The organism is Streptomyces sp. NPDC102279 (genome assembly GCF_044766365.1).
Taxonomy (GTDB): Bacteria; Actinomycetota; Actinomycetes; order Streptomycetales; family Streptomycetaceae; genus Streptomyces.
Window position 1 is genome coordinate 1 of the sequence record NZ_JBIWLU010000023.1, and the last position, 54575, is coordinate 54575.

A 54575-nucleotide genomic window follows, 5' to 3' on the forward strand; every position below is an offset into this window, starting at 1 on the left:
GTAGCCGAAGCCCGGCTCCAGCGGCTCGATCACGAACCGGGAGCGGAATTCGTCGACGACCTCTTCGGTCAACGAGGGACGCTGAGCGATCAGCATGGTGTGAATCCTTCAGTCATGGGCGCCCGCTATTTGACGCCCTGCTGTTACTGCAAGGGTACGGGCGGCACCCCTCCGAGGAGACGTACCGCCCGAAAGCCCGGTCAGACGCGAGACAACCGTGCGTCAGACGCGGCGGCGCTTGGGCGGACGGCAGCCGTTGTGCGGGGTGGGAGTGACGTCCTGGATCGAGCCGACCTCGAGGCCCGTGGCCTGGAGGGAGCGGATCGCGGTCTCACGGCCGGAGCCGGGACCCTTGACGAACACGTCCACCTTGCGCATGCCGTGCTCCTGCGCGCGACGGGCAGCCGACTCGGCGGCCATCTGCGCGGCGAACGGAGTGGACTTGCGCGAGCCCTTGAAGCCGACGTGGCCGGCGGAGGCCCAGGAGATCACGTTGCCCGCGGGGTCCGTGATCGAGACGATCGTGTTGTTGAACGTGCTCTTGATGTGCGCGTGGCCGTGAGCGACGTTCTTCTTTTCCTTGCGGCGCACCTTCTTGGCAGCGCCCTGACGACCCTTGGGGGGCATCTATTACTCCTACGGGGAGGTGGTCGGTCCTACAGCGAAGACCGCTGGTGAAGCGTTGTCCGCTGAGGACTACTTCTTGCCCGGCTTCTTCTTGCCGGCGATGGCGCGACGCGGGCCCTTGCGGGTACGGGCGTTCGTGCTGGTGCGCTGACCGTGGACGGGCAGGCCACGACGGTGACGAATACCCTGGTAGCAGCCGATCTCGATCTTGCGGCGAATGTCGCCCTGGATCTCGCGACGGAGGTCACCCTCGGTCTTGATGTTGGCGTCCACGTACTCGCGGATCTTGACCAGCTCCTCCTCGGAGAGGTCACGAACACGCGTGTTGGGGTTCACGCCAGTCTCGGCCAGCGTCAGCTGGGAAAGCGTCCGGCCGATGCCGAACACGTAGGTGAGGGCGACCTCCACGCGCTTTTCGCGCGGGATGTCAACACCGGAAACGCGTGCCATTCAATGGCTCCAGTTGTCGTTCGGAGGTCTTCCACAGAACCGGATCCCGCCCGCCGTCGTCCTCTGATCCGTGGATCGAGAATTCGGTACGAACCGGGTCCCCGGCCTCCGACCGGGGGTGTCAGGCCTGATGCGAGTCAGCCCTGGGTTCCGCGTATGAACATGTACTGCTTGCGTCGCGCGAAGTATCTGCGGATGCAGAAGGTGCGGTCGTGCGTCAGCCCTGGCGCTGCTTGTGGCGCGGGTTTTCGCAGATGACCATGACCCGACCATGACGGCGGATCACCCTGCACTTGTCGCAGATCTTCTTGACGCTCGGCTTGACCTTCATTAGGTGAGGTTCTCCGGGTCAGTGCCACCCCCCGCGTCCCGGAACCGGGAACACGGAGCAAGGCAAGATCTACTTGTACCGGTAGACGATCCGGCCACGGGTCAGGTCGTACGGAGACAACTCCACCACGACCCGGTCGTCAGGGAGGATGCGGATGTAGTGCATGCGCATCTTGCCGCTGATGTGTGCCAGGACCTGGTGGCCGTTCTGGAGCTCGACCTTGAACATGGCGTTCGGAAGAGACTCGACGACAGTGCCCTCGATCTCGATGGCACCTTGCTTCTTGGCCACGCTTCGCCCTTCGAATCGACTACCTTGATCGACTCCGCACGAGCGCATGCAGACATGCGGGTGCACGAGAGCCGACGAGTCAGTCTACGTCAGGGCTCTCGGAAAGACGAATTCGTCTCCGGCGTCCTCCGCCACTCATGACGATGCCCCACCCGTCGGCGTGGTATGCGCGAGGAGCAGGGCGGACCGCTGACACACGGTCGGCTGGAAGGGGTGGCGCGGAGGTGAGTTGAACGCCACAGCGAAAGAGAGACGCGAAGAGAAGCGCAGGGGGAGAACGGAACGCGAGCACGGATCCCAGGGATCCTGCTCGCGTTCCGCACGGCGGTCGCCTCAGCCTGCCAGGGGGTCCGGAGCCGTCGTGACGCCGTACTCGGCGAGCTTCGCCCGGCCGCCGTCCGGTGCCGTGAGGACGAGCGGTCCGTCCTCCGTCAGCGCCACGGAGTGCTCCCAGTGCGAGGACCAGGTCCCGTCCGTGGTGATGACGGTCCAGTCGTCCTCCAGGACCTCGGTCCGCGGTGTGCCGAGGGACACCATCGGCTCGATCGCGAGGCAGAACCCGGGGACAAGCTTCGGGCCCTTGCCGCGCTTGCGTTCGACGTAGTTCAGCAGGTGCGGGTCCATGTGCATCTCGGTGCCGATGCCGTGGCCGCCGTAGTCCTCGACGATCCCGTACTTGCCGCCGCCCGGCTTCGGCTGCCGGCGGATGTACGTCTCGATGGCCCGGGACACGTCCACCAGCCGGTTGCCCAGCTTCATGGCCGCGATGCCGGCCCACATCGACTCCTCGGTCACCCGGGAGAGCTCGACCAGCTCCGGAGCGTGGCCGGAGCCCACGAACGCGGTGAACGCGGCATCGCCGTGCCAGCCGTCCACGATCGCCCCGGCGTCGATGGAGATGATGTCGCCGTCCTTCAGGACGGTCTTGTCGTCCGGGATGCCGTGGACGACGACCTCGTTGACCGAGGTGCAGATCGTCGCGGGGAAACCGCCGTACCCGAGGAAGTTGGGCTTGGCGCCGTACTCGGCGAGCACCTTGCGCGCGACCTCGTCCAGATCCCGGGTCGTCGCTCCGGGCACGGCCGCCTCTCCCGTGGCCGCATGGATGGCGGCGACGACCAGCCCCGCCTCACGCATCTTGGCGATCTGCTCGGGGGTCTTGATCTGCACCATGGTGGCTGCGGCCTTTCTGGACCGGGACGACGGACTGTCTCAACGAGGAACTACCCCAACGATACGGGGACCCGACCCCACCCCGCCCGGGACCTTGGACCTCTTCCCGCGCAGGGCTCACGGCCCTCCCCGTCGCGCACGTCGGCCGCGGCACCCGTTCCGGGTGCCGCGGCCGATGCGACGTACTGCTTCACACGCCCGCGGTACACGTGCACCGCGGAGCGGATCCCGCACGAGACCTAGGCGGCCTCGCGGGACAGCGCCTCCATGGCGCGTGCCGTGACCTCTTCCACCTTGCCGAGCGCGAGGATCGTGACGACCAGGCTCTGGGCCCGGTAGTAGTCGATGATCGGCTCGGTCTGCGTGTGGTAGACCTCCAGGCGCTTGCGGACGGTCTCCTCGGAGTCGTCGTCGCGCTGGTACAGCTCGCCGCCGCAGACGTCACAGACGCCCTCCTGCTTGGGCGCCTTGTACGACACGTGGAACACGTGCGCCGAGTCGTTGCGGCAGATGCGACGGCCCGCGATACGGCGGACCACCTCGTCCTCGGGGACCTCCAGGTCCAGCACCGCGTCCAGCTTCATGCCCTCGGTGCTCAGCATCTCGTCGAGCGCCTCGGCCTGCGAGACGTTGCGCGGGAAGCCGTCGAGCAGGAAGCCGTTCTCCGCGTCGGGCTGCTCCATGCGGTCCTTGGCCATGGCGATGGTGACCTCGTCGGGTACCAGATCGCCCTTGTCCATGTAGGACTTCGCCAGCTTGCCCAGCTCCGTCTGCCGACTGATGTTGGCGCGGAACAGGTCGCCCGTGGAGATGTGCGGGATCCCCAGATTCTTGGCGAGGAACGCAGCCTGCGTTCCCTTCCCGGCACCGGGCGGCCCGACGAGGACGATTCGCATCAGCGGAGGAACCCTTCGTAATTGCGCTGCTGAAGCTGACTCTCGATCTGCTTCACCGTCTCGAGGCCGACACCCACGATGATCAGGATGCTTGTGCCACCGAACGGGAAGTTCTGGTTTGCCCCGAAACCAACCAACGCCACTGTCGGTACGAGAGCGATCAGCCCCAGATACAGCGAACCCGGCCAGGTGATCCGGTTGAGTACGTAGCTGAGGTACTCAGCGGTCGGCCGGCCAGCCCGGATGCCCGGGATGAAGCCACCATACTTCTTCATGTTGTCGGCTACTTCCTCGGGGTTGAACGAGATCGCCACGTAGAAGAACGCGAAGAAAACGATCAGAAGGAAGTACATCGCGATGTAAATCGGGTGGTCACCCTTGGTCAGGTTGTTCGTGATCCACGTCTTCCACCCTGAATTGCCCTTGGAGAACTGGGCGATGAGGCTCGGGATGTAGAGCAACGACGACGCGAAGATGACAGGAATCACACCTGCCTGGTTGACCTTCAACGGAATGTAGGTCGACGTGCCACCGTACGAACGGCGGCCGATCATGCGCTTCGCGTACTGGACCGGGATCCGCCGCTGCGCCTGCTCGACGAAGACCACCAGGCCGACCATGAACAGGCCCACCAGGATCACCGTGCCGAACTCGATCCAGCCGTCCGCCAGCTTGCCCTGGATCTTGACGGTCCACAGGGCGCTCGGGAAGGTCGCGGCGATCGAGATGAACATGAGGATCGACATGCCGTTGCCGATGCCGCGGTCGGTGATGAGCTCACCGAGCCACATGACGACGCAGGTACCAGCGGTCATCGTGACGACCATCGTGATCGTGGTGAAGATCGACTGATCCGGCACGATCTGGTTGCCGACCGGGCAGGTACCGAACAGGGCACCGCTACGAGCCGTCGCGACCAATCCGGTGCCCTGGAGGATGGCCAGAGCGACCGTCAGGTACCGCGTGTACTGCGTGATCTTCGCGGTGCCGGCCGAGCCCTCCTTCTTGAGGGCTTCCAGGCGCGGAATGACCACGGTCAGCAGCTGCAGGATGATGCTCGCCGTGATGTACGGCATGATCCCGAGCGCGAAGATGGTGATCTGCAGCAGCGCGCCGCCACTGAACATGTTGATCAGGCTGAACAGTCCGCGGTTCTTGTCGGCCATGTCCATGCACGTCTGGACGTTCTTGTAGTCCACGCCGGGGATCGGAATGTGGGTACCGACCCGGTAGACGACGATGATGGCCAGCGTGAAGAGCAGCTTCTTGCGCAGGTCGGGCGTCCTGAACGCCCGGGCGAACGCGGTGAGCACGGTGCCTCCTGCGACCCCCGCGCTACTGCGCGGTAGGTGACGGTGTTGAGTATCGGTAACTAGCAGGTAGGTCCTGCGCGCACGGGCCACTTGGCCTGTGACACAGCAACCTGCCATACCCTACCGGGGACAGACACCCGCCGGGGAACCACCGATCGAGTCTACCGTCACCCTGTGCGGGTCTTGCGTGTGGACCACAGCCCGACCTCCGGTTCGGTCGTTCAGCGCCGCTGCAGCCAAGAGCCGAGACAGAAGAACTGACCTCACTACTGCCTCCAGCGACCTATCACCGAACGAGCAGCCTGTTGTCGGCGACAGGCGAGCGGTTGCCTCCGCAGGCTGACATCAACGCTGTGAGTACGTCCAGGCGAAGTCGATCCGCCCTCCAGCGCACACTCTTGCCCTCCGCCCCGAAGCAACATGAAGGGCATGAGATCGATCAGATTGACCGGTTTCAGCCACTTACGTCAGCTATGGCCCTATCTGCGTTCTGCTTCCATGCCTTCAAATTGCGACGCAACTCAGCGAGTTCCTCCCGCCTCTCATCGATCACCCTCGCTTCGTACGAGGACTGAACTCTGGAGGCAACTGCGAGATAGTCCACCGTCTGCTTGCAAGCCATATCTGCTACTGCGGTGCCCTTCTCGATTTCGCTGGGCACACTTCCGCTCCAACGCCGATCGTCCAAGGCACTCTCAGGGGTTTTGTACCGGTACCCCTTTTTGGACATACAGGCCGACCAGGAACTTATCAGCTCCAGGTACCGACGGTCCCGCTTCGTTGCGGAAATCGCATCGAGCCGCATGATCCCGATCTGCGCGTCGCCCAAAGAAGTGGGACTGGTCTTCTGGAGTTGCTTGAGCTCGATCCCGCCCCCTTCAATCTTTTTAGGGACTCTTGAGTTCCTGGTGAGCCGATCAGCCGCGACACCGACGCATCCACCACGAGGGACGGTAGTCCCCTTGTATTTCTTGAGACTCCCATCGAGCAGGCCGCGCTGCACTTCGGGGGCTTTTTTGTCCCAACCAGAATCGCCCGAACCGACCCTTCCATCGGGCGCGTTGTATCCAAATTTTCTCGCCTGAGATGCGGAGAAGACCAGGAACTCGGAGTGCTTGCGCCTGGCTGACACCTCCCGAGGCACCGGCATGGGATGGTCGACATATCCCAGATGCGTCAGACACCGATTGGTGAGCAACGCTTCCGCACGGTGCAATCTCAGAGTAAGTCCGGACGGGGGTAGATAGGCGTCCAAGGGAGTGGACACAGTGCTCGCGTCCAGGGCATTCCGCGGACTCGGGACACTGACATCGGGTCGCGCTGCCGGGTTGCTCGAGCAGCCGACAGCGGCTGCGAGCGAAAAGAAGATGACGATGCACTTGCGCATTCTTGACTTCCACATACGCCGGAGCGGCCAGCCCCCGCGAGGACCGGCCGCTCGATGGATCACTTAGCAGCCGAACTTCGAGTACGACGAAAACTCATCGTTGAAGTTGGCGTAAGCGCCGGCGAGGTTGCCGCCCCAACCCTTGGGGATGTCCATCTGGATTCCGCTCATATCCTTGTTCCAGAAGAGGCTGTATCCGTCACAGGAAGTGCCGGTGCCCGCCGTGTACGAGGAAATGGCGTCGTTGATGTTTCCACCATGGTTGTACCAGTTATTATTACCGTTGGTGAAGTTGACATCCGGCGAACCCAGGTCGAAATATCCATCGCTTGCATGCCGGTCGTAAAGACGGTAAACGCACAGCTCAGTACTGGCGCATGTGCCGTTGCCCGAACCGGCCGCACTCGCAGAGGTTGCGAAACCCAGAACTGCGACTGCCCCCATAGAAAATGCCGTCACAGCTACGCCAAACATGCGAGTCTTTCGCATTAGGATTCTCTTCCCCTCGATAAAGGCAACGAATGCCTGGATCATTAGAGCAAGGGGGAAGGCGAAAAATAGGCTGCCTGTCGCGCTCGGTCACTGCGCACCCAGACACACCCTCCCCCGAATTCCATCATCGATCAATGGCTGGTCCGGCCAAATCGACGACCTTATGAAACTATTATTAAACTGATCATGCTGTCAAGTGACATTTGCGAGGAACTCGCAATCGCGCCATTCACGGAAGGGGGCAGCACGGAGGTTGCGAGCAAGCATTGCCAGGTGCATGACAAGAATGGTCAACTCCCCACCCTCTCCCAAGTGTTCGAGAGTGCCTGCACGCCGAGGAGCACAGGGTGCGTGAGCGGCGAACCCGGACGCAGGATGTTCCCGATCCCACCCCTAGGAACGACCAACCGGGGATGCCCCTTTTGTGGGGCATCCCCGGTCGGGATCGCTCATGTCATCGAGGTGTCTGAAATCAGACGAGCTCGGTGACCGTACCGCCTGCGGCGGTGATCTTCTCCTTGGCGGAGCCGGAGACGGCGTCGACCGTCACCTGCAGCGCCACGGAGATCTCGCCCTGGCCGAGCACCTTGACGAGGCTGTTCTTGCGAACGGCACCCTTGGCGACGAGACCCTCGACGGTGACATCGCCACCGTCCGGGTACAGCGCGCCCAGCTTGTCGAGGTTCACGACCTGGAACTCGGTCTTGAACGGGTTACGGAAGCCCTTCAGCTTCGGAAGGCGCATGTGGAGGGGCATCTGGCCACCCTCGAAACGCTCCGGAACCTGGTAACGAGCCTTCGTGCCCTTGGTACCACGACCAGCCGTCTTACCCTTCGACGCCTCACCACGACCAACACGGGTCTTGGCGGTCTTGGCGCCCGGGGCGGGACGAAGGTTGTGGATCTTGAGCGGGTTGTTCTCCGCCATGATCTAGTCGACCTCCTCGACCGTCACGAGGTGGCGGACGGTGTGAACCATTCCGCGGAACTCGGGGCGGTCCTCCTTGACGACCTGCGTGTTGATGCCCTTGAGACCAAGGGAACGCAGGGTGTCACGGTGGTTCTGCTTGCTGCCGATGTACGACTTCGTCTGCGTGACCTTGAGGCGAGCCATCAGGCACCCGCCCCTGCACGCGCCCGAAGGAGAGCCGCGGGGGCGACGTCCTCGAGGGGCAGACCACGGCGAGCCGCGATCTCCTCGGGACGCTGCAGACCCTTGAGGGCCGCCACGGTCGCGTGCACGATGTTGATCGCGTTGGACGAGCCGAGCGACTTCGACAGGATGTCGTGCACGCCGGCGCACTCCAGGACAGCTCGCACCGGGCCACCGGCGATAACGCCGGTACCGGGGGAAGCAGGCTTGAGCAGGACGACGCCCGCAGCCTTCTCGCCCGTGATCGGGTGCGGGATGGTGCCCTGGATACGGGGGACCTTGAAGAAGTGCTTCTTGGCCTCTTCAACACCCTTGGCGATCGCGGCCGGCACCTCCTTGGCCTTGCCGTAACCGACACCGACGGTGCCGTCACCATCGCCCACCACGACCAGCGCGGTGAAGCTGAAGCGACGACCACCCTTCACAACCTTGGCGACGCGGTTGATCGCGACAACGCGCTCAACGTACGCGGTCTTCTCGGCAGCAGCTGCGCCGCCGTCACGGCCCTTCCGGTCCCGCCGCTCGCCGCCACCGGCACCGCCACCGCGGCGCTGGGGTCCAGCCATTGGAATTACCTCTCTCTGTTTCCGCTAGCTACGGAACCGACTCAGAACTTGAGTCCGGCTTCGCGGGCGGCGTCCGCCAGGGCAGCAATGCGCCCGGCGTACTGGTTTCCACCACGGTCGAATACGACAGCCTCGACACCGGCGGCCTTGGCGCGCTCGGCGACAAGGGCGCCGACCGACTTGGCCTGGGCGGACTTGTCGCCCTCGCCACCGCGGACCGTGGTGTCCAGGGTCGACGCCGACGCCAGGGTGTGACCCTTAACGTCGTCGATGACCTGGGCCACGATGTGGCGGTTGGAGCGCGTCACGACCAGGCGCGGACGCTCAGCCGTACCCGAGATGTGCTTACGGATCCGGATGTGACGACGCTTGATGGCAGCACGCTTGTAAGCGTCGCCCTTAGCAATCTTGACACCGTATGCCATGGCTTACTTACCCGCCTTTCCGACCTTGCGGCGGATGACTTCGCCTTCGTACTTGACACCCTTGGCCTTGTACGGGTCGGGCTTCCGCAGCTTGCGGATGTTGGCCGCAACCTCTCCGACCTTCTGCTTGTCGATGCCCTCGACCGAGAAGTGCGTCGGGTTCTCGACCTTGAACGAGATGCCCTCGGGCGCCTCGACCGTGATCGAGTGGCTGTAGCCGAGCGAGAACTCCAGGTTGGAGCCCTTCGCCAGGACGCGGTAACCGACACCGCTGATTTCGAGCTTCTTCACGTAACCCGCGGTCACGCCGGTGATCATGTTCGCCACCAGCGTGCGGGACAGGCCGTGGAGGGCCTTGTTCTGACGCTCGTCGTTCGGGCGGGTGACATTGAGAATGCCGTCCTCACCCTTGGCGACCTCGATCGGCGCCGCGACGGTGTGGGAGAGGGCGCCCTTGGGGCCCTTCACCTGGACCGTACGGCCGTCGATGGTGACGTCCACGCCGGCGGGAACCGTGATGGGGAGCTTGCCAATACGCGACATAGCTGTTTCCTCCGTTCCCTTCCGCTACCAGACGTAGGCGAGAACTTCTCCGCCTACGCCCTTCTTGCCGGCCTGCTGTCCAGTGAGGAGACCGTGCGACGTGGAGATGATCGCCACGCCGAGGCCACCGAGCACCTTGGGCAGGGAGGTGGACTTCGCGTACACACGCAGACCAGGCTTCGAGATCCGCTTGATGCCCGCAATGGAGCGCTCACGGTTCGGGCCGAACTTCAGCTCGAGGACGAGCTTCTTGCCGACCTCGGCGTCCTCGACCTTCCAGCCGGTGATGAAGCCCTCCTGCTGGAGGATCTCTGCGATGTGCGACTTGATCTTGCTGTGCGGCATCGCGACATCGTCGTGGTACGCCGAGTTCGCGTTACGCAGACGAGTAAGCATGTCTGCGATGGGATCAGTCATGGTCATGAATTGGCCTTCGGCCTCTCTCGCCGGGGTTTCCTGTATGCGCCATCCCTCTCCCCACTCAGTGGCGGGACGGGTGCGGTGCGGGGACCTACGGCGTAGTAAGTCGTACGGGCGTCAGGCGCCCAACCCTCCTAGCCTAAGGCATGGAGAGGTGGGCACCTGACAGAGCCCTTTACTTACCGAGAGCCCTGGAATCCCTTGTTAGGGGGACTACCAGGAGCTCTTGGTCACGCCCGGCAGCTCGCCACGGTGAGCCATCTCACGAAGGCAGACGCGGCACAGGCCGAACTTGCGGTACACGGAGTGCGGACGACCGCAGCGCTGGCAGCGCGTGTAGCCACGCACACCGAACTTGGGCTTACGAGCAGCCTTGGCAATCAGAGCCTTCTTCGCCATCTCGCTTACGCCTCCTTGAAGGGGAAGCCGAGGTGACGGAGAAGGGCGCGGCCCTCAGCGTCGTTGGTCGCCGTGGTCACCACGGTGATGTCCATACCCCGGACGCGGTCGATCTTGTCCTGGTCGATCTCGTGGAACATGACCTGCTCCGTGAGACCGAAGGTGTAGTTGCCACGGCCGTCGAACTGCTTGGGGGACAGACCGCGGAAGTCGCGGATGCGCGGAAGCGCGAGCGACAGGGTGCGGTCCAGGAACTCCCACATGCGGTCGCCACGGAGGGTGACGTGCGCACCGATCGGCTGACCCTCACGCAGCTTGAACTGCGCGATGGACTTCCGGGCCTTGGTGATGGCCGGCTTCTGACCGGTGATGGTGGTCAGGTCACGGACGGCACCGTCCATGAGCTTCGAGTCACGGGCGGCGTCGCCGACACCCATGTTGACCACGATCTTGACGAGACCCGGGGTCTGCATGACGTTCTCGTAGGAGAACTCTTCCTGCAGCTTGCCCGCGATCTCCTCGCGGTACTTCGTCTTGAGACGCGGAATGGTGGTGGTAGCCATCAGATGTCCTCACCCGTCCGCTTGGCAACGCGGATCTTGTTGCCCTCGTCGTCGAAGCGGTAACCGACGCGCGAGACGACCTTGTTGCCGTCCTTCTCAACGACCAGCTGGACGTTGGAGACGTGGACGGGCGCCTCGGTCGTGACGATGCCACCAGCCTGCGAGCCCTTGGCCGTCGGGCCGGCCTTCGTGTGCTTCTTGACCCGGTTGACACCCTCGACCAGGACGCGCTCGTCGCGCGGGTAAGCGGCAATGACCTTGCCCTGCTTGCCCTTGTCCTTACCGGTGATGACCTGAACCAGGTCGCCCTTCTTGATCTTCATGCTTACAGCACCTCCGGCGCGAGCGAGATGATCTTCATGAACTTCTTCTCGCGCAGCTCACGGCCCACCGGGCCGAAGATACGGGTGCCGCGAGGGTCGCCGTCGTTCTTCAGAATGACGGCGGCGTTCTCGTCGAAACGGATGTACGAGCCGTCCGGACGGCGGCGTTCCTTGACGGTGCGAACGATGACCGCCTTGATGACGTCACCCTTCTTCACATTGCCGCCGGGGATCGCGTCCTTGACGGTGGCGACGATGACGTCACCGATGCCCGCGTAGCGGCGACCGGAGCCACCGAGCACACGGATGCAAAGGATTTCCTTCGCACCAGTGTTGTCGGCGACACGGAGTCGCGACTCCTGCTGGATCACGTCTATCTCCTGATTGTCTGCCGGTTCCCGGGGCGGGGTCGGCCTTTACGGCGACCCCGCCCCGAGCCTGGCGGAACCAACCTGAGGGATACCCCTCAGGTAATTACTTGGCCTTCTCGAGGATCTCGACGATGCGCCAGCGCTTCGTCGAGGACAGCGGCCGGGTCTCCATCAGGAGGACGCGGTCGCCGACGCCGGCGGCGTTCTGCTCGTCGTGGGCCTTGAGCTTGCTCGTACGGCGGATGACCTTGCCGTACAGGGCGTGCTTCACGCGGTCCTCGACAGCGACGACGACGGTCTTGTCCATCTTGTCGCTGACGACCAGACCCTCACGGGTCTTGCGGAAACCGCGGTCGGTCTTCTGCTCAGTCACGTTGCTCTCGCTCATCAGGCGCTCTCCACCGTCTCGATGCCCAGCTCGCGCTCACGCATCAGGGTGTAGATCCGCGCGATGTCCTTGCGGACGGCCTTGAGCCGACCGTGGTTCTCGAGCTGACCGGTCGCCGCCTGGAAGCGGAGGTTGAACAGCTCTTCCTTGGCTTCGCGGAGCTTCGCGAGAAGCTCCTCGTCACCCAGTTCGCGCAGCTCGGACGCCTTGGTACCGGCCGACATCACGCTTCACCTGCCTCGCGCTTGACGATCCGGCACTTCATCGGCAGCTTGTGGGCTGCGCGAGTGAGGGCCTCACGGGCGATCTTCTCGTTGGGGTAGGACAGTTCGAACATGACCCGGCCCGGGTGCACGTTCGCGATCCACCACTCGGGCGAACCCTTACCGGAACCCATGCGGGTCTCAGCAGGCTTCTTCGTGAGCGGGCGGTCCGGGTAGATGTTGATCCAGACCTTGCCGCCACGCTTGATGTGGCGGGTCATCGCGATACGAGCGGCCTCGATCTGGCGGTTCGTCACGTACGCCGGCGTGAGGGCCTGAATGCCGTACTCGCCGAACGAAACCTGCGTACCGCCCTTGGCCTGACCACGGCGCTTCGGGTGGTGCTGCTTGCGGTGCTTGACCCTACGGGGGATCAGCATGTCGGTCAGGCCTCCGTTCCGGTGCTCTCAGCCGGAGCGGCAGCCGCCGGAGCCTCGGCCTTGGGGGCCTCGGCAGCGGGAGCCTGCTGCGGCTTACGACCGCGACCGCCACGCTCGCCACCGCGGCCACCACGGCCGGCCGGGCGGTCGTTGCCGCCACCACGGGCCGGGCGGTTGCCGGCGCGGGCAGCAGCGTTCTCGGCGCGGACCTCGGCGATGTTCTTGACATCGCCCTTGTAGATCCAGACCTTCACACCGATACGGCCGAAGGTCGTCTTGGCCTCGAAGAAGCCGTAGTCGACGTTCGCGCGGAGCGTGTGCAGGGGCACACGGCCCTCGCGGTAGAACTCCGAGCGGGACATCTCGGCGCCGCCGAGGCGACCGCCGCACTGGATCTTGATGCCCTTGGCGCCGGCCTTCATCGTGCCCTGCATGCTCTTACGCATGGCGCGACGGAAGGAGACGCGGGAGGACAGCTGCTCGGCAACGGCCTGGGCAACCAGCTGAGCATCGGTCTCGGGGCTCTTGACCTCGAGGATGTTCAGCTGGACCTGCTTGCCCGTGAGCTTCTCGAGGTCGCCGCGGATGCGGTCGGCCTCGGCGCCACGGCGGCCGATGACGATGCCAGGACGCGCGGTGTGGATGTCCACCCGCACGCGGTCACGGGTGCGCTCGATCTCAACCTTCGAGATACCGGCGCGCTCCATGCCGGACGACATCATCCGACGGATGGCGACGTCTTCCTTGACGTAGTCCTTGTACAGCTTGTCGGCGTACCAGCGGGACTTGAAGTCCGTGGTGATGCCGAGCCGGAACCCATGCGGGTTAACCTTCTGGCCCATTACCGGGTTCCTTCCTTGCTGCTGACGACCACGGTGATGTGGCTGGTCCGCTTGCGGATCCGGTAGGCACGGCCCTGGGCGCGCGGCCGGAACCGCTTCAGGGTCGGACCCTCGTCGACGTAGGCCTCAGAGATGACGAGGCTGCCGGCGTCGGTGTGGTCGTAGTTGTGTGCGGCGTTGGCAATGGCGCTGTCAAGCACCTTGCCGACCGGCACGCTCGCGGCCTGCGGGGCGAAACGCAGGACCGCCTGAGCCTCCGTGGCATCCATGCCACGGATAAGGTCCACCACTCGGCGGGCCTTCATGGGCGTAACGCGGATGTACCGCGCCTGGGCCCTGGCTTCCATGGTTGTCCTTCCAGTGTCTGTCATGGTCGATTCCACCCCGCGTTAGCGGCGCTTCGACTTCCGGTCGTCCTTGACGTGACCCCGGAAGGTGCGCGTCGGCGAGAACTCGCCGAGCTTGTGGCCGACCATCGACTCGGTGACAAACACCGGGATGTGGGTCTTGCCGTTGTGCACCGCGATCGTGTGGCCGAGCATGGCCGGGATGATCATCGAGCGACGGGACCAGGTCTTGATGACGTTCTTGGTACCGGCTTCGTTCTGTACGTCCACCTTCTTTACAAGGTGTCCGTCGACGAAGGGTCCCTTCTTGAGACTGCGCGGCATCTAAACCCGCTCCTAGCGCTTCTTGTTCGTCTTGCGGCGGCGGACGATGTACTTGTTCGAAGCCTTCTTCGGCGAACGAGTACGACCTTCCTTCTGACCCCACGGGGAGACCGGGTGGCGACCACCGGAGGTCTTGCCCTCACCACCACCGTGCGGGTGGTCAACCGGGTTCATCGCCACACCGCGGACGGACGGGCGAACGCCCAGCCAGCGCTTACGGCCGGCCTTACCCCAGTTGATGTTGCTCTGCTCGGCGTTACCGACCTCGCCGACCGTGGCGCGGCAGCGCTGGTCGACCAGGCGGATCTCACCCGACGGCATGCGGAGGTGGGCCATGGTGCCCTCCTTCGCGAGCAGCTGCACCGAGGCACCGGCGGAGCGGGCGAACTTGGCGCCGCCACCGGGACGGATCTCGATCGCGTGGATCGTGGTACCGACCGGGATGTTGCGGAGCGCCAGGTTGTTGCCCGGCTTGATGTCGGCCCCAGGACCGTTCTCGACGCGGTCACCCTGCGACAGGTTGCGGGGGGCGAGGATGTAGCGCTTCTCGCCGTCCGCGTAGTGAAGCAGCGCGATGCGCGCGGTGCGGTTGGGGTCGTACTCGATGTGCGCGACCTTCGCCGGCACGCCGTCCTTGTCGTGACGACGGAAGTCGATCACTCGGTAGGCGCGCTTGTGTCCGCCACCCTGGTGGCGAACGGTCACACGACCGGCGTTGTTACGGCCGCCCTTGCTGTGCAGCGGGCGGACCAGCGACTTCTCCGGCGTGGACCGCGTGACCTCGACGAAGTCGGCGACGCTGGAGCCACGACGGCCCGGCGTAGTCGGCTTGTACTTGCGGATTCCCATTTCTCAGTCCTCGTCCGATATTCGGACCAGGGCGCTCCGTTAGGAGGCCTGGCCGAAGATGTCGATACGGTCGCCCTCAGCGAGGGTCACGATCGCGCGCTTACTGTCAGCACGCTTGCCGAAGCCCGTCTTGGTGCGCTTGCGCTTGCCCTGACGGTTGATCGTGTTGACCCCGGTGACCTTGACCGAGAAGACCGCCTGGACGGCCTGCTTGATCTGGGTCTTGTTGGCCCGCGGGTCGACGACGAAGGTGTACTTGCCCTCGTCGAGCAGCGCGTAGCTCTTCTCCGAGACGACCGGCTTGAGGAGGACGTCACGGGGGTCCGTGAAGCTCTTGCTCAGCGGGGTCTCGACGGTGTTCTTGCCTTCGGCCTCGTGGCGCTTCGCCTTGGCGACGCGCGCGACCTTCTTGGCCTTGGCGGCCTTCGAGGCAATGCTCGGGTGACGCGTAGCCATCAGGCTTCGCTCCCTTCGGTGTCAGCGGCCTGGGGGCCAGACACGAAGGACTCGAAAGCGGCCTGAGTGAAGACCACGTCGTCCGAGACGAGAACGTCGTACGTGTTCAGCTGGCCCGGCTCCAGGATGTGGACCTGGGGCAGGTTGCGCGCGGAAAGCAGCGCGGCCTCGTCGGAGCGCTCGATGACCAGGAGCACGTTCTTGCGCTCGCTGACCTTGCCGAGGAAGCTCTTCGCGGCCTTGGTGGAGGGGGTCTCGCCCTCGATCACGCCGGTGATGACGTGGATGCGAGCGTTGCGGGCCCGGTCGGTGAGGGCGTGGCGCAGGGCCGCGGCCTTCATCTTCTTCGGGGTCCGCTGCGAGTAGTCACGCGGGGTGGGGCCGTGAACGACGCCACCGCCGGCGAACTGCGGCGCGCGGGTCGAGCCCTGACGGGCGCGGCCGGTGCCCTTCTGGCGGTAAGGCTTGCGGCCACCACCACGGACCTCGCCACGACGCTTGACCTTGTGCGTGCCCTGACGGGCCGCGGCCAGCTGCGCGACGACAACCTGGTGGAGCAGCGGAATGCTGATCTTCTCTACATCGAAGATCTCGGCCGGGAGCTCAACGGTCCCGGCGTTGTCGCCGGAGGGCGACAGAATGTCAATGGTGCTCATGCGTCAGGCCCCCTTGGCCGCGGTACGGACCAGGACGAGGCCGCCGTTCGGACCGGGGATCGCTCCCTTGATGAGGAGCAGGCCCTTCTCCGCGTCAACGGCGTGAACGGTCAGGTTCTGGGTGGTGACCCGCTCGTTGCCCATGCGGCCCGCCATGCGGACGCCCTTGAACACACGGCCCGGGGTGGCACAGCCACCGATGGAGCCGGGAGAGCGGTGCTTGCGCTGGACACCGTGTCCGGCGCCGAGGCCCTTGAAGTTGTGACGCTTCATGACACCGGCGAAGCCCTTGCCCTTGCTCTTGCCGGTCACGTCCACCTTGATGCCGGCCTCGAACACCTCAGCGGTGATCTCCTGGCCGAGGGTGTACTCGCTGGCACCAGCGGTACGGATCTCGACGAGGTGGCGGCGGGGCGTGACGTCGGCCTTGGCGAAGTGACCCTTGAGGGGCTTGTTCACCTTGCGAGGGTCGATCTCGCCGAAGGCGATCTGGACCGACTCGTAGCCGTCGGAGTCATTCGTGCGGACCTGGGTCACGACGTTCGGGCCGGCCTTGACGACGGTGACGGGAACAACACGGTTGTTCTCGTCCCACACCTGCGTCATGCCGAGCTTCTCGCCCAGGATTCCCTTGATCTGCTTAGCCATTCTCAGATCACCGATCCCTAGAGCTTGATCTCGATGTCGACACCGGCCGGGAGGTCGAGTCGCATCAGAGAGTCAACGGTCTTCGGAGTCGGGTCGAGGATGTCGATGAGGCGCTTGTGCGTGCGCATCTCGAAGTGCTCGCGCGAGTCCTTGTACTTGTGCGGCGACTTGATGACGCAGTACACGTTCTTCTCAGTGGGCAGCGGCACCGGGCCCGCGACCGACGCACCAGTGCGCGTCACCGTCTCGACGATCTTCTTCGCCGAGGAGTCGATGACCTCGTGGTCGTAGGCCTTGAGCCGGATGCGGATCTTCTGTCCCGCCATGGCTACTCAGTAGTCCTTTGTCTAGTGAAACGCTCTGGAACCCGGGGGTTCGCGTCCTGTGTCTCCGACCCACGCGGTCGGGTGTGTCGCGCTCCTGCCCACAGAGATATCCGCAACGGATTTCCCTACGAGGGACGCGGCTCACCCGAAAGCAACCGCTGGACCGGGGGCTGAACACCCACCGGGCGCCTGGTCTGCACCCCGCTGACACTTCCCGGAAGATTCCCGTACGTCCGCCCGAGCGCTGCCTTACGGCAGATCGAGCGACGAGTACTGTGGGACTCGCTTCCAGTCCTCCCGACGGGAGGCGCGCAGCATCGGCACTCGACCGAGCAACCCCGCTAGTCTGCCATACGGGGCAGGGGCCTGGCCAATCGAGCCGAGGATCGTACCCCCAAGGTGACGCAGGTCAAACCATGGGCACGTCGCAGGCGCCGCGCACGCCGCCGTCGGGGCATATGCGCCGAAGCGGCCACGGGGCCTTGTCACCCACCGGAGACCGCCGCCGCTCCCCTACCCCCGCCCGATTCCACCGTGCTCGGGGCATGGGGGCAGCGCCAAATGCAATATCCGCAGGGCGGAGGATCGGCCGGGGTCCGCGCTACCGCACCCGCCGTGTCGTCCGGCACGGGAGCCGACGGCACACCGTCCGGGTCCCGGTACCCGGCGTCGATCAGAGGGAGGCGGGTGATCATGTCCGCCTCCCCTCTCTTGGCACTGCGGCGATACCGCCTCTCCGCCCGCTTGTGCAGCCTTCTCTCGGTTCGCGGCGCCGGGCGCGACACCTGGCGGTCGAAATAGATGGTCCGCGCCACGACGAACTGTGCGTCGACGTCATGAAGAAGCGAGGTCATCGCCCTCAAGACCAGTTGCGCGTCAGCCAGCTCCCGTTCACGGCTCACGGCGTGGTCCCCGCCCGAGTCAGCTATCCCGTCGATCTTTTCGCCGAGCTGTCGGATCTTGACCCGGAACCGGCTGACGGCTTGGTCGAAGCGCTGGTGGTCGAAGCGGTACCCGTCGGCCAGCACCTCTCGGAAGCGCGCCTCCTCGAACAGGCGATCACGGAGCTCGGCGTTCCGTTCGGGGGTGATTCCGCGCCGCATCACCTTCAGCGCCTGCTCGCAGTCCTTCTGCGCTGCGGTCGCCGCGCCTCTGACCCGACCGCAGTAGTCACCCATGTTCAACAGGGGCCACTGGTGATCTCCGCCGGGCGCCCGGCCGCGCGACAGGAATGCCACCCAGACCGCGCTCATGGCGGCACCTGCGGTGGAGATCAGCGTCACGACGACTTCGCCCTGCACAGCGCCCCCTCGCGCAGCCGATTCGCTCCCCTGCCGCTTCCCCATCGTAGGCACCCACAACGCCCGTGAGACAGAGGGCAGTTGGAGATCCTGATCCTCATCGCGACGCAGCTCATCCGGCTGACGCTTCACTCTCATCCCGAGTTGTTGCCGGACTCCTTCCTTCGGCCCCGTCGACGCAGAGCCTTCCGGGCGTCACCGACCGCGTACACGAACTCCAGCCGCCACGTCTCCAGCTTGTCCCGAACCCTCGACTCGGCCTTCCACCACTTGAGCCACAGCGGCAGATCGCGGAACGGTACGTAGTCGAGTGTGTCGTCAATGGCGTTTCCGGCGATGCTCCTACGGCCGGGGCCTTCCGCCCGCAGCGCCGCGTACAGCTCCGGCGTCAACGCACCGTTGAGCCGGGCCGCAACACCGGCTGCGGTGAACGCGAAGCCCCGCTGATCGCGATCCGGCAACTGCATCGCCCTGACGATCCGCGGCGACGCTTCCTCCAACGAACAGTTGAAGGCCAGGCCGATCACAGCCGTGCCGAGATGCCCGTTCCCCCGCTCGAAGGCGGCATCCACCTCGGCGGGATCATGGACACGGATCAAACCTTCTCCGGTGTCCCAGTCAGGGCCGGCCGTCATACCGCTCCTTCGTCACTTCCCCTGATGTTCGAGAATGCGGAGCTGCCTCGGATCCGATACCGGGCGACCGTTGAACTCGTCGTCGGTGCGGCCTACCGCGGTGCCGTCCCCGAACTTCAGCACTTGGATCCGCCCCGCAGCGCCCGGGTGATCGGCGCGGGACGTAGGCATCACCTGAAGCTCGACGTGCGCCAACTGTGCTACACCCAGTAGGTGTTCGAGCTGGCGACGAAGCACCATTGTGCCTCCGACCGGACGGCGAAGGGTCACCTCTTCCTGTACGAAGCCGAGTTCCGGCGCCGGTGACCGGTCGAAGACCGCACGCCTGGCAAGTCGCGCGGCCACAGCCCGTTCCAACTCGTCCTGCGACAGACTGGGTCGCCAGGTCGCGAACAACGCCCGCGCATACTCCTCCGTCTGCAACAACCCATGAATGTTGTGGTTGCTGTACAGCAGCTGCTCGACCGCCCTGGCCTCCAACTGGGCCAGTTCGCGCACCCTCTTCGGATACCGAGCCCGCTCCATGTCCTCCGTGAACGCCCTGATGTGCCCCCAGGCGTCAGGATGTCGTCGGCCCTGTGCAGGAACTCCGCCCGAGGAATCCGGGCACCGCGCTCCACCTTGCGGACCAGGTCCTCCCCGTAGCCGAGCGCCTGGCCCAGCTCGACGACGCGCATCCCGGCGGCCTCACGCCACAGCCTGACCTGGCGGCCCGCCGCCTCGACCACCGGGGCGACCTCGTCCTCGGGGCTGACGTCCCGCCCCGGCTCGTCCGTACCGCCGCTGTTCACACCCACCCACCTCCAACGCCCACCGATCCCGCACGGCACCCGGGACAGCCGGGACAGAACGGGACAGTGACCGGACAGTCCACGCGGGCACCCCGCGGGCACCGGAACCCTGCTTCACCGGATCGCGGATCTTCACGTTTCGGAGAACGGCGACGCGGTCGCTCGCGACGTAAAGAGTCTGAAAGTACGGGGGAGAGAACCCCTCCCAACCCCACCAGCCTCCCGGCAGCCGCTCATCACCCGCAAGGGTGACAATCGGCAACTGAGCTGGCTTTCCCGCCCGTTGAGGGGCATATGCTCGCGGCGAACCACAACCGCAGCCCCGCCATCGTGTGAGGCACACGCTCCACCGCGGACATACAACGGCCCCCGGCCGGGACTGGCATCCCGATCGAGGGCCTCACCAACAAGGAAGCACGAACCCTTCCCGATGGATACCCAAAACCTTAGCGCGCCCTCGTGCGCGCAGCCCCTGATTCCCCGGGGCGTCACCCATATCAACGTCCGGCACACCACCCGCTACACGGTGATCGGCAACCATCTCGCCCAGCACCGTGCGCTGTCGCTCACCGCGATCGGGCTCGCCGTCCACATCCAGTCGCTGCCCGCCGGGGCCCGCGTGGACATCAAGTCGCTCGCCGGCCGCTTTCCGGAGGGTGAGACCCGGATCGCCTCCTCCCTGCGGGAGTTGGAGGCGCACGGCTACCTCTCCCGTACGAGAGAACGCCTCCCGAGCGGGCGGGTGGTCACGCACACGGTGTCGCACAATCAGCCGCGGGACCCCAGCAGGCGACACCCCGGAAAAGTCGTACCGCAAGGGCGGTGCACAAACCACCTGCCGGAACACCGGTCGTCCCCCGCCCCCAGGCTCGCCCGCCCTACGGACTCGCCCCCGGCAACCGCCCCACCTCCTCCGGTGGCGCCCCGAGCCCGTCCCCCGGCACCTGTCGAAGACCCTCCGAAGCCTCCGCTTCCCTCCCCGGTGGCGCTGGGCCCGGACGACTTCCGCGTCGCGACCGGCGTCCTCGCCGGCCTGCACCGCCACGACCCCCGTCTCCTCCTCGCCGAACGCGACGTGCGGCGCCTCGCCCCCGCCATCGCCGCCTGGCTGGAACGCGGCGTCGCACCCGAGGCCGTAAGCCACACCCTGACGACCGGCCTCCCCGCCGAGCCGCTCCGCCACCCGGCCGCCCTGCTCGCCCACCGCCTCACGGAGCTGTTGCCACAGCGGACGCCCGCGGCCCCCCGGCTCGCGCCCCGGGCACCACTCCAGAACTGCGACGGCTGCGACCGCGCCTTCCGGGCGGCCGAACCGGGCCACTGCCGCGACTGCCGACGCCGGACCGATCTCCTGGGAGCCGCCCAGCATGAACGCGACGACCCTTGCCCCCGGGCAGATACGAGGAGCGCACGCCATGAGCATCGCCCCTGACAACGCCGGGCGGAACGCCCACCACCTCTACCGGGCGCTACGCCACCCGTAGGGACTTCCTGCACGGCGAGGACGTACCGCTCGCCGAATTGGACCATCCCCACGGTCGGCCTCCCCCGTTACGAGGACATCGCCGCGGACAGCACCGCCCCTCGCCCCCGGCCGTCTGACCCCACCCGCCACCTGGCCCACTCCCCCGCGACACCTCACCCCTCGCGCCGGGACAGTGGAACCATGGCTGAACAGACCACCCTGCTGACCGGGCAGAACCTTCCTCCCGTGCGGGACTGGATCGCGGGGGACGTGAAAGGGAGCGACTTCGATCCCGTGCTGGCGGAGTTGATGCAGGACGGGCCCCTGGCCCGGATCCGGCTGCCGCACGGCGAGGGCTGGGCCTGGCTGGCCACCCGGTACGAGGACGTCCGGATGATCGCCGGCGACCCCCGGTTCAGCCGGGCCGCGGCCGCCGAGCTGCCGATCACCCGCCCCGCACCCACCTTCGAGCCCGACCCCGGGTGCCTGGCCTTCGCCGATCCGCCCGATCACGGCCGGCTGCGCCGTACCGTCGAGGGCGCCTTCGCCGACAGCGCCGTGGAGCGTCTGCGGCCACACGCCCAGCAGATGCTCGACGAGCTGGTGGACGGCATGTTGCACGACGGTCCCCCTGCCGACCTCGTCGAGCGCGTCCTCGAACCCTTCCCCGTCGCCGTCGCCTGCGAGGTCATGGGCGTGCCCTCGGGAGAACGCCGGCAGGTGCAGGCCTGGGTGCGGCACATCGTCTCGACCGACGGCTGCACGGACAGCGCGAAGCGGGCGAAGGAGGCCCTGTCCGCCCTGTACGAGTGGATCGGTGCCACCGTCCGGGAACGGCACGACAGCACGGACGCGGATGTCCTCTCGCTGCTCGGCGCCGCCGTAGGGCGCGGGGACATCAGCGAGGCCGAGGCGGTCGGCATCGCGGGACCGTTCCAGACCGGCGGCGACGCCGTCACCCACACGTGCGGGCAGATGCTGTTCCTCATGCTGACGGACACAGCGTTGTACGAACGGCTCCGCGGGCAGCCCGAGTCCCGTACCGCCGCCGTCGACGAACTGCTGCGCCACATCCCGCACCGCGCGTCCGTCGGCCTCGCCCGTATCGCCCTGGAGGACGTCGATGTGCACGGCGTCCGGATCTCCGCCGGCGAACCGGTCTACGTCTCGTACCTCGCCGCCAACCGCGACCCCGACGTCTTCCCCGACCCCGACCGGCTCGACGTCGACCGGGACGCCGGAGCGCACCTCGCGTTCGGCAGCGGGCCCCACCACTGCGCCGGCGCAGCCTTCGCCCGGATGCAGACCGAGCTGCTGGTCGACACCCTGCTGGACCGGCTGCCCGGACTGCGCCTGGCCGTGCACGTCGACCAGGTGCCGTTCCGCCGGCGCGCGATGGTCCGCGGCCCGCGGAGTCTGCCCGTCCGCTGGTGACCGCGGCACCGGCGTCCGGGCGGGGACGGCGAAAGGGCCCGCACGACCGAAGTCGTACGGGCCCTTTCTGGAGCTCGTGCAGGAGCTACCAGGTCATACGGTCAACAATTACTTGTTGATCTTGGTGACCTGGCCGGCGCCCACGGTCCGGCCACCCTCACGGATGGCGAACTTCAGGCCCTCTTCCATGGCGACGGGCTGGATGAGTTCGACCTTCATCTCAGTGTTGTCGCCCGGCATGACCATCTCGGTGCCCTCGGGGAGGGTCACGACGCCGGTCACGTCCGTGGTGCGGAAGTAGAACTGCGGACGGTAGTTGTTGAAGAAGGGGGTGTGACGGCCACCCTCGTCCTTCGACAGGATGTAGGCCTGGGCCTCGAACTCGGTGTGCGGCGTGACCGAACCGGGCTTGATGATGACCTGGCCGCGCTCGACGTCCTCGCGCTTGATGCCACGGAGGAGCAGGCCGACGTTCTCACCGGCACGACCCTCGTCGAGCAGCTTGCGGAACATCTCGATGCCGGTGACCGTGGTGGTGGTCTTGTCCTGCTTGATGCCGATGAGGTCAACGGTCTCGTTGACCTTCAGGACACCACGCTCGATACGGCCGGTGACGACCGTACCGCGACCGGTGATCGTGAAGACGTCCTCGACGGGCATGAGGAACGGCTTGTCGACGTCACGCTCGGGGGTCGGGATCGACTCGTCGACGGCGGCCATGAGGTCCAGGACCGACTGGCCCCACTCCTTGTCGCCCTCGAGCGCCTTGAGCGCCGAGACCTTGACGACCGGAAGGTCGTCGCCCGGGAACTCGTACTCGGAGAGGAGCTCACGAACCTCGAGCTCGACGAGCTCCAGGATCTCCTCGTCGTCCACCATGTCGGCCTTGTTCAGGGCGACGACGATGTACGGAACGCCGACCTGGCGGGCCAGGAGCACGTGCTCCTTGGTCTGCGGCATCGGGCCGTCGGTCGCGGCGACGACGAGGATGGCGCCGTCCATCTGCGCCGCACCCGTGATCATGTTCTTGATGTAGTCCGCGTGACCGGGGCAGTCGACGTGGGCGTAGTGACGGCCCTCCGTCTGGTACTCGACGTGCGCGATCGAGATCGTGATACCGCGCTGGCGCTCCTCGGGAGCCTTGTCGATCTGATCGAAGGCCGAGGCCTCGTTCAGGTTCGGAAACGCGTCGTGCAGCACCTTGGTAATGGCGGCCGTGAGGGTCGTCTTACCGTGGTCGATGTGACCGATGGTGCCGATGTTGACGTGCGGCTTAGTCCGCTCGAACTTTGCCTTCGCCACTGGGGTCCTCCTGCGGAGTGGTTCTGGTACGCCTTACTCATCGGCGCCAGGTGATCTTTGCTGGGATGCCGCCCGCCGGGGTTTTCCCTCCCGGGTCAGCCCCGGCGGTCGGTGTCAAGCCTAAAGCGTGTAAACGGGGTGTGTTACTCGCCCTTGGCCTTCGCGATGATCTCCTCGGCGACGTTCCTGGGAACCTCGGCGTAGGAGTCGAACTGCATCGAGTAGCTTGCGCGACCCGACGTCTTGCTGCGGAGGTCTCCGACGTAGCCGAACATCTCCGAGAGGGGCACGAGGCCCTTCACGACGCGAGCGCCGCTGCGCTCCTCCATGGCCTGGATCTGGCCACGGCGGGAGTTGAGGTCGCCGATGACATCACCCATCGACTCCTCGGGCGTGGTGACCTCGACGGCCATCATCGGCTCGAGCAGCACGGGGCTGGCCTTGCGCGCGGCCTCCTTGAACGCCTGCGAACCGGCGATCTTGAAGGCGAGCTCGGAGGAGTCGACCTCGTGGTAGCCACCGTCGAGAAGAATGACGCGGACGCCCGTCATCTCGTAGCCGGCCAGGATGCCGAACTGCATGGCCTCCTGCGCACCCGCGTCCACCGACGGGATGTACTCCCGGGGGATGCGGCCACCGGTGACCTTGTTCACGAACTCGTACGCCGGACCGTCGGTCTCGGTGATGGGCTCGATCGCGATCTGCACCTTGGCGAACTGACCGGTACCACCGGTCTGCTTCTTGTGGGTGTAGTCGTGACGCTCGACGGTCTTGCGGATCGTCTCGCGGTAGGCGACCTGCGGCTTACCGACGTTGGCTTCGACCCTGAACTCGCGCTTCATACGGTCGACCAGCACCTCGAGGTGCAGCTCGCCCATACCGCCGAGGATGGTCTGGCCCGTCTCCTCGTCCGAGTGAACGTGGAAGGAGGGGTCCTCCTCCGCGAGACGCTGGATGGCTACACCCAGCTTCTCCTGGTCACCCTTGGACTTGGGCTCGATGGCGACCTGGATGACCGGCGCCGGGAAGTCCATGGACTCCAGGATCACCGGGTTCTTGTCATCACAGAGCGTCTCACCGGTCGTGGTCTGCTTCAGACCCATCACGGCGACGATGTCGCCGGCGCCCACCGCGTCGATCTCCTCACGCTTGTTCGCGTGCATGCGGTAGATCTTGCCGATGCGCTCCTTCTTGCCCTTGACGGAGTTCAGCACCGCGGTGCCGGTCTCCAGGCGGCCCGAGTAAACCCGGACGAAGGTGAGCTTGCCGAGGTGCGGGTCGCTCATGATCTTGAACGCGAGCGCGGAAAGCGGCTCGTCGAACGACGGCTTGCGCTTGATCACGAGCTCCGGGTCCTTCACGTCGTGGCCCTCGATGGCCTCGACGTCAAGCGGAGTCGGGAGGTAGCGCACGACCGCGTCGAGCAGGGGCTGAACGCCCTTGTTCTTGAACGCGGTGCCACAGAACACCGGGGTGACCGTGATGCCCTCGGACTTGCCGGACGCGATGGTGACGCGACGGATCGCGGCGTACAGCTGCTCCTCGGTGGGCTCCTGGCCCTCCAGGAACAGCTCCATGATCTCGTCGTCGTGCTCCGCGACGGTCTCGATCAGCTGGCCGCGGTACAGCTCAGCTGCCTCGACGTGCGTGGCCGGGATGTCGACGACGTCGTACATCTCGCCCTTGGCCGCCTCGGCGGACCACACGAGCGCCTTCATGCGGACGAGGTCCACAACGCCCTGGAAGTCCATCTCGGCACCGATCGGGAGCTGCATGATGATCGGGACAGCGCCGAGGCGGTCCTTGATCATGTCCACGCAGCGGTGGAACTCGGCGCCGGTACGGTCCAGCTTGTTCACGAAGCAGATGCGCGGCACGCCGTAACGGTCGGCCTGACGCCACACCGTCTCGGACTGCGGCTCGACACCGGCGACACCGTCGAACACCGTGACGGCACCGTCGAGGACGCGGAGCGAACGCTCCACCTCGACCGTGAAGTCGACGTGCCCGGGGGTGTCGATGATGTTGATCGTGTAGTCGTCGTCCTCAAGCGGCCAGTGACAGGTGGTGGCAGCAGAGGTGATCGTGATGCCACGCTCCTGCTCCTGCTCCATCCAGTCCATGGTGGCAGCGCCGTCGTGGACCTCACCGATCTTGTAGCTGACGCCGGTGTAGAAGAGGATCCGCTCGGTGGTGGTCGTCTTACCCGCGTCGATATGCGCCATGATCCCGATGTTGCGGACCTTGGCCAGGTCAAGTGAAGTGGTAGCCATAAGGCTTCGGTCTTCTCTCGGTCTCGATGTGGGTAGCGACTACCAGCGGTAGTGCGCGAAGGCCTTGTTGGACTCGGCCATCTTGTGCGTGTCCTCGCGCTTCTTCACAGCGGCACCAAGGCCGTTGGAGGCGTCGAGAAGTTCGTTGAGCAGACGCTCGGTCATGGTCTTCTCGCGACGGGCGCGGGAGTAACCGACGAGCCAGCGCAGCGCGAGCGTGCTGGCGCGACCGGGCTTGACCTCGATCGGCACCTGGTACGTCGCACCGCCGACGCGGCGGGACTTGACTTCGAGGGTCGGCTTGATGTTCTCAAGCGCGCGCTTCAGCGTGATGACCGGGTCGTTGCCCGTCTTCTCACGCAGACCCTCCATGGCGCCGTAAACGATGCGCTCGGCAGTGGAGCGCTTGCCGTTCATCAGCACCTTGTTGATGAGGGAGGTCACCAGAGGGGAACCGTAGACCGGGTCGATGATGACCGGGCGCTTCGGGGCGGGGCCCTTACGAGGCATTTTCTACTTCTCCTTCTTGGCGCCGTAGCGGCTGCGGGCCTGCTTGCGGTTCTTGACACCCTGGGTGTCAAGCGAACCTCGGATGATCTTGTAGCGAACACCCGGCAGGTCCTTCACACGGCCGCCGCGCACGAGCACGATCGAGTGCTCCTGCAGGTTGTGTCCCTCGCCCGGGATGTAAGCGGTGACTTCGATCCCGCTGGTCAAACGCACACGCGCGACCTTACGCAGGGCCGAGTTCGGCTTCTTCGGGGTGGTCGTGAACACACGCGTGCAGACGCCACGACGCTGGGGCGAACCCTCGAGTGCGGGCGTCTTGTTCTTCTCGACCTTGTCCTGCCGGCCCTTCCGGACCAGCTGCTGGATCGTAGGCACTACTTCTCCGGTTTCTGTGTGCCGAATGGTGAAGCTAACCTGGAACACCGCCGACCCACGCGGTCGGGTGTGTCGAACACTGCAGACTCTCGCCGTGAAGCGAGAAGGGCGCAGATTGCGGTGGCCGCTTACGGCTCTCGTTGCGGTTTGAAGGCACGCACCAGAGCCAGGGCACACCCCAGGCACAAGGTCTGAGGGTACCTACCTCATGGACTTCGGTCAAAACAAATGCCGTGGTGCCCGACACGCCGGACTTCTCCCCATCCATTCTGGGCGTTCCCAGACCCTCCCGCAGCTTCGTGGAGGCCCGGAACGGCCAGGTCGGTTGCGCTGTGCGTGAACAGGCCGCGGGATGCTGACCGACTGCCGCCGGCCGGTCACCACGCGTCGACAGCAGTCCGCGTCGCGCCGGGCACCGGCGCGCATGTGCCGGCGCCGCACGCGGCCCCCTCAGCCCCGCTCACCGGCAAGGCCGTACGACGCCGCTGGACCGGCTCTCGCAGCGTCCTCGGCGACCACTGACGACAGCGGGGCCGGGAGCCCTCCTGTCGTCACGGAGCGCCTCCAAGGACGACGCATGCCGGAGGGCGGCCACCCCCACCGGGGATGACCGCCCTCCGTACTACTTGCCTACTGCCTACTGGTTGTACGGACCGTAGTCGTAGTCCTCCAGCGGGACGGCCTGGCCGGAGCCGGTGCCGAACGGCGAGTAGTCGATGTCGTCGTAGCCGACGGCCGAGTACATCGCGGCCTTGGCCTCTTCGGTCGGCTCGACCCGGATGTTGCGGTAGCGGGACAGACCCGTACCGGCCGGGATGAGCTTACCGATGATGACGTTCTCCTTGAGGCCGATCAGGGAGTCGGACTTGGCGTTGATCGCCGCGTCCGTCAGAACCCTGGTCGTCTCCTGGAAGGACGCCGCCGACAGCCACGACTCGGTCGCCAGCGAGGCCTTGGTGATACCCATCAGCTGCGGACGGCCGGAGGCCGGGTGGCCGCCTTCCTGGACCACACGACGGTTCTCGGTCTCGAACTTCGACCGCTCGACCAGCTCGCCGGGCAGCAGCTCCGCGTCGCCCGACTCGATGATCGTCACACGGCGCAGCATCTGCCGGATGATGATCTCGATGTGCTTGTCGTGGATCGACACACCCTGCGAGTTGTAGACCTTCTGGACCTCTCCGACCAGGTGGACCTGGACGGCACGCTGACCCAGGATGCGCAGCACGTCGTGCGGGTTGGTGGCACCCACGGTGAGCTTCTGGCCCACCTCGACGTGCTCGCCCTCGGACACCAGGAGCCGGGCACGCTTGGAGATCGGGAACGCCGTCTCCTCGCTGCCGTCGTCCGGGGTGACCACGAGCTTCTTGGTCTTCTCGGTCTCCTCGATCCGCACGCGGCCGGAGGCCTCGGAGATCGGGGCGACACCCTTCGGCGTACGAGCCTCGAAGAGCTCGACGACACGGGGCAGACCCTGGGTGATGTCGTCACCGGCCACACCACCGGTGTGGAAGGTACGCATCGTCAGCTGGGTACCGGGCTCACCGATGGACTGGGCGGCGATGATGCCGACCGCCTCACCGATGTCGACCAGCTTGCCGGTGGCCAGCGAACGGCCGTAGCACATGGCACAGGTGCCGACGGCGGACTCGCAGGTCAGGACCGAGCGGGTCTTGACCTCCTCGATGCCGTGCTTGACGAGCTCGTCGATGAGGACGTCGCCGAGGTCGGTGTTGGCCGGGGCCAGCACCTTGCCGTCGACGGTGATGTCCTCGGCCAGCGCACGTGCGTACACGCTGGTCTCGACGTTCTCCGTCTTGCGCAGCACACCGTCGGCGCCGCGCTCGGCGATCGCCAGCTTGAGGCCACGGTCGGTGCCGCAGTCCTCTTCGCGGATGATGACGTCCTGCGAGACGTCCACGAGACGACGGGTGAGGTAACCCGAGTCGGCGGTACGCAGAGCGGTGTCCGCCAGACCCTTACGGGCACCGTGGGTCGAGATGAAGTACTCCAGCACCGACAGGCCTTCACGGAAGGAGGCCTTGATGGGGCGCGGGATCGTCTCGTTCTTGGCGTTGGACACCAGACCACGCATACCGGCGATCTGACGCATCTGCATCATGTTGCCTCGTGCGCCCGAGTTCACCATCATCGAAACCGGGTTGGTCTTCGGGAAGTTCGCGTTCATCGCCTCGGCAACCTCGTTGGTCGCCTTGGTCCAGATCGCGATGAGCTCCTGCGTGCGCTCTTCCTTGGTGATCAGACCACGCTCGTACTGCTTCTGGACCTTCTCGTCCTGGTCCTCGTAGCCCTTGACGATCGCGCGCTTCGCGTCGGGAACGACGATGTCGGAGATGGCCACGGTGACACCGGAACGGGTCGCCCAGAAGAAGCCGGCCGCCTTCAGGTTGTCGAGCGTCGCCGCCACGATGACCTTGGGGTAGCGCTCGGCGAGGTCGTTGACGATCTCCGAGAGCTGCTTCTTGCCGATCTCGTAGTCGACGAACGGGTAGTCCTCGGGCAGCAGCTCGTTGAAGAGCGCGCGGCCCAGGGTCGTCCGCAGGCGGAAGGTGTCACCCTGCTGCCACTCCGGCTCGCTCTCCTCGCGGGCCGGCGGGGTCCAGCCGCGCGGCGGGATGGTGCCCACCGGGAAGCGGATGTCCACGCGCGACTGCAGCGAGAGCTCGCCGGCGTCGAACGCCATGATCGCCTCGGCCACGGAAGCGAAGGAGCGGTCCTCGCCCTTCACGTTCCGCAGGTCGCCGTCGGTGGTCAGGAAGAACAGACCGAGGACCATGTCCTGGGTCGGCATCGTGACCGGGCGGCCGTCGGCCGGCTTGAGGATGTTGTTCGAGGACAGCATCAGGATGCGGGCCTCGGCCTGCGCCTCCGCGGAGAGCGGCAGGTGGACGGCCATCTGGTCACCGTCGAAGTCCGCGTTGAACGCGGTGCAGACGAGCGGGTGGATCTGGATGGCCTTGCCCTCGACCAGCTGCGGCTCGAAGGCCTGGATGCCGAGGCGGTGCAGCGTCGGCGCACGGTTCAGCAGAACCGGGTGCTCGGCGATGACCTCTTCCAGGACGTCGTACACGACCGTGCGGCCGCGCTCGACCATCCGCTTGGCGCTCTTGATGTTCTGCGCGTGGTTCAGGTCGACCAGGCGCTTCATCACGAACGGCTTGAAGAGCTCCAGCGCCATGGCCTTCGGCAGACCACACTGGTGCAGCTTCAGCTGCGGACCGACGACGATCACGGAACGCGCGGAGTAGTCCACACGCTTGCCGAGCAGGTTCTGACGGAATCGACCCTGCTTGCCCTTGAGCATGTCGGACAGCGACTTCAGCGGACGGTTGCCGGGGCCCGTCACCGGGCGGCCACGACGGCCGTTGTCGAAGAGCGCGTCGACGGCCTCCTGGAGCATGCGCTTCTCGTTGTTCACGATGATCTCGGGGGCACCGAGGTCGAGAAGGCGCTTCAGGCGGTTGTTGCGGTTGATCACACGGCGGTACAGGTCGTTCAGGTCGGAGGTCGCGAAGCGGCCACCGTCCAGCTGCACCATCGGGCGAAGGTCCGGCGGGATGACCGGCACGCAGTCGAGCACCATGCCCTTGGGGCTGTTGCTGGTCTGCAGGAACGCGGAGACGACCTTGAGGCGCTTGAGCGCACGGGTCTTCTTCTGGCCCTTGCCGGTGCGGATGATCTCGCGGAGGCGCTCGGCCTCCTCGTCCAGGTCGAAGGACTCGAGGCGCTTCTGCAGCGCCGCGGCACCCATCGATCCGTCGAAGTACGTGCCGAAGCGGTCACGCAGCTCGCGGTAGAGGAGCTCGTCGCCCTCCAGGTCCTGGACCTTGAGGTTCTTGAAGCGGGTCCACACCTCGTCGAGACGGTCGATCTCGCGCTGCGCACGGTCGCGCAGCTGCTTCATCTCACGCTCGGCACCTTCGCGCACCTTGCGGCGCACGTCGGCCTTCGCACCCTCGGCCTCAAGCTCGGCCAGGTCGGTCTCGAGCTTCTTGGCGCGGGCTTCGAGGTCGGAGTCGCGACGGTTCTCGACCTGCTGACGCTCGACGGAGACGTGCGCCTCCAGCGAGGGCAGGTCACGCGTACGACGCTCGTCGTCGACGTACGTGATCATGTACGCGGCGAAGTAGATGACCTTCTCGAGGTCCTTCGGGGCGAGGTCGAGCAGGTAGCCCAGCCGCGACGGAACGCCCTTGAAGTACCAGATGTGGGTGACGGGAGCGGCAAGCTCGATGTGGCCCATCCGCTCACGGCGCACCTTGGCGCGCGTGACCTCGACGCCACAGCGCTCACAGATGATGCCCTTGAAGCGGACGCGCTTGTACTTGCCGCAGTAGCACTCCCAGTCCCGGGTCGGACCGAAGATCTTCTCGCAGAAGAGTCCGTCCTTCTCGGGCTTGAGGGTGCGGTAGTTGATGGTCTCAGGCTTCTTGACCTCGCCGTGGCTCCACTGACGGATGTCGTCAGCGGTGGCCAGACCGATCCGGAGCTCATCGAAGAAGTTGACGTCGAGCACTATGCGTCAATCCCTCTCAGGGTTGTAAGTCTTAGGGGTCTGATACGGGGGTCCTGGGGCCGGCGGGCCTTGATCACCTTTTCCACAGGCGGTCAAGGCCCGGCCGGACTCCCGTCAGACCTCTTCGACGCTGCTCGGCTCGCGCCGGGACAGGTCGATGCCGAGCTCCTCCGCCGCGCGGAAGACGTCCTCGTCGGTGTCACGCATTTCGATGGACATGCCGTCGCTGGACAGCACCTCCACGTTGAGGCAGAGGGACTGCATCTCCTTGATGAGCACCTTGAAGGACTCGGGGATGCCGGGCTCAGGGATGTTCTCGCCCTTGACGATGGCCTCGTAGACCTTCACGCGGCCGGTGACGTCGTCGGACTTGATCGTCAGGAGCTCCTGGAGGGCGTAAGCGGCGCCGTACGCCTCCAGCGCCCACACCTCCATCTCACCGAAGCGCTGACCACCGAACTGAGCCTTACCACCCAGCGGCTGCTGGGTGATCATCGAGTACGGACCGGTCGAACGGGCGTGCAGCTTGTCGTCGACCAGGTGGTGGAGCTTGAGGATGTACATGTAGCCGATCGAGACCGGCTCCGGGAACGGCTCGCCGGAGCGGCCGTCGAACAACGGTGCCTTGCCGGACGGGAGGACCAGACGGTCGCCGTCGCGGTTGGGCAGCGTGTGCTCGAAGAGACCCGCGAGCTCGTCCTCACGCGCACCGTCGAAGACGGGGGTGGCGACGTTGGTGCCCGGTGCGACCTGGTCGGCTCCGATGGACTGCAGGCGCTGAGCCCAGTCGTCCGAGAGACCGGAGACGTCCCAGCCGCGGCTGGCGAGCCAGCCGAGGTGGATCTCCAGGACCTGTCCCGGGTTCATTCGGGACGGGACACCCAGCGGGTTGAGGATGATGTCGACCGGGGTGCCGTCCTCCAGGAACGGCATGTCCTCGATCGGCAGGATCTTCGAGATGACACCCTTGTTGCCGTGACGGCCGGCGAGCTTGTCACCGTCCGTGATCTTGCGCTTCTGCGCCACGTAGACACGAACCAGCTGGTTCACGCCCGGCGGCAGCTCGTCGCCCTCTTCACGGTCGAAGACGCGTACGCCGATGACCTTGCCGATCTCGCCGTGCGGGACCTTCAGCGAGGTGTCACGGACCTCACGGGCCTTCTCACCGAAGATCGCGCGCAGCAGGCGCTCCTCCGGCGTCAGCTCGGTCTCGCCCTTGGGCGTGACCTTGCCGACGAGGATGTCGCCGGCGACGACCTCGGCACCGATACGGATGATGCCGCGCTCGTCGAGGTCGGCGAGGACCTCTTCGGAGACGTTCGGGATGTCCCGGGTGATCTCCTCCGGGCCGAGCTTGGTGTCACGGGCGTCGACCTCGTGCTCCTCGATGTGGATCGAGGAGAGGACGTCGTCCTGCACGAGGCGCTGCGACAGGATGATCGCGTCCTCGTAGTTGTGACCCTCCCACGGCATGAACGCCACGAGCAGGTTCTTGCCCAGCGCCATCTCGCCGTCCTCGGTCGCGGGACCGTCGGCCAGGACCTGGCCCTCGATCACGCGGGCGCCCTCGTCCACCACAACCTTCTGGTTGACGGAGGTGCCCTGGTTCGACCGGGAGAACTTGTGCAGGCGGTACGTGGTGTACGTGCCGTCGTCGTTGGCGGTGGTGATGTAGTCCGCGGAGACCTCCTGGACCACACCGTCCTTCTCCGACTTCAGGACGTCACCGGCGTCGACCGCGCAGCGGTACTCCATGCCGGTGCCGACCAGCGGCGCCTCGGACTTGATGAGCGGAACGGCCTGACGCATCATGTTCGCGCCCATGAGGGCACGGTTGGCGTCGTCGTGCTCCAGGAACGGGATCATCGCGGTCGCGACCGACACCATCTGGCGCGGGGAGACGTCCATGTAGTCGACGTCGTCACCGGGGACGTAGTCGACCTCTCCGCCACGACGGCGGACCAGGACGCGGGACTCCTCGAAGCGGAACTCCTCCGTCAGCGGCGCGTTGGCCTGCGCGATGACGAATCGGTCCTCTTCGTCGGCCGTCAGGTAGTCGACCTCGTCGGTGACGAAGCCGCCCGTGACCCTGCGGTACGGGGTCTCGACGAAACCGAACGCGTTGACCCGGCCGTAGGAGGCGAGCGAGCCGATCAGGCCGATGTTCGGGCCTTCGGGGGTCTCGATCGGGCACATGCGGCCGTAGTGCGACGGGTGCACGTCACGGACCTCGAAGCCGGCCCGCTCACGGGACAGACCACCCGGGCCAAGCGCCGACAGACGGCGCTTGTGGGTGAGACCCGACAGCGGGTTGTTCTGGTCCATGAACTGCGACAGCTGGCTGGTGCCGAAGAACTCCTTGATGGAGGCGACGACCGGCCGGATGTTGATCAGGGTCTGCGGCGTGATCGCCTCGACGTCCTGAGTCGTCATGCGCTCGCGGACGACGCGCTCCATACGAGCCAGACCCGTGCGGACCTGGTTCTGGATGAGCTCGCCGACGTTGCGCAGACGACGGTTGCCGAAGTGGTCGATGTCGTCGGTCTCGACGACGATCGAGGTGCCGTTGTCACCAACGGTCTCGGTCTCACCGGCGTGCAGCTTCACCAGGTACTTGATCGACGAGATGATGTCCTCGACGGTCAGGATCCCGGCGTCGAGCGGCGCGGTTCCGGCCAGCTTCTTGTTGACCTTGTACCGGCCGACCTTGGCGAGGTCGTAGCGCTTCGGGTTGAAGTAGAGGTTCTCCAGAAGCGTCTGCGCGGCCTCGCGGGTCGGCGGTTCGCCCGGACGCAGCTTGCGGTAGATGTCGAGCAGCGCGTCGTCCTGGCCCTGGGTGTGGTCCTTCTCCAGGGTGGCGCGCATCGACTCGTACTCGCCGAACTCCTCGAGGATGCGCTCGGTGGTCCAGCCGAGAGCCTTCAGGAGAACGGTGACGGACTGCTTGCGCTTGCGGTCGATGCGGACACCGACCATGTCGCGCTTGTCGATCTCCATCTCCAGCCAGGCACCCCGGGACGGGATGACCTTGGTCGAGAAGATGTCCTTGTCGGACGTCTTGTCGATGGAGGAGTCGAAGTAGACACCCGGCGAGCGGACCAGCTGCGACACGACGACACGCTCGGTGCCGTTGATGACGAAGGTGCCCTTGTTGGTCATGAGCGGGAAGTCGCCCATGAAGACCGTCTGGGACTTGATCTCGCCGGTCTCGTTGTTGGTGAACTCGGCGGTGACGAAGAGCGGGGCCGCGTACGTGAAGTCGCGGTCCTTGCACTCGTCGATGGAGTTCTTCGGAGGCTCGAAGCGGTGGTCGCGGAACGTCAGCGACATCGACCCACTGAAGTCCTCGATCGGGGAGATCTCCTCGAAGATCTCCTCCAGACCGGACTTGGTGGGGACGTCCTGTCCACTGTCCAGAGCCGCCTCGACACGAGCCTTCCACGCGTCGTTTCCGAGCAGCCAGTCGAAGCTCTCGGTTTGCAGCGCAAGAAGGTTCGGAACCTCGAGGGGCTCCTTGATCTTTGCAAAGGAGATGCGCAGCGGGGCGGTGCTGGCGCCGTTGTTCGTATTCGCGGTCGAGGCAGTGCGCGAGGCGGCCAAGAGGGGGTCCTTCCGAGGGCTCGGACTCACTACGCGCGTACCGGTCCCATGTCGGACACAGCATCGGGCCTTTCTCTGTCCGGCCGGATAAGGCCAGGTCAGAGATGATCCGATCGTCGATGCTCCAGCATGGGTATGCCCCTGGTGACGGGCAGGAGGCAGCTAACAGGCAGCGCAAAGGGTCAGTGTAGCCACTAGGCCCACTGATGTCCAGTCCCGGTTTTTGAGACCCTCTTCGTCGTCCTCAACACCTGCCGCAAGCCATGCCCTCGATGCACATCGATACTGCCCTCTTCGCCGCCGATCCATGCCTCGGATACGGATCGTTGTGACGACGCGTCCTGAGAATTGCGCGCTGCGTGCGGTTCGTCAAGGCCCCCCAGGCCCAAAGCGTGTGCCGCGATCGTCACGTCCGGCCCGTCCCGCAACCCGTCTCTCTGCCTGTCACAGGGCTGCGGGGGCACAACGAAGATCACCATACTCGTCGTGACCTGCAGTGCAAGGCAGCCGCTTCGGGGACCCCCGGCAACGCCGAAGAGCGACCACCCAGTTGGGTGATCGCTCTTCGGTGCGTCAGCGTTACAGCGCTACACGAGCGGCTGTGACAGCTTCACAGGAGCCCTTGAGAGGCTCGTCGAGTTACTTGACCTCGACGGAGGCGCCGGCGCCCTTGAGGGACTCGGCAGCCTTCTCGGCGGCCTCCTTGGCGACCTTCTCGAGGACCGGCTTCGGAGCGCCGTCGACGAGGTCCTTGGCCTCCTTCAGACCCAGCGAGGTGAGCTCACGCACGACCTTGATGACCTGGATCTTCTTCTCGCCGGCACCCGTGAGGATGACGTCGAACTCGTCCTGCTCCTCAGCGGCCTCAGCGGCGGCGGCGGGGCCGGCCGGGGCAGCGGCAACCGCGGCGGCGGCGGTGACGTCGAACTTCTCCTCGAAGGCCTTCACGAACTCGGAGAGCTCGATGAGGGTGAGGTTCTCGAACTGCGCGAGCAGCTCTTCCTGGGACAGCTTCGCCATGATGGCGTCCTTCCACTTATTCGGCAGGTGCCGGTATGTACTGGTGAGGCGGGCGTACGTTCGGCCCGCTGCGACCGTCGCCTCAGGCGGCGGTCAATGCGCGAGCCGAATTACTCGGCACCGCCCTGCTCGGCCTGCTTGGCACGAAGCGCCTCCGCGGTGCGGACGAACTTCGAGGGGAGCGCCTGGAAGAGCTGAGCAGTCTGCGTCTGCTTGCCCTTGAAGGCACCCGCCAGCTTGGCGAGCAGAACCTCGCGGGACTCGAGGTCCGCAAGCTTCTTGATCTCGTCGGCGGACAGCGCCTTGCCGTCAAGGACACCGCCCTTGATGACGAGGTTCGGGTTGTCCTTGGCGAAGTCACGAAGACCCTTCGCCGACGTCACCGGGTCACCGGTGATGAAGGCGACCGCCGTCGGACCGTTGAACAGGTCGTCGAGCGTAGAGATTCCGGCCTCGTTGGCCGCAATCTTGGTCAGCGTGTTCTTCACCACGGCGTACTGGGCGTCTTCACCGAGCGAACGACGCAGCGTCTTGAGCTGCGCCACGGTGAGACCCCGGTACTCGGTCAGCACGGCGGCGTTCGAGCTGCGGAACTGGTCCGCGAGCTCGGCTACCGCGGCAGCCTTGTCGGGCCTTGCCATAGAGCGTGGCCTCCTTCCGGGTGATGAGGACCGCTCAGAAGGGGCCGACAAAACAAAACGCCCCGGCGCAGGCGCACGGGGCGTAGCTCTACCGGATGATCCGCACGCGTGGCAGCGGGTTCCGGGAACATGTCCACAGTCACCTACGCGGGTCGTCCGCAGTTTCAGCGGATCCTTCGGCCGTCACGCCCTCTGATGAGAACGAGGCAGCGACCAGCGGTCTTTGGCTTCTCGAGGAGAATACGTGAAACGAACTCCGGGAAGCAAATCCGGCCGAACGGCCCAGTAGCACCGGGCGCCGGCCGGACCCGCTCGCACGGATCAGCCCGCCTGGGCGCCCTTCATCATCTCGGCGAGATCGGCGGTGTCCTTGGCGGGCGGAGCCTTCACCGTCACCGGCTTGTTGTAGTCGAGGAAGGTGATGGTCATGTCGAGCGGACCCTTCTCGGCGGTCCCCCGCATGCGGAACTGCTTGGTCCGGCTCTCGCCGTCGATCCAGGCGTCCATCGTCAGCGCGTCGATGCCCATCTTCTTGTACTGCTCAAGGCTCTTCTCGCGCTGCTCACGGGTGGCCTTGTCCTCGTTCTTCAGCGTCTTGCGCAGTCCGTCGAGGGTGATCGACCCCTTGTAGTGCGTGGTCTTCACGCCCTCGACGGTCTCGGTGCCGACCTTCTTCACGTTCTTCGAGCCGGTGAGGAAGGTGGACTCGGCCGCCGGGTTCTTGTCGGCCTCGCCGCCGCCGAGCTGGTCCGCGCTCATGCCCTTGTCGGCGCCGAGCGCGGACATGTCGAACTTGATCCAGCTCTTGCCGTCCATCTCCTTGGCGGCCTGCGCGCCGCCGCCTATGTACATCGCGCCGTCCACCAGGCGCATCTCGACCGGGCCGTCGGTGCCCGAGTCCGCGGCCGTCATCTTCATGCTCATGGCCAGCGGCTTCATGCTCATCGACGCCTCGGCGGTGACCCTGCCCTCTTCCGGGACCTTGCCGGCCATCCGGTAGTGCAGGGAGGTGATGTCCTCGGTGTTCTTCGCGGCCTTCGCCACGGCCGCCGCGGGCGTCATCTCCGGCGACTGGTCGGTGCCCTTGGAGCAGGCCACCGCTCCCCCGCCCAGGACCAGTGCCGCGAGGGCCGCGCCGGTCGCTCCGCGTCGTACCGAGGTGTGCACAGCAGATCTCATGGTTCCCCCCAGGAAACAGATGAGCGATTCACAGATTCAGATGCAGCATGAACATACCTGAGGGGTACGACAAGATCCTCAGGGTTTTCGGCGCCCCCCACAGCCGCCGCAGTGCGGCCTCCGGGTCGCTGTGGGGGCGTTCCGGAGGCGCGGCCTCCAGGAGTCAGGACGCGGCCCCTCCGGTGGCTCCCTGGGCCTTCAGGAGGTCCTTGAAGTCGGCGGTGTCGGAGGCCGGGGGCTTCTCGGCGGAGACCTTCGTCCCGTAGTCGCTGTAGTACGCCGTCGAGGTCATGGTGCCGCTCGTCAGCTCGCCCTTCTCGACCTTCTTGACGAGCAGGTCGTCGCCGTCGACCCAGATGTCGACCTTCTCCGTGCTGACGCCGGCCGTGGTGAGCTGCTTCTTGAGGTCGGCGAGCTGTCCGGCGCTGAGGTGGGACGACCTGGTCGCGAGGTCCGCCACGTCGACCGTGCCGGAGTAGTGCGTGGTCCGCCGGCCGCGCACGGTCTCCGGGCCGACCTTCCGGACGTCCCCGGAGGCCAGCAGGAGCTTCACCGACTGGTTCGGCGTGGTGTTCTGCATCTGGTCCTTCAGATACGCGCCCGAGCTGCCGCCGAACTGGGCGAGGTCGTCGTACGCGTACCGGATCCAGTGCCTGCCGCCCGACTGGCGGGCGAACGTGTCGCTCATCCGCGCGTAGTACGCGTCGGAGAGGTACCGGGCCTGCATCGAGGTGCTGCCGGTCCGCCGCATGGTGTCGGCGAGCGTGCCGCCCGTGTACGTGATGGTCATCGTGCCGGTGAGGCCGTCGGCCCAGCCCATGACGCCGTCGGCCTTCATGTCCATCAGCGTGCCCATGGATGTCGTGGACTCGACCTTCGCGGAGTCCGCGCCGTCAGTGGACCGCTCCGCGGAGCGCAGGGCCGCTATCGGGCTGACGCGGGTGGTGCCCTTGTGCACCGCCTTGTCGGCCTTGCCGGAACTCCCGGACGACTCCGATGAGTTGCAGGCGGTCACGCCCCCGAGCGCGGCGGTCAGCGCGATCGAGAGGGTCACCCGGCGCACGATGGTGCTCTTCATTCGTCCCCACCCCTATGTGATTCCTGTGACCGCACGCTGACGCGGGCCACTGACGCACGTGTCCGGAGTCCTCGCCGAGGCGCTCGCCGCGGAAGGGCTCCGGACATGAGGACGGGCCCCGCACCTCGAAAGGTTGCGGGGCCCGTCTCAGATACGCGTGCGCGACGCGGTCACCGGAGTGAGCGGAGGGCTCAGACGGAGGCCGGGTCCTCCTCGACGAGGAGGTTGCGGGTGCGGTTGGGGTCGACGGGGACGCCGGGGCCGATCGTCGAGCTGAACGCGGCCTTCTTGATGTAGCGACCCTTGGCGGCCGACGGCTTCAGACGAAGGATCTCGTCGAGGGCCGCACCGTAGTTCTCCACCAGCTGGGTGTCGTCGAAGGACACCTTGCCGATGATGAAGTGCAGGTTCGAGTGCTTGTCGACGCGGAACTCGATCTTGCCACCCTTGATCTCGGTGACAGCCTTGGCGACGTCGGGGGTCACGGTGCCGGTCTTGGGGTTCGGCATGAGACCACGGGGACCGAGCACGCGGCCGAGGCGGCCGACCTTGCCCATGAGGTCCGGGGTGGCGACGACGGCGTCGAAGTCCAGACGGCCCTTCGCGACCTCGTCGATCAGTTCGTCGGAGCCGACGATGTCGGCGCCGGCGGCCTCCGCGGCCGCAGCACGGTCACCGGTCGCGAAGACCAGGACCCGGGCGGTCTTGCCGGTGCCGTGCGGCAGGTTCACGGTGCCACGGACCATCTGGTCGGCCTTGCGCGGGTCGACACCCAGGCGGAAGGCGACCTCGACGGTGCCGTCGTACTTGCTGGTGGAGGTCTCCTTGGCGAGACGGACGGCCTCGAGCGGGGCGTACAGCTTCGCCCGGTCGATCTTGGCGTCCGCAGCGCGGAGAGACTTGCTGCGCTTGCTCACTACTGCTCCTGATGTGTTCTGAGGAGTCGTGGTGTGGGCCGAGCAGGCCCTGCCACGTGCGGCCGGAGCCGCAGATTCCTACGAAGGTGGGTGTCAGCCCTCGACCGTGATGCCCATGGAACGGGCGGTGCCGGCGATGATCTTCGACGCGGCGTCCAGGTCGTTGGCGTTGAGGTCGGGCATCTTGGTCGTGGCGATCTCACGGACCTGCGCCTGGCTGATCTTGGCGACCTTGGTCTTGTGCGGCTCGCCGGAGCCCTTCTCGACACCCGCGGCCTTGAGGATCATCTTGGCGGCCGGCGGAGTCTTGGTGATGAAGGTGAAGGAGCGGTCTTCGTAGACCGTGATCTCCACCGGAATCACCCAGCCACGCTGCGACTCGGTCGCGGCGTTGTAGGCCTTGCAGAACTCCATGATGTTGACGCCGTGCTGACCGAGCGCGGGGCCGACCGGCGGGGCCGGGTTCGCCGCACCGGCGTTGATCTGGAGCTTGATGAGCCCCGTGACCTTCTTCTTCTTGGGAGGCATTCCGGGTCCTCTTTCGTTTTCGCCTTCCTACGTCCGAGTCGCCCCGGACGGCTGCCCCCGGTCGGACCAATGATCCGGATGGAGGCATACCGCACAACGATAACGGGTATCCATGTGCGGCTAAAAACCGAGCAGGTCAGACCGGCTGCGAGAGCCCGTCTGACCTGTTCGGAAGACGTACGTCCAGAAGGTGCTAGTTCTTCTGGATCTGGTCGAAGGAGAGCTCGACCGGAGTCTCGCGGCCGAAGATCTCGACGAGGCCCTTGACCTTCTTCGAGTCGGCGTTGATCTCGTTGATCGTGGCCTGCAGCGTGGCGAACGGGCCGTCGGTGACGGTGACCGAGTCGCCGACCTCGAAGTCCAGCACCTGGACCTCGACCTTGCGCTGCGGCGCGGGCTTGCCCTCGGCCTCGGCAGCCTCGCGGGCCGCCTTCTCCTCGGCCTCCGGAGCGAGCATCTTGACGATCTCGTCCAGGGTCAGCGGGTACGGGTCGTAGGCGTTGCCCACGAAGCCGGTGACGCCGGGGGTGTTGCGAACGACGCCCCAGGATTCGTTCGTCAGGTCCATGCGGACCAGGACGTAGCCCGGGAGCTTGTTCTGCTTGATGGTCTTGCGCTCGCCGTTCTTGATCTGCGCGACCTCTTCCTGCGGCACCTCGGCCTGGAAGATGAAGTCCTCGACGTTCAGCGAGACGGCACGCTGCTCGAGGTTGGTCTTCACGCGGTTCTCGTAACCGGCGTACGTGTGGATGACGTACCACTCGCCGGGGAGCCTGCGCAGCTCCTCGCGCAGGGCGGTCACGGGGTCGACGGGCTCGGCCTCTTCTTCGGCCTCGGCCTCGTCGGCTTCCTCGGACTCGTCGTCGGCTTCCTCGGACTCGTCGGCGGCGAGGGCCTCGGCGGGCACATCCTCGTCCGCGACGTCCTCGCCGGACTCGTCCTCGACGTGCAGGGCCGCGTCCTCGGCGGGCTCGCCGGCGGCGGCATCGGCAGCCTCGAACTCGTCCACGACGTCCGCTCCCTCGACGACCTCGAGTTCGTCGTCAACGGACTCGACCGACTCGGAGGCGTCGTTCAGGTTCGGGTCAGACACGGTGGCTGCTTCTTCCTGGATACATGGGGGTGGAACGCGCGAAAGGGGCGCCGGTGACGGCGCCCTTCGCTCTCGGCTCAGCCGAAGACGTACTTGGCGGCGTGGTTGAGCCCATAGTCAATCACGGTCACCAGGCCGATCATGATGACGACGAACACGATCACCACGGTGGTGTACGTCGTCAGCTGATTGCGGGTCGGCCAGACGACCTTGCGGAGCTCCGCGACGATCTGGCGGTAGAAGGTGGCAAGGCGCTTCAGCGGGCCCTTCTTGGCACGCTTACCGCCCTTGCGGGGCTTCTTCGACTCCGCCGCCTCGGCATCAGGCATGTCGATGGAGCCCACGGCGTCCGTCACTCGTCCTCACCTGATTCCGGGTCGTGGCCGTGCCGCGCCCGGTTGAGCCGCACGGCGGTGCAATGCAGTACGTACATGCGCACACATCCTGGCGAAAGGTGTGTGAAGCAGGGCCGGAGGGACTTGAACCCCCAACCGCTGGTTTTGGAGACCAGTGCTCTACCAATTGAGCTACGACCCTTTGATTTCCCCCAACGTACCGCATCCGCCCGGGTGCTCGGTGGCACCGCGTGAGTGCGGCCGGTGAAGGCCAACGAGGTGAGAGTGTACGTGCTCCTGAGCCGGGCGTCGAACAGAAAGTGTCCACACGTGCCGCCTCCGCTGAAGATCCACTGGTGGAGCCAGCGGAAGCGGACGGATGTTCTGACGCTGTTCAGTCTGTGAAACCCGCGTGCCGGGGGCGTTTCCGGTCTGAAACGATGGGTGCCATGAGCGCTGCAATCCCTCCCACCGAGCGCCGGGTCTCCGCCCGAGTCGGCTCGATCTCCGAGTCCGCCACTCTCGCCGTGGACGCCAAGGCCAAGGCCCTCAAGGCCGCCGGACGTCCGGTGATCGGCTTCGGCGCCGGTGAGCCCGACTTCCCGACCCCCGACTACATCGTGCAGGCGGCCATCGAGGCCTGCTCGAACCCCAAGTACCACCGCTACACGCCGGCCGGCGGGCTCCCCGAGCTGAAGGCCGCCATCGCCGCGAAGACCCTGCGCGACTCGGGCTACGAGGTGGAGGCCGCCCAGGTCCTCGTCACCAACGGCGGCAAGCAGGCCATCTACGAGGCCTTCGCCGCGATCCTCGACCCGGGCGACGAGGTCATCGTCCCCGCTCCGTACTGGACGACCTATCCGGAGTCCATCCGTCTCGCCGGCGGTGTCCCGGTCGACGTCGTCGCCGACGAGACCACCGGCTACCGCGTCTCGGTCGACCAGTTGGAGGCCGCCCGCACCGAGAACACCAAGGTGCTGCTCTTCGTCTCGCCGTCCAACCCGACGGGCGCGGTCTACACCCGCGAGCAGATCGAGGAGATCGGCCGCTGGGCCGCCGAGAAGGGCCTGTGGGTCCTGACCGACGAGATCTACGAGCACCTGGTCTACGGCGACGCGGAGTTCCACTCCCTGCCGGTCGTGGTGCCGGAGCTGCGCGACAAGTGCATCGTCGTGAACGGCGTCGCCAAGACGTACGCGATGACCGGCTGGCGCGTGGGCTGGGTCATCGGCCCGAAGGACGTCATCAAGGCCGCGACCAACCTGCAGTCGCACGCCACGTCCAACGTCTCGAACGTGGCGCAGGTCGCCGCGCTCGCCGCCGTCTCGGGCGACCTGACGGCCGTCGCGAAGATGCGCGAGGCCTTCGACCGCCGCCGCAAGACCATCGTCCGCATGCTGAACGAGATCGACGGCGTGCTCTGCCCCGAGCCCGAGGGCGCGTTCTACGCGTACCCCTCGGTGAAGGCACTGCTCGGCAAGGAGATCCGCGGCAAGCGCCCCGCGGACACGGTGGAGCTGGCCGCGCTGATCCTGGAGGAGGCCGAGGTCGCCGTCGTCCCGGGCGAGGCCTTCGGTACGCCGGGCTACCTGCGACTGTCGTACGCCCTGGGTGACGAGGACCTCGTCGAGGGCGTCAGCCGGATCCAGAAGCTGCTCGCCGAGGCGACGGACTGACGTCCTTCGTCCTCGCACGCCCCGCGGGGCGTGCGGTGATTTCGTGCTCCACGCGCGCGTGCGGGGGCCGGCCACTCACACAGTGGCCGGTCCCCGTTTCTTCGTTCGGGCAAGCCCCCGATCAGGGAAAGCGCTACCGGCACGCCATCCGTGTGCGGCAAGATCCTGGGATGGAGCGCGTACGTGATGTAAGTGAACTGCCGAAGGCCCATCTGCACCTGCACTTCACCGGGTCGATGCGGTCCACGACCCTGCTGGAACTGGCCGACAAGTACGGCGTACGACTGCCGGACGCGCTGACCAGCGGGGAACCGCCGAAACTGCGGGCGACCGACGAGCGCGGCTGGTTCCGCTTCCAGCGCCTGTACGACGCGGCCCGGTCCTGTCTGAGAGAGCCCGAGGACATCCAGCGGCTGGTCCGCGAGGCCGCCGAGGAGGACATCAAGGACGGCTCCGGGTGGCTGGAGATCCAGGTCGACCCGACGTCGTACGCCCCCCGGCTCGGCGGTCTGATCCCGGCCCTGGAGGTCATCCTCGACGCGGTCGACTCGGCCGTGCGGGGCACCGGGCTCGGGATGCGCGTCCTGGTGGCCGCGAACCGGATGAAGCACCCGCTGGACGCCCGGACACTGGCCCGGCTCGCCGTGCGGTACGCGGACCGCGGGATCGTCGGCTTCGGGCTCTCCAACGACGAACGGCGCGGCATGGCGCGGGACTTCGACCGTGCCTTCGCGATCGCACGGGAGGGCGGGCTGCTGGCGGCGCCGCACGGCGGCGAGCTGACCGGGCCCGCCTCCGTCCGCGACTGCCTGGACGACCTGCACGCCTCCCGGATCGGCCACGGGGTGCGGGCCGCCGAGGACCCCCGACTGCTGAAGCGCCTCGCCGACCGCGGGGTGACCTGTGAGGTCTGTCCCGCCTCGAACGTCGCCCTGGGCGTCTACGAGAAGGCGGCCGACGTACCCCTGAGGACTCTGTTCGAAGCCGGGGTCCCGATGGCCCTCGGCGCCGACGACCCGCTGCTCTTCGGATCACGGCTCGCCGCACAGTACGAGATCGCGCGGCGCCACCACGCCTTCACGGACGCGGAACTGGCCGAGCTCGCACGGCAGTCGATCCGCGCCTCGGCGGCGCCGGAGGACGTACGCGCGAAGCTGCTGGCCGGCGTCGACGACTGGCTGACCTCCTAGGGCGGTGCGTCAGGGGCCGACCGGCGCGATCCCGGTGAGCAGGGTGCGGGCGAGCGCCGGGGCGAAGGTGTCGAGCGGCGGGGCCACGCCTTCCTGGGTCGCGTCGTAGGCGAACGCGCGCTGTGCGCAGGCGCCGAGGAGGAGCGAGGCGGCGGCGTAGGTGTCGGCGCCGGGCTGGACCCGCCCGGCCTGCTGCTCCGCGCGCAGATACGCGGCGACCCCCCGGATCGGCATGTGGGGTCCGGCGCCCATGGCCCGCATCGCCTCGTCGTGACGCCGCTTGAGCTGGGTCTCCGCGTACAAGGAGGCGGCGATCGGGAAGCTCTGCTCGTAGAAGAGGGCCGCCTGGCGGGCGATCGCGGTGAGGTTCTCCTCCAGGGAGTGCTCCCCCGGCTCGGCCGTCAGCCGTTCCAGGAGAGGGCCGAGCCGGGGCAGCCGCTCCTGTAGGACCCGGATGAACAGCTCTTCCTTGCTGGCGAAGTACTTGTAGAGGGCCGCTTCGGAGCAGCCGGCCGCCTTCGCGATCTCCTTGGTGGTGGCACGGGAGAGGCCGAGGGTGAGCATGAGTTCGTGCGCCGCGTCGAGGATGCGGATCCTGGCCGGCTTCGACCGCGCGGGCTCGGCGGCGGATGTCTGCTGCATGGGGCCCAAGGATTCCACGGCGTGACCTCGCGGGGTTGACGGGTGGGTGAGTACTTACTCACTCTAGAAGGAGCAAGGGTGAGTGAACACTCACCCACCTCTTTTCCTTCACGTCCACCCTCTGGGGAGCAGGTCATGAAACTCACCGTTCTCGGTGCCACAGGAGGCATCGGCCAGGAGATCGTCCGCCAGGCCCTCGGCGCGGGCCACCAGGTCACAGCCGTCATACGGGATCCCGCGCGGCTCACCGTCACCGGCGCCGGTCTGGAGGTGTTCCGCACCGACCTCACAGATCCGCAGGCGCTGCGCCCCGCGGTCGCGGGCCGGGACGCGGTGCTGTCCGGGCTCGGAGCGCGCCGCCGCAAGGACGCCGGGGTCGCCTCCCGGCTCACCCGTACGGTGCTGGGCGCGATGGAGGCGGAGCACACGAGGCGCCTGCTGGTGGTCAGCGCGAGCCCGGTCGGCCCGGCCGCCCCGGAGGACGGGCTCGTCGACCGCGCGATGCGGGGGATGATCTCGTCGCTCCTGAGGGACGTGTACGCCGACCTGCGAGAGATGGAGGCCGCACTGGCCGCGAGCGCCACGGACTGGACGGCCGTCCGCCCGCCCCGCCTCCAGGACAAGCCGGTGACCGGCTCCTATCGCACGGCTGTCGGCGGATTCCCGCCCCGGGGCCGCTTCATCGGACGCGCCGACGTGGCCCACGCGATGCTGGCGATGACCGACGACCCGGCGACGGTGAAGCAGGGCGTGGGCGTCGCCTACTAGCTGCCCCCGTGGGGCCGCCTGTGGGAGACCTCCGGTGTCAGAGGCTGACGCCGACCGTGACCGGCTCGTTGACCAGGGTGATGCCGAAGGCGTCGTGGACTCCGGCGACGACTTCGCGGGCCAGCGCGAGAAGGTCCTCGGTGCTGGCCTCGCCCCGGTTGGTGAGCGCCAGCGTGTGCTTCGTCGAGATGCGGGCGGGGCCCGTTCCGTAGCCCTTGGTGAAGCCCGACTTGTCGATCAGCCAGGCCGCCGAGGTCTTGGTGTGGCCCTCGCCGGCGGGAAACGCGGGCGGCGCGGCGTCGGCGCCGAGGCGCTCCTTCACGCGCGCGTGGAACGCGGCGAACGCCTCGTCGGTGAGGATCGGGTTGGTGAAGAACGACCCGGCGGACCAGGTGTCGTGGTCCTCGGGGTCGAGCACCATGCCCTTGCCGGCGCGCAGCTTGAGGACGGTCTCGCGGGCGTCGGCGAGGGGGACGCGGTCCCCCGGCTCGACACCGAGCGTGCGGGCGGTCTCGGCGTACTTGACCGGCGCCGAGAGGCCGTTCGCGTCCTCCAGCTCGAAGCGGACGCGCAGCACGACATGGCGGTCGGGGTCGGCCTTGAAGCGGCTGTGGCGATAGGAGAAGGCGCACTCGGCGTTGGCCAGCGTGACCGTCTCGCCCGTCTTCCGGTCATAGGCGATCACTTCACTGATCGTCGACGACACTTCCTGGCCGTACGCGCCCACGTTCTGGATCGGGGTCGCGCCCGCGGAGCCGGGGATGCCGGCGAGGCACTCGATCCCGGCGAGCCCGGCCTCGACGGTGCGGGCGACCGCGTCGGTCCACACCTCGCCCGCGGCCAGTTCCAGCGTCGTACCGTCGAGCGAGAAGCCCTCCGTGGCGATGCGCAGGGCGGTGCCCGCGAAGCCCTCGTCGCCGATGACCAGGTTCGATCCACCGCCGATCAGCAGCAGCGGCGTACCGGCGGCGTCGGCCTCGCGCACGGCGGCGACCACCTCGGCGTCCGTCGTGGCGGTGATCAGCCGGGCGGCCGGGCCGCCGAGCCGGAAGGTGGTCAGCGGGGCGAGCGGGGCATCGTGGAGTTCCAGCACGGGCCCAAGACTACGAGAAGGGGCGGGAGCCCCCGGCCACCGGTGCGCGCCGGATCGCCCCGCCGGAGCCGCCGCGCACAACACGGCGAACGGCCCCGCCGGTGGGGCGGGGCCGTTTCGCCGTGCGGCGCGCATGTTGCGGGCGTCAGCGGGAGGCGGTCTCCAGCGAGCCGGTCTCCACCCGGGCGGCACCGGTCCGAGCGGTCTCGGCCCGGCCCGCTTCGGGGGCGAGCGCCGGCGTTCCGCCTGCCTCGACGCGCTCAGGGCGCCCGGCGCTGGGGATGGCCAGGGCGGCGAGGCCCGCGAGACCCACCACCACGGCGCCGACCACCAACGCCGGCCGCAGTCCGTCGATGAAGCTCTGCGCCGTCGCGTAGCCGCCCTGCGCCGAGAAGATCGAGGACATGACCGCGATGCCGAGCGCGCCGCCCACCTCGCGCAGCGCGTTGTTGGCTCCGGAGGCGATGCCCTGCTCCTGCGGCCGGACACTGGACATGACCAGGTTGGACGCGGGGGCGAAGTAGAGGGACATCCCGATGCCGCTGATGATCAGCGCGGGCAGCTGCGCGGAGTACGAGGCGTCGGCGGCGACCACGGAGGCGTAGTAGGCGAGCCCGGCGGCCTGGAGGAAGAGCCCGGTCGCCACGACGGGCCGTCCGCCGACGCGGTCGGAGAGGTAGCCGGCGATGGGCGCGACGAGCATCGGCATCCCGGTCCAGGGGAGCATCCGCAGGCCCGCCTCGGTCGGCGAGTAGCCGAGCACGCCCTGCATGTACTGGCTGAGCAGGAAGATCGAGCCGAACATCCCGAGGAACATGAGCAGGCTGGCCGCGTTGATCCCGGCGAAGGCGCGGGACCGGAAGAGCCGCATCGGAAGCATCGCGTTCCTGGCACGGCTGCCGTGCAGGACGAACCCGGCGAGCAGCGCGGCCCCCGCGAAGAGGGCGGTCAGCACGAACGGGCTGGTCCATCCCTCGGCGGGCCCGCGAACGAGACCGTAGACGATCCCGAAGAGGCCACCACTGGCGAGCAGGGTGCCGGGGAAGTCGAGCGGGTTGCCGTTGCCGAACGACTCCGACAGCCGCATCCGGGCGAGCGGGAGGACGGCGAGCCCCAGCGGGACGTTCAGCCAGAAGATCCAGTGCCAGGAGACGTGTTCGGTGAGGCTGCCGCCGATGAGGGGTCCGGAGGCGACCGCGAGTCCGTTCACCGCGCCCCAGATCCCGTAGGCCATCCCACGCCGGGCGGCCGGTACCGCCGCGGTCAGCAGGGTCAGGGTCAGCGGCATCATGATCGCGGCGCCGACGCCCTGGACGGCCCGGGCGGCGATCAGGGAGTCGATGCCGGGGGCCATGGCCGCGGCGGCGGAGGCGCCGGTGAAGATGCTCAGGCCGACGAGGAAGAGCCTCCTGCGGCCGAACCGGTCACCGAGGGCCGCGCCGAACATCAGCAGGACGGCGAAGGTGAGCGTGTAGGCGCTCACGGTCCATTCGAGGTCGTCCAGTGCTCCCCCGAGGTCCTTGCGGATCGACGGCAGGGCGGTGGTGACGACGAGGTTGTCGAGGGCTGCCATGAATCCGGCGACGCTGGTGATGACGAGCGCCCAGCCGGCGCCGCCGCGCCGCTTTTCCGGTGCCTCGGCCGACTTCGCGGTCGACGCCGCGGCCGGGTCGACGACCGGTCCGTTCTGTTCCGCGGGCCCGTTCTGTTCCGCCGGTCCGCTCGGTTCTGTCCGTGCCGTCCGCTGCGCCATCGCTCCCCCAGAGGATGATGTGGATCATTGGTTAGTTATTGATGACTAACTTTTGCGGGCAGAGAAAGGCGCAGAACTCCGCCTTTCCGCCGCCCTACTTCTCCAGCCGGCCCGTGACCCGCGCCGACGGATACAACCCTTCCCACACCCGGTGCTCGGGCGGGAACCCCATCGCCACCAGGCAGTTGATGAGCATGCCGTACGCCATGAAGGTCGCCGTGTCGTCCACCTGCGCGCCGAGCGGTACGTGCACCGTGTCCCAGAGCCGCATCCAGCCGGCCCGCACCGCTTCGCCGAGTTCGTGGTCGCCGGCCTCCTCGGCCGCGGCCACCGCGACGTACATCTGCATCTGCATGAGCAGCCGCTCCGGGTGCTCCGCGATGACCTTCACATAGGCGTTCGCCATGGAGTGCAGGGCTTCCTCGCCCTCCAGACCTTCGGAGGCCTCCTCCATGGTGCGCCGCGCGAGCTCCATGCAGCGCTCGGCGGCCGCCAGGAAGATCGCCTTCTTCCCCGGGAAGAGCCGGAAGAGATACGGCTGCGATACACCCACGCGCTTGGCGATCGCCTCGGTGGACGTGCCGTAGTAGCCGCCCCGGGCGAACTCGCTCATCGCCGCGCGGATGACGCTCTCGCGCCTCTCTTCTGCGCTCATCCTGACCATGCGGCTAAGTTAGTACTCAATCACTAACTACGTCAAGGGATGGGTCGGCCCCTCAGCAGAGGGGCTTTGAGGGTGGCCGTTGAGCGGCGCGGACGGCTGGGTGAGCGGCACGGGACCGGTGAGCGGCCCGGGCGGCCGAGAGAAGTCCGGGCTGCCGGGAGAGAGGTAAGGGGCGCCCGCAGTGGCGGGACGCCCCTTACCTCGAACCTCGAAGCGGCCGCCGGGACCGGGCGACCGTCGGCCGCGGGCCTCGAAGCGTTCGCCGGTCAGGCCAGCCGTACGACCGCGCGCGACATCCCGAGGACCTTCAGTCCGTCGCTCGTCGCCGTGAGGTCGACGCGCACGGTGTTGTCGTCGAGCTTGGCGCCGATCTTGGCGCTCACCTCGATGGTGGCGCCCTTGTCGTCGTTCGGGACGACGACGGGCTTGGTGAACCGCACGCCGTACTCGACGACCGCGCCGGGGTCGCCGACCCAGTCGGTGACGACGCGGACCGCCTCGGCCATGGTGAACATGCCGTGCGCGATGACGTCGGGGAGACCCACCTCGACGGCGAACTTCTCGTTCCAGTGGATCGGGTTGAAGTCCCCGGAGGCACCCGCGTACTGGACGAGCGTGGCACGGGTCACGGAGAAGGTCCGGCCGGGCAGCTCGCTGCCGACCTCGACGTCCGCGTAAGAGATCTTCGCCGCCATGTCAGCCCACCTCCGCCGCGCGCGCCACTAGCTTCGTGACGGCTGTCACGACGTGCTCGCCCGCCTCGTCGTGGACCTCGCCACGGATGTCCAGGATGTCGTTGCCCGCGAGGGACTTGATCGACTCGATGGTCGAGGTGACCGTGAGCCTGTCGCCCGCGCGCACCGGCCGGGTGTACGCGAACTTCTGGTCACCGTGCACCACCCGGCTGTAGTCGAGACCCAGTTGCGGGTCCTGGACGACCTGGCCGGCGGCCTTGAACGTGATGGCGAACACGAAGGTCGGCGGGGCGATCACATCGGGGTGTCCGAGCGCTCGCGCGGCCTCGGGGTCCGTGTACGCGGGGTTACCGTCCCCGACGGCCTCCGCGAACTCGCGGATCTTCTCCCGGCCGACCTCGTAGGGGTCGGTGGGCGGGTAGGACCGCCCCACGAAGGACTGGTCGAGCGCCATGGGCTCGGCACCTCCTGGTTGTCTTCGCTCTTGGACGCCGGGTCCACCGCGGACCCGGAAAGGCCGGGCCGCCGCGACTCCGGTGCCCCGGATCCGTGCCGGACACGGTTGCACAACGACGCGAGGCCGCCCCCCGCGAAGGGGACGGCCTCGTGTACGAGCCTGAATTATCGCGTTTCGCGGTGCGCGGTATGCGCGTTGCAACGCGGGCAGTGCTTCTTCATCTCCAGTCGGTCCGGGTCGTTACGCCGGTTCTTCTTGGTGATGTAGTTCCGCTCCTTGCACTCCACGCAGGCCAGCGTGATCTTCGGGCGGACGTCGGTGGCAGCCACAGGAGTGCTCCTTGACGAACGGATGGGACATTAATGCATACGAGAGTAGCCGATCGAAGGACCGACCCCGCAATCGGCTACCGTCAGTAGCGGTGACCGGACTTGAACCGGTGACACAGCGATTATGAGCCGCTTGCTCTACCGACTGAGCTACACCGCTTTGATGAGATCGGCTCCCGTCTCGCGACGGGAACCTCTCACACCAGAGCCCCAATACGGAATCGAACCGTAGACCTTCTCCTTACCATGGAGACGCTCTACCGACTGAGCTATTGGGGCGAGCGATGAAGACATTACACGGTCGCCCGCCGATCGCCCAAATCCGTTTCGCGGCACCCGACCCGGCCTGTTCCCCGCTGTTCGCCCGGCCGTTCCCGGTACCTCTCACGTCCCCCGGGCGGCCCGCACATCACACGCGGTGACGAGGTCCTGACGAGGGCTTACGGGTTCGTCGGAGCACTACCGGAGTCCCGCCGATCCCGTCGCGCGCACCGGGTCACCGGGCTCCCGCCCCGGTCCGATCCGGTGCCGTCCGCCCTGGTCAACCACCAGATGACGGACCACACCGGTACGACTATTGCGCTCCTCCCCGACGTTGACGGGTCGCCGCCCTAGGCTCGACTCACGCTGCGTGATCTTGTGTCCCCTCGCCCCGCAGCCGTCCCTCCCGCAGCCGCCCCCGAGCCCAGGAGCGCGATGCCCGACCGACAGCAGCAGCCGCCCCACTCCTCGTCGGGACAGACCGACACGGCAGCGCTGCTGCTGTGCGGAGCGCGCCTCACCGACGGCCGGGCCGTGGACGTACGGCTGGGCGGCGGGCGGATCGAGGCGGTCGGGACCGCCGGAAGCCTGGCGGGCGCCTCCGGGGCCCTCGCCGCGAAGGTGGACCTGGACGGCTATCTCCTCCTGCCGGCGCCCGCGGAGGCCCATGCGCACAGCGACACCGCCCTGACGGCCGACGGTGACGGTCCTCTCGCCTACGACGACCAGGAGATCCAGCGCCGGGCCACCGAGGCCGCCCTGCTGCAACTCGGCCACGGTGCCACGGCGTTGCGCTCCCACGTGCGCGTCGGCGACGTACAGGGGCTGGACGCGCTGGCGGCGCTGCTCCAGGTGCGGCGGTCGCTGCGGGGGCTCGCGGAGCTGACGACGGTGGCGATGCCGCGGGTGCTGACCGGGGCGGCCGGGGCCGACGGGCTCGCCATGCTGCGGGACGCCCTGAAGATGGGCGCTTCCGCGGTGGGCGGATGCCCGGACGCCGACCCCGATCCGACCGGGTACGTGGAGGCGGTCCTGGAGCTCGCCTCCGAACACGGCTGCCCGGTCGACCTGCACACGGACGCCGCCGACCCCGCACGGCTCGCCCGGCTCGCGGCCATGGCGGGCGGCCTGCGGCCGGGTGTGACGCTCGGACCGTGCGGCGGCCTCGGCAGACTGCCGGCCGAGGTGGCGTCCCGCGCCGCGGACCAACTCGCCGCGGCCGGCATGACGGTGGTGTGCCTGCCGCAGGGCGGCTGCGGCTCGGCCGACCTCCGCGCCACCGCGCCCGTACGGCTGCTGCGGTCGGCCGGGGTGCGTGTGGCGGCCGGCAGCGGCGCCCTGCGGGACGTGTCCAACCCGGTGGGCCGCGGAGACCCCCTGGAGGCCGCCTACTTGCTGGCCTCCCGCCACGGCCTGCGCCCCGAGGACGCCTACGGGGCGGTGAGTTGCGCCGCACGGGCCGCTCTCGGGCTGCCCGAGGTACGCGTGGAGGCGGGATTCCCGGCCGAGTTGCTGGCCGTGCGCGGGGACCGGCTCGACGGGGTGTTGTCCCTCGCGTACAGCCGGATCGTGGTGCACCGGGGGCGCGTGGTGGCGCGGACCAGCGCGGTGCGCGAGTACTGCAACTCGGCGGCGGCGTCCGGACTCGACCTGCCGCGACAGGGGCGCGGCGGGCTCTCGTAGGACGCGATCCGGCCCGATCGGACCCCGCCCCGCGTGCCGACCCCCGGAGGCTCTCCGGAGGCCGGTGCGCTGGAGGGGCGGGCGCGGGCGCGGGACCTCTAGAGTTCGCCGCCGCCGAGCAGGCCGCCGCCCAGCGCTCCGGGGCCGGCGCCGGGGAACTTGTCGGCGGGGAGTTCCGTGGCCCCCTTCGGTGCGTTGACGTCGCCGGCCTCGGCGAGCTTCAGGACGAGGGGGAGCTTGCTGCCCTTGGGGGCGTCGGCCAGGGCGGCGAGGTCGACCCTGATCTGCCGGAGGTCGCCGTTCTTCAGGGTGAAGTCGACGGAGACCTTCTTGTCCGGGGCGCCCTTGAGGTCCTTGGCGGTGGGGAGCTCCATGCCCGCCGGCAGGTCGTCCTGGAGCGGCCGGAGCTTGGCGATGACGCCGGTGACCAGGGCGCGGAAGTTGCCCGTGGCGACGACGTGCTCGACACCGTCGGCACCGTCCTCGGTACGGAAGGTGACCTTGCGGCCGATGACCGTACCCACCGCGTCCAGGATCTTCTTCTGCGTCCCGGCGTCGATGTCACCGGCGCCGCCTGCCCCCTTGGAGCCGCCAGCGGGCTTCTGCGCATCCTCCAGAGCCTTGGTGTCGATCTTCACCCAGTCGCCCTCGAAGACCTTCTTCATCTCCTTCTCGCTCGGAGGGAGATCGTCGGCGGACGGCATGGGGAAGCCCATCGTCCTGCCCAGAGCCTTCATGTCGGCGCGGTAGTACGTGAAGTCGCCGACGACGCGGAACTCGGCCAGGACGCCGTCCGCCCCCGAGACCTTCAGGCTCGTACCGAGAAGGTCCTTCTCGCCCGAATCCGCCAGCGGCTTCTTCGACTTGACCGAGACATCCACGTGCAGCGCGCTCAGGGCCTTCGCGGCCTCCGGCGGAAGGGCCTCGTCCGGGTCGGCGTCGCCGCCGAGCGCGTTGATCGCGTCGGCGTCGGCGTCCAGGTCCAACCGGAAGGAGAGGGACTTCTGTTCGCCGAGCCGGTCGACGGCGCGGTCCACTTTCTGACCGGCGGTGAGGTTCTCGACCGTGCCGCAGGCGGCCGCCGTGGTGAGGAGGGCCACGGTGCAGCCGGCCGCGGTCACGGTCTTGCGTATGGCGGTGATGGTGGT

Annotated in this window: 60 protein-coding genes, 3 tRNA genes and 1 pseudogene; 6 read left to right on the forward strand and 58 right to left on the reverse strand. The window is 67.1% G+C overall.

Annotation, left to right across the window (positions count from 1 at the left end; translation table 11 throughout):
• Positions 1-222: 222 nt before the first annotated feature.
• From rpsK to ACIRQH_RS39285, 33 genes and pseudogenes are all read right to left on the reverse strand, one after another.
• Entirely contained in the window at positions 223-627 is a 405-nt protein-coding gene (gene rpsK / locus ACIRQH_RS39125; RefSeq protein WP_006376016.1) for a 30S ribosomal protein S11, read from the reverse strand.
• A 69-nt stretch (positions 628-696) separates the two neighbouring features.
• Positions 697-1077: a 30S ribosomal protein S13 gene (gene rpsM, locus ACIRQH_RS39130; protein WP_081218901.1), complete on the reverse strand. Its 381-nt coding sequence runs from the start codon at positions 1075-1077 to the stop codon at positions 697-699.
• Between the two features lie 217 nt (positions 1078-1294).
• Positions 1295-1408 (reverse strand): 50S ribosomal protein L36, encoded by a 114-nt coding sequence (gene rpmJ, locus ACIRQH_RS39135; protein WP_003998809.1) that lies wholly within the window; start codon positions 1406-1408, stop codon positions 1295-1297.
• Positions 1409-1477: 69 nt separating this feature from the next.
• Positions 1478-1699, reverse strand: a complete 222-nt coding sequence (infA, locus tag ACIRQH_RS39140) for a translation initiation factor IF-1 (RefSeq protein WP_003948620.1) — start codon at positions 1697-1699, stop codon at positions 1478-1480.
• 333 nt (positions 1700-2032) lie between these two features.
• Entirely contained in the window at positions 2033-2872 is an 840-nt protein-coding gene (gene map, locus ACIRQH_RS39145; RefSeq protein WP_404230213.1) for a type I methionyl aminopeptidase, read from the reverse strand.
• Between the two features lie 239 nt (positions 2873-3111).
• Positions 3112-3768, reverse strand: coding sequence for an adenylate kinase (locus ACIRQH_RS39150; RefSeq protein ID WP_388878720.1), 657 nt, complete (start codon positions 3766-3768; stop codon positions 3112-3114).
• Positions 3768-5081: a preprotein translocase subunit SecY gene (gene secY / locus ACIRQH_RS39155; RefSeq protein WP_404230216.1), complete on the reverse strand. Its 1314-nt coding sequence runs from the start codon at positions 5079-5081 to the stop codon at positions 3768-3770. Before secY ends, ACIRQH_RS39150 begins: the two co-directional genes overlap by 1 nt.
• 454 nt (positions 5082-5535) lie before the next feature.
• A complete protein-coding gene (locus tag ACIRQH_RS39160) occupies positions 5536-6297 on the reverse strand; it encodes a hypothetical protein (RefSeq protein ID WP_404230219.1) in 762 nt (253 codons plus the stop codon).
• Positions 6298-6531: 234 nt separating this feature from the next.
• Positions 6532-7002: a hypothetical protein gene (locus tag ACIRQH_RS39165; RefSeq protein ID WP_404230222.1), complete on the reverse strand. Its 471-nt coding sequence runs from the start codon at positions 7000-7002 to the stop codon at positions 6532-6534.
• Positions 7003-7432: 430 nt separating this feature from the next.
• Positions 7433-7888 (reverse strand): 50S ribosomal protein L15, encoded by a 456-nt coding sequence (gene rplO / locus ACIRQH_RS39170; RefSeq protein ID WP_358821055.1) that lies wholly within the window; start codon positions 7886-7888, stop codon positions 7433-7435.
• Between the two features lie 3 nt (positions 7889-7891).
• Positions 7892-8074, reverse strand: coding sequence for a 50S ribosomal protein L30 (rpmD, locus tag ACIRQH_RS39175; protein WP_055553514.1), 183 nt, complete (start codon positions 8072-8074; stop codon positions 7892-7894).
• Positions 8074-8679: a 30S ribosomal protein S5 gene (gene rpsE, locus ACIRQH_RS39180; protein ID WP_037694140.1), complete on the reverse strand. Its 606-nt coding sequence runs from the start codon at positions 8677-8679 to the stop codon at positions 8074-8076. The genes rpmD and rpsE overlap by 1 nt, the downstream gene beginning before the upstream one ends.
• 41 nt (positions 8680-8720) lie before the next feature.
• Entirely contained in the window at positions 8721-9104 is a 384-nt protein-coding gene (gene rplR / locus ACIRQH_RS39185; RefSeq protein ID WP_067367094.1) for a 50S ribosomal protein L18, read from the reverse strand.
• Between the two features lie 3 nt (positions 9105-9107).
• Entirely contained in the window at positions 9108-9647 is a 540-nt protein-coding gene (gene rplF / locus ACIRQH_RS39190) for a 50S ribosomal protein L6 (RefSeq protein WP_358821056.1), read from the reverse strand.
• Positions 9648-9671: 24 nt separating this feature from the next.
• Positions 9672-10070 (reverse strand): 30S ribosomal protein S8, encoded by a 399-nt coding sequence (rpsH, locus tag ACIRQH_RS39195; RefSeq protein WP_081218894.1) that lies wholly within the window; start codon positions 10068-10070, stop codon positions 9672-9674.
• Between the two features lie 210 nt (positions 10071-10280).
• Positions 10281-10466 (reverse strand): type Z 30S ribosomal protein S14, encoded by a 186-nt coding sequence (locus ACIRQH_RS39200; protein ID WP_003948630.1) that lies wholly within the window; start codon positions 10464-10466, stop codon positions 10281-10283.
• A gap of 5 nt (positions 10467-10471) precedes the next feature.
• On the reverse strand, positions 10472-11029 hold the full coding sequence (gene rplE / locus ACIRQH_RS39205; protein WP_358821057.1) for a 50S ribosomal protein L5: 558 nt from the start codon (positions 11027-11029) through the stop codon (positions 10472-10474).
• Positions 11029-11352: a 50S ribosomal protein L24 gene (gene rplX, locus ACIRQH_RS39210; RefSeq protein ID WP_358821058.1), complete on the reverse strand. Its 324-nt coding sequence runs from the start codon at positions 11350-11352 to the stop codon at positions 11029-11031. Before rplX ends, rplE begins: the two co-directional genes overlap by 1 nt.
• Positions 11353-11354: 2 nt before the next feature.
• A complete protein-coding gene (rplN, locus tag ACIRQH_RS39215; protein ID WP_003992364.1) occupies positions 11355-11723 on the reverse strand; it encodes a 50S ribosomal protein L14 in 369 nt (122 codons plus the stop codon).
• A gap of 103 nt (positions 11724-11826) precedes the next feature.
• Entirely contained in the window at positions 11827-12111 is a 285-nt protein-coding gene (gene rpsQ / locus ACIRQH_RS39220) for a 30S ribosomal protein S17 (RefSeq protein ID WP_037626988.1), read from the reverse strand.
• Positions 12111-12335, reverse strand: a complete 225-nt coding sequence (gene rpmC / locus ACIRQH_RS39225; protein ID WP_003998824.1) for a 50S ribosomal protein L29 — start codon at positions 12333-12335, stop codon at positions 12111-12113. Before rpmC ends, rpsQ begins: the two co-directional genes overlap by 1 nt.
• Positions 12335-12754: a 50S ribosomal protein L16 gene (gene rplP / locus ACIRQH_RS39230; protein WP_010986348.1), complete on the reverse strand. Its 420-nt coding sequence runs from the start codon at positions 12752-12754 to the stop codon at positions 12335-12337. Before rplP ends, rpmC begins: the two co-directional genes overlap by 1 nt.
• 5 nt (positions 12755-12759) lie before the next feature.
• On the reverse strand, positions 12760-13596 hold the full coding sequence (gene rpsC / locus ACIRQH_RS39235) for a 30S ribosomal protein S3 (RefSeq protein WP_358821059.1): 837 nt from the start codon (positions 13594-13596) through the stop codon (positions 12760-12762).
• Positions 13596-13943, reverse strand: a complete 348-nt coding sequence (rplV, locus tag ACIRQH_RS39240; protein WP_006604878.1) for a 50S ribosomal protein L22 — start codon at positions 13941-13943, stop codon at positions 13596-13598. The genes rpsC and rplV overlap by 1 nt, the downstream gene beginning before the upstream one ends.
• Before the next feature lie 42 nt (positions 13944-13985).
• Positions 13986-14267, reverse strand: a complete 282-nt coding sequence (gene rpsS / locus ACIRQH_RS39245) for a 30S ribosomal protein S19 (protein ID WP_024755409.1) — start codon at positions 14265-14267, stop codon at positions 13986-13988.
• Between the two features lie 12 nt (positions 14268-14279).
• The gene (gene rplB / locus ACIRQH_RS39250) at positions 14280-15116 is read right to left on the reverse strand and encodes a 50S ribosomal protein L2 (protein ID WP_081218889.1); all 837 of its coding nucleotides are present in this window, start codon (positions 15114-15116) and stop codon (positions 14280-14282) included.
• Between the two features lie 39 nt (positions 15117-15155).
• Positions 15156-15572: a 50S ribosomal protein L23 gene (gene rplW, locus ACIRQH_RS39255; RefSeq protein ID WP_189190335.1), complete on the reverse strand. Its 417-nt coding sequence runs from the start codon at positions 15570-15572 to the stop codon at positions 15156-15158.
• A complete protein-coding gene (gene rplD, locus ACIRQH_RS39260) occupies positions 15572-16228 on the reverse strand; it encodes a 50S ribosomal protein L4 (protein ID WP_081218887.1) in 657 nt (218 codons plus the stop codon). The genes rplW and rplD overlap by 1 nt, the downstream gene beginning before the upstream one ends.
• A 3-nt stretch (positions 16229-16231) precedes the next feature.
• Positions 16232-16876, reverse strand: a complete 645-nt coding sequence (gene rplC / locus ACIRQH_RS39265; RefSeq protein WP_358821060.1) for a 50S ribosomal protein L3 — start codon at positions 16874-16876, stop codon at positions 16232-16234.
• A gap of 17 nt (positions 16877-16893) precedes the next feature.
• Positions 16894-17202, reverse strand: coding sequence for a 30S ribosomal protein S10 (gene rpsJ, locus ACIRQH_RS39270; RefSeq protein WP_003948644.1), 309 nt, complete (start codon positions 17200-17202; stop codon positions 16894-16896).
• Between the two features lie 485 nt (positions 17203-17687).
• Positions 17688-18503, reverse strand: coding sequence for a hypothetical protein (locus tag ACIRQH_RS39275; protein WP_404230229.1), 816 nt, complete (start codon positions 18501-18503; stop codon positions 17688-17690).
• Positions 18504-18637: 134 nt separating this feature from the next.
• Complete coding sequence (locus tag ACIRQH_RS39280) at positions 18638-19138, reverse strand: hypothetical protein (protein WP_404230232.1); 501 nt, start codon at positions 19136-19138, stop codon at positions 18638-18640.
• 27 nt (positions 19139-19165) lie between these two features.
• A pseudogene (locus tag ACIRQH_RS39285) lies at positions 19166-19935 on the reverse strand (helix-turn-helix domain-containing protein); the annotation flags it as partial.
• Between the two features lie 424 nt (positions 19936-20359).
• On the opposite strand from ACIRQH_RS39285, the gene ACIRQH_RS39290 reads away from it, so the two are divergent.
• Both ACIRQH_RS39290 and ACIRQH_RS39295 read left to right on the forward strand, forming a co-directional pair.
• On the forward strand, positions 20360-21361 hold the full coding sequence (locus tag ACIRQH_RS39290; RefSeq protein WP_404230235.1) for a helix-turn-helix domain-containing protein: 1002 nt from the start codon (positions 20360-20362) through the stop codon (positions 21359-21361).
• A 234-nt stretch (positions 21362-21595) separates the two neighbouring features.
• Complete coding sequence (locus ACIRQH_RS39295) at positions 21596-22828, forward strand: cytochrome P450 (RefSeq protein WP_358821064.1); 1233 nt, start codon at positions 21596-21598, stop codon at positions 22826-22828.
• Positions 22829-22936: 108 nt separating this feature from the next.
• On the opposite strand, the gene tuf is transcribed toward ACIRQH_RS39295, so the two are convergent.
• The 15 genes from tuf to ACIRQH_RS39370 form a co-directional block, all read right to left on the reverse strand.
• Positions 22937-24130, reverse strand: a complete 1194-nt coding sequence (gene tuf, locus ACIRQH_RS39300) for an elongation factor Tu (protein ID WP_358821065.1) — start codon at positions 24128-24130, stop codon at positions 22937-22939.
• Positions 24131-24273: 143 nt separating this feature from the next.
• The gene (gene fusA / locus ACIRQH_RS39305) at positions 24274-26403 is read right to left on the reverse strand and encodes an elongation factor G (RefSeq protein WP_388878739.1); all 2130 of its coding nucleotides are present in this window, start codon (positions 26401-26403) and stop codon (positions 24274-24276) included.
• A 39-nt stretch (positions 26404-26442) separates the two neighbouring features.
• A complete protein-coding gene (gene rpsG / locus ACIRQH_RS39310; RefSeq protein ID WP_055517367.1) occupies positions 26443-26913 on the reverse strand; it encodes a 30S ribosomal protein S7 in 471 nt (156 codons plus the stop codon).
• A 3-nt stretch (positions 26914-26916) separates the two neighbouring features.
• Positions 26917-27288 carry a 30S ribosomal protein S12 gene (gene rpsL / locus ACIRQH_RS39315; RefSeq protein ID WP_003948652.1) on the reverse strand — a complete coding sequence of 124 codons (372 nt, stop codon included), beginning with the start codon at positions 27286-27288 and terminating at the stop codon, positions 26917-26919.
• Positions 27289-27925: 637 nt separating this feature from the next.
• The gene (locus tag ACIRQH_RS39320; protein WP_358821067.1) at positions 27926-31825 is read right to left on the reverse strand and encodes a DNA-directed RNA polymerase subunit beta'; all 3900 of its coding nucleotides are present in this window, start codon (positions 31823-31825) and stop codon (positions 27926-27928) included.
• A gap of 114 nt (positions 31826-31939) precedes the next feature.
• Positions 31940-35425 (reverse strand): DNA-directed RNA polymerase subunit beta, encoded by a 3486-nt coding sequence (gene rpoB, locus ACIRQH_RS39325; protein ID WP_358821068.1) that lies wholly within the window; start codon positions 35423-35425, stop codon positions 31940-31942.
• A 639-nt stretch (positions 35426-36064) separates the two neighbouring features.
• The gene (gene rplL, locus ACIRQH_RS39330; protein ID WP_164373165.1) at positions 36065-36445 is read right to left on the reverse strand and encodes a 50S ribosomal protein L7/L12; all 381 of its coding nucleotides are present in this window, start codon (positions 36443-36445) and stop codon (positions 36065-36067) included.
• 110 nt (positions 36446-36555) lie between these two features.
• Entirely contained in the window at positions 36556-37086 is a 531-nt protein-coding gene (gene rplJ, locus ACIRQH_RS39335; protein WP_164373166.1) for a 50S ribosomal protein L10, read from the reverse strand.
• 321 nt (positions 37087-37407) lie between these two features.
• A complete protein-coding gene (locus ACIRQH_RS39340; RefSeq protein ID WP_404230282.1) occupies positions 37408-38253 on the reverse strand; it encodes a DUF1396 domain-containing protein in 846 nt (281 codons plus the stop codon).
• 175 nt (positions 38254-38428) lie between these two features.
• Positions 38429-39343, reverse strand: coding sequence for a hypothetical protein (locus tag ACIRQH_RS39345; protein ID WP_388878744.1), 915 nt, complete (start codon positions 39341-39343; stop codon positions 38429-38431).
• A gap of 191 nt (positions 39344-39534) precedes the next feature.
• Positions 39535-40260 (reverse strand): 50S ribosomal protein L1, encoded by a 726-nt coding sequence (gene rplA / locus ACIRQH_RS39350; RefSeq protein ID WP_358821071.1) that lies wholly within the window; start codon positions 40258-40260, stop codon positions 39535-39537.
• A 93-nt stretch (positions 40261-40353) separates the two neighbouring features.
• Entirely contained in the window at positions 40354-40788 is a 435-nt protein-coding gene (gene rplK / locus ACIRQH_RS39355) for a 50S ribosomal protein L11 (protein ID WP_164373168.1), read from the reverse strand.
• Between the two features lie 193 nt (positions 40789-40981).
• Complete coding sequence (gene nusG, locus ACIRQH_RS39360; protein ID WP_358821072.1) at positions 40982-41881, reverse strand: transcription termination/antitermination protein NusG; 900 nt, start codon at positions 41879-41881, stop codon at positions 40982-40984.
• A gap of 77 nt (positions 41882-41958) precedes the next feature.
• Positions 41959-42237 carry a preprotein translocase subunit SecE gene (gene secE / locus ACIRQH_RS39365; protein WP_358821073.1) on the reverse strand — a complete coding sequence of 93 codons (279 nt, stop codon included), beginning with the start codon at positions 42235-42237 and terminating at the stop codon, positions 41959-41961.
• A gap of 108 nt (positions 42238-42345) precedes the next feature.
• Positions 42346-42418 (reverse strand) — tRNA-Trp (locus tag ACIRQH_RS39370).
• 247 nt (positions 42419-42665) lie between these two features.
• Between ACIRQH_RS39370 and ACIRQH_RS39375 the strand changes: the two genes are divergently transcribed.
• The gene (locus ACIRQH_RS39375) at positions 42666-43892 is read left to right on the forward strand and encodes a pyridoxal phosphate-dependent aminotransferase (protein WP_358821074.1); all 1227 of its coding nucleotides are present in this window, start codon (positions 42666-42668) and stop codon (positions 43890-43892) included.
• A 170-nt stretch (positions 43893-44062) separates the two neighbouring features.
• The gene (locus ACIRQH_RS39380; protein ID WP_358821075.1) at positions 44063-45082 is read left to right on the forward strand and encodes an adenosine deaminase; all 1020 of its coding nucleotides are present in this window, start codon (positions 44063-44065) and stop codon (positions 45080-45082) included.
• A 9-nt stretch (positions 45083-45091) separates the two neighbouring features.
• On the opposite strand, the gene ACIRQH_RS39385 is transcribed toward ACIRQH_RS39380, so the two are convergent.
• Positions 45092-45724 (reverse strand): TetR/AcrR family transcriptional regulator, encoded by a 633-nt coding sequence (locus ACIRQH_RS39385; RefSeq protein ID WP_358821076.1) that lies wholly within the window; start codon positions 45722-45724, stop codon positions 45092-45094.
• A gap of 135 nt (positions 45725-45859) precedes the next feature.
• Here ACIRQH_RS39385 and ACIRQH_RS39390 point away from each other — a divergent pair, with 135 nt between their 5' ends.
• Positions 45860-46492, forward strand: a complete 633-nt coding sequence (locus ACIRQH_RS39390) for an NAD(P)-dependent oxidoreductase (RefSeq protein ID WP_404230245.1) — start codon at positions 45860-45862, stop codon at positions 46490-46492.
• Positions 46493-46529: 37 nt separating this feature from the next.
• Here the strand turns inward: ACIRQH_RS39390 and ACIRQH_RS39395 are convergent, their stop codons facing one another.
• From ACIRQH_RS39395 to ACIRQH_RS39430, 8 genes are all read right to left on the reverse strand, one after another.
• Positions 46530-47585, reverse strand: a complete 1056-nt coding sequence (locus tag ACIRQH_RS39395; protein ID WP_404230248.1) for a UDP-N-acetylmuramate dehydrogenase — start codon at positions 47583-47585, stop codon at positions 46530-46532.
• Positions 47586-47730: 145 nt separating this feature from the next.
• Positions 47731-49338: a DHA2 family efflux MFS transporter permease subunit gene (locus ACIRQH_RS39400; protein ID WP_388935238.1), complete on the reverse strand. Its 1608-nt coding sequence runs from the start codon at positions 49336-49338 to the stop codon at positions 47731-47733.
• Between the two features lie 94 nt (positions 49339-49432).
• Positions 49433-50002 carry a helix-turn-helix domain-containing protein gene (locus ACIRQH_RS39405; RefSeq protein ID WP_358821080.1) on the reverse strand — a complete coding sequence of 190 codons (570 nt, stop codon included), beginning with the start codon at positions 50000-50002 and terminating at the stop codon, positions 49433-49435.
• 266 nt (positions 50003-50268) lie between these two features.
• Positions 50269-50697, reverse strand: coding sequence for a MaoC family dehydratase (locus tag ACIRQH_RS39410; RefSeq protein ID WP_404230253.1), 429 nt, complete (start codon positions 50695-50697; stop codon positions 50269-50271).
• A 1-nt stretch (position 50698) separates the two neighbouring features.
• Positions 50699-51151 (reverse strand): MaoC family dehydratase N-terminal domain-containing protein, encoded by a 453-nt coding sequence (locus ACIRQH_RS39415; RefSeq protein WP_081218857.1) that lies wholly within the window; start codon positions 51149-51151, stop codon positions 50699-50701.
• Between the two features lie 167 nt (positions 51152-51318).
• Positions 51319-51483 carry a 50S ribosomal protein L33 gene (rpmG, locus tag ACIRQH_RS39420; protein ID WP_004571794.1) on the reverse strand — a complete coding sequence of 55 codons (165 nt, stop codon included), beginning with the start codon at positions 51481-51483 and terminating at the stop codon, positions 51319-51321.
• An 87-nt stretch (positions 51484-51570) separates the two neighbouring features.
• Positions 51571-51643 (reverse strand) — tRNA-Met (locus ACIRQH_RS39425).
• A 46-nt stretch (positions 51644-51689) separates the two neighbouring features.
• Positions 51690-51762, reverse strand: a tRNA-Thr gene (locus ACIRQH_RS39430).
• 417 nt (positions 51763-52179) lie between these two features.
• Between ACIRQH_RS39430 and ACIRQH_RS39435 the strand changes: the two genes are divergently transcribed.
• Positions 52180-53427: an amidohydrolase family protein gene (locus tag ACIRQH_RS39435; protein WP_388878765.1), complete on the forward strand. Its 1248-nt coding sequence runs from the start codon at positions 52180-52182 to the stop codon at positions 53425-53427.
• 98 nt (positions 53428-53525) lie between these two features.
• On the opposite strand, the gene ACIRQH_RS39440 is transcribed toward ACIRQH_RS39435, so the two are convergent.
• Positions 53526-54548: a hypothetical protein gene (locus ACIRQH_RS39440; protein ID WP_404230255.1), complete on the reverse strand. Its 1023-nt coding sequence runs from the start codon at positions 54546-54548 to the stop codon at positions 53526-53528.
• Positions 54549-54575 lie beyond the last annotated feature (27 nt).

What these genes read in the sequence shown, in the direction of transcription:
- rpsK (WP_006376016.1), bottom strand. Translation starts at nt 627, where the DNA reads ATGCCCCCCAAGGGTCGTCAGGGCGCTGCCAAGAAGGTGCGCCGCAAG.
- rpsM (WP_081218901.1), bottom strand. Translation starts at nt 1,077, where the DNA reads ATGGCACGCGTTTCCGGTGTTGACATCCCGCGCGAAAAGCGCGTGGAG.
- rpmJ (WP_003998809.1), bottom strand. Translation starts at nt 1,408, where the DNA reads ATGAAGGTCAAGCCGAGCGTCAAGAAGATCTGCGACAAGTGCAGGGTG.
- map (WP_404230213.1), bottom strand. Translation starts at nt 2,872, where the DNA reads ATGGTGCAGATCAAGACCCCCGAGCAGATCGCCAAGATGCGTGAGGCG.
- ACIRQH_RS39150 (WP_388878720.1), bottom strand. Translation starts at nt 3,768, where the DNA reads ATGCGAATCGTCCTCGTCGGGCCGCCCGGTGCCGGGAAGGGAACGCAG.
- ACIRQH_RS39165 (WP_404230222.1), bottom strand. Translation starts at nt 7,002, where the DNA reads ATGATCCAGGCATTCGTTGCCTTTATCGAGGGGAAGAGAATCCTAATG.
- rplO (WP_358821055.1), bottom strand. Translation starts at nt 7,888, where the DNA reads ATGGCGGAGAACAACCCGCTCAAGATCCACAACCTTCGTCCCGCCCCG.
- rpmD (WP_055553514.1), bottom strand. Translation starts at nt 8,074, where the DNA reads ATGGCTCGCCTCAAGGTCACGCAGACGAAGTCGTACATCGGCAGCAAG.
- rpsE (WP_037694140.1), bottom strand. Translation starts at nt 8,679, where the DNA reads ATGGCTGGACCCCAGCGCCGCGGTGGCGGTGCCGGTGGCGGCGAGCGG.
- rplR (WP_067367094.1), bottom strand. Translation starts at nt 9,104, where the DNA reads ATGGCATACGGTGTCAAGATTGCTAAGGGCGACGCTTACAAGCGTGCT.
- rplF (WP_358821056.1), bottom strand. Translation starts at nt 9,647, where the DNA reads ATGTCGCGTATTGGCAAGCTCCCCATCACGGTTCCCGCCGGCGTGGAC.
- rpsH (WP_081218894.1), bottom strand. Translation starts at nt 10,070, where the DNA reads ATGACCATGACTGATCCCATCGCAGACATGCTTACTCGTCTGCGTAAC.
- ACIRQH_RS39200 (WP_003948630.1), bottom strand. Translation starts at nt 10,466, where the DNA reads ATGGCGAAGAAGGCTCTGATTGCCAAGGCTGCTCGTAAGCCCAAGTTC.
- rplE (WP_358821057.1), bottom strand. Translation starts at nt 11,029, where the DNA reads ATGGCTACCACCACCATTCCGCGTCTCAAGACGAAGTACCGCGAGGAG.
- rplX (WP_358821058.1), bottom strand. Translation starts at nt 11,352, where the DNA reads ATGAAGATCAAGAAGGGCGACCTGGTTCAGGTCATCACCGGTAAGGAC.
- rpsQ (WP_037626988.1), bottom strand. Translation starts at nt 12,111, where the DNA reads ATGAGCGAGAGCAACGTGACTGAGCAGAAGACCGACCGCGGTTTCCGC.
- rpmC (WP_003998824.1), bottom strand. Translation starts at nt 12,335, where the DNA reads ATGTCGGCCGGTACCAAGGCGTCCGAGCTGCGCGAACTGGGTGACGAG.
- rplP (WP_010986348.1), bottom strand. Translation starts at nt 12,754, where the DNA reads ATGCTGATCCCCCGTAGGGTCAAGCACCGCAAGCAGCACCACCCGAAG.
- rpsC (WP_358821059.1), bottom strand. Translation starts at nt 13,596, where the DNA reads ATGGGCCAGAAGGTTAACCCGCATGGGTTCCGGCTCGGCATCACCACG.
- rplV (WP_006604878.1), bottom strand. Translation starts at nt 13,943, where the DNA reads ATGGAAGCCAGGGCCCAGGCGCGGTACATCCGCGTTACGCCCATGAAG.
- rpsS (WP_024755409.1), bottom strand. Translation starts at nt 14,267, where the DNA reads ATGCCGCGCAGTCTCAAGAAGGGACCCTTCGTCGACGGACACCTTGTA.
- rplB (WP_081218889.1), bottom strand. Translation starts at nt 15,116, where the DNA reads ATGGGAATCCGCAAGTACAAGCCGACTACGCCGGGCCGTCGTGGCTCC.
- rplW (WP_189190335.1), bottom strand. Translation starts at nt 15,572, where the DNA reads ATGGCTACGCGTCACCCGAGCATTGCCTCGAAGGCCGCCAAGGCCAAG.
- rplD (WP_081218887.1), bottom strand. Translation starts at nt 16,228, where the DNA reads ATGAGCACCATTGACATTCTGTCGCCCTCCGGCGACAACGCCGGGACC.
- rplC (WP_358821060.1), bottom strand. Translation starts at nt 16,876, where the DNA reads ATGGCTAAGCAGATCAAGGGAATCCTGGGCGAGAAGCTCGGCATGACG.
- rpsJ (WP_003948644.1), bottom strand. Translation starts at nt 17,202, where the DNA reads ATGGCGGGACAGAAGATCCGCATCCGGCTCAAGGCCTACGACCACGAG.
- ACIRQH_RS39280 (WP_404230232.1), bottom strand. Translation starts at nt 19,138, where the DNA reads ATGACGGCCGGCCCTGACTGGGACACCGGAGAAGGTTTGATCCGTGTC.
- ACIRQH_RS39290 (WP_404230235.1), top strand. Translation starts at nt 20,360, where the DNA reads ATGGATACCCAAAACCTTAGCGCGCCCTCGTGCGCGCAGCCCCTGATT.
- ACIRQH_RS39295 (WP_358821064.1), top strand. Translation starts at nt 21,596, where the DNA reads ATGGCTGAACAGACCACCCTGCTGACCGGGCAGAACCTTCCTCCCGTG.
- fusA (WP_388878739.1), bottom strand. Translation starts at nt 26,403, where the DNA reads ATGGCTACCACTTCACTTGACCTGGCCAAGGTCCGCAACATCGGGATC.
- rpsG (WP_055517367.1), bottom strand. Translation starts at nt 26,913, where the DNA reads ATGCCTCGTAAGGGCCCCGCCCCGAAGCGCCCGGTCATCATCGACCCG.
- rplL (WP_164373165.1), bottom strand. Translation starts at nt 36,445, where the DNA reads ATGGCGAAGCTGTCCCAGGAAGAGCTGCTCGCGCAGTTCGAGAACCTC.
- rplJ (WP_164373166.1), bottom strand. Translation starts at nt 37,086, where the DNA reads ATGGCAAGGCCCGACAAGGCTGCCGCGGTAGCCGAGCTCGCGGACCAG.
- ACIRQH_RS39345 (WP_388878744.1), bottom strand. Translation starts at nt 39,343, where the DNA reads ATGAAGAGCACCATCGTGCGCCGGGTGACCCTCTCGATCGCGCTGACC.
- rplK (WP_164373168.1), bottom strand. Translation starts at nt 40,788, where the DNA reads ATGCCTCCCAAGAAGAAGAAGGTCACGGGGCTCATCAAGCTCCAGATC.
- ACIRQH_RS39375 (WP_358821074.1), top strand. Translation starts at nt 42,666, where the DNA reads ATGAGCGCTGCAATCCCTCCCACCGAGCGCCGGGTCTCCGCCCGAGTC.
- ACIRQH_RS39380 (WP_358821075.1), top strand. Translation starts at nt 44,063, where the DNA reads ATGGAGCGCGTACGTGATGTAAGTGAACTGCCGAAGGCCCATCTGCAC.
- ACIRQH_RS39385 (WP_358821076.1), bottom strand. Translation starts at nt 45,724, where the DNA reads ATGCAGCAGACATCCGCCGCCGAGCCCGCGCGGTCGAAGCCGGCCAGG.
- ACIRQH_RS39390 (WP_404230245.1), top strand. Translation starts at nt 45,860, where the DNA reads ATGAAACTCACCGTTCTCGGTGCCACAGGAGGCATCGGCCAGGAGATC.
- ACIRQH_RS39400 (WP_388935238.1), bottom strand. Translation starts at nt 49,338, where the DNA reads ATGGCGCAGCGGACGGCACGGACAGAACCGAGCGGACCGGCGGAACAG.
- ACIRQH_RS39405 (WP_358821080.1), bottom strand. Translation starts at nt 50,002, where the DNA reads ATGGTCAGGATGAGCGCAGAAGAGAGGCGCGAGAGCGTCATCCGCGCG.
- ACIRQH_RS39410 (WP_404230253.1), bottom strand. Translation starts at nt 50,697, where the DNA reads ATGGCGGCGAAGATCTCTTACGCGGACGTCGAGGTCGGCAGCGAGCTG.
- ACIRQH_RS39415 (WP_081218857.1), bottom strand. Translation starts at nt 51,151, where the DNA reads ATGGCGCTCGACCAGTCCTTCGTGGGGCGGTCCTACCCGCCCACCGAC.
- ACIRQH_RS39435 (WP_388878765.1), top strand. Translation starts at nt 52,180, where the DNA reads ATGCCCGACCGACAGCAGCAGCCGCCCCACTCCTCGTCGGGACAGACC.